This is a genomic window from Pseudomonas sp. A125 (assembly GCF_055409485.1).
The window spans coordinates 111,966-168,181 of the sequence record NZ_JBUZVP010000005.1; the positions used below are offsets into that span (position 1 = coordinate 111,966).

The window sequence follows — 56,216 nt, forward strand, 5'->3', positions numbered from 1 at the left end:
GGGCTTGTTGCTGTCGTCGCTGACCGTGTACCTGCTGACCATCAACGGCAATGAATTCCTGCTGGCCGGCGGCTGGCGGATTCCGTTCATTTGCAGCATCGCCCTGGTGGGTGTAGGCCTGTGGGTACGCAACAGCATTCCGGAAACCCCGGAGTTCAAGGAACTGAGCAAGGAAACCGCGAAAGCCCAGGCCTCGCCGCTCAAGGCGCTGTTCAAGAACGACCTCAAGGGACTCGCGGTGGTGTTTTTCGTGGCGATTGGCTACAACGCTCTGAGCTACATCTTCAAGACTTTTTCCCTGGCGTACCTGACCCAGTTCAAGGGCGTTGATGTGCACGTCACCTCGCTGTCGGTAACCATCGCCAGCCTGATCGCCATCGTCGCCGTGCCGTGCTTCGGCTGGCTGTGCGACAAGTGGAGCAGCAAGACCGTGCTGATGCTCGGGGGCCTGTTCTCGCTGCTGTTTGCCTACCCGTTCCTCGCGCTGCTCAATACCGGCGAGAGCCTGATGATCTATGTCGCCATCGGGGTGGGCACCGGCATCCTCGCGCCCATGATGTTTGCCCCGCAGGGTTCGTTCCTGAGCCGCCAATTCCCGACTCAAACCCGCTCCTCGGGTTTTGGCACCGGGCGCGAAATCGGCACCGCGATCGCAGGTGGCCTGGCGCCATTAGGGGCGTTGTCGATGGTCGCTGCGTCAGCCACTCACTCCACTGATGGCGTTGTGATAATCCTTGCGATCTCGTCCCTGCTGGTGGTGGTGTTCGCCTTGTGTGACCAGGGCCGTAAACACTCGGCATTCAAGAACTGAGGCAAAAAGTTCGGACCAACGGGTGCATGGATGCCCCTTCATCGCGCATCATGGGCACTTTCAAGCTCAAGGGAAACGTCCATGCGCGTTCTGTCATTGATGATGGGTCTTACGACGCTGGCCGCCAGTCTGGTGTTTAGCGCCCAGGCGCAGGCGGGTGAAGAAAGCCTGTTGGTCGACTCGATCAATCAATACCGCAGCCAGGTCCAGCGCTGCGGCAACCAGGGTTCCCAGGAGTTGCCGCCCCTGGCCAGCGACTCGCGGCTGGTGTTGCCGGTCAACAGTGTCGGCGACTTGCAGCAGGCGCTGGCGCGGGCGGCGTACCCGATGGTCAACGTGCAGGCCATCAGCCTGAGCGGGCCCAAGAATGCCGAGGCCGCGATGAAAGCGGTGCGCGAAAGTTTTTGCCGGGTGGTGCTCGACCCGCAATTTATCGATATCGGCGTGAGCAACAGCGGCCAGGACTGGCGTATTGTGCTGGCCCGCCCGCTGCTGACCAGCGGCCTGGGTGAAACCCAGACCGAAGGCAGGAAGGTACTCGACATCATCAACGCCGCCCGCCAACAACCGCGGCAGTGTGGCGTCCAGGCGTTTGCTGCCACCACGCCCCTGAGCTGGAACGAAGAACTCGCCAGCGCCGCCGCCGGCCACGCCCGCAACATGGCCAACGGCAACTTCTTCGATCACCTGGACCATGACGGCCGCACCCCGGGCGACCGGGCAGAACTGGCAGGCTACATCGGCCAGCAGATCGGCGAAAACATCGCCGCCGGCATGGACACCCCACGCAAGGTGGTCGACGGCTGGCTCGCCAGCCCCGGGCACTGCGCCAACCTGATGAACCCGCAGTTCCGCGAAATGGGCGCCGCCTATGCCATGGACCCGAAGAGTGACGCGGGCATCTACTGGACCGGGTTATTTGGCGCGCAGCAGTAGCGGTGTGTATCCCAGGGTATCCTCGCAGCGGTTCGACACACTGCGAGGCGTTGCGCCCCCGGGAGTGAAACATTACGGATACGCCAGCACGGTTTCCTGTGCACACCGGCCCACCCCGAGGCCACTTATCAGGAAACCGTCATGTCCCAGAACAGCACCGTGCTCTACACCGGCAAGACCCACACCACTGGCGGGCGTGAAGGCGCGTCCCACAGCGATGACCTGCAACTGGACATCAAGCTGGCGCCGCCAGGCTCCAGGGCTGCGGGCACCAATCCCGAGCAGTTGTTCGGTGCCGGCTGGTCCGCCTGCTTTATCGGCGCGATGGGCAAGGCCGCGCAAACCCTTCAGGTTCGCCTGCCGGCTGGCACAGCGGTGAACGCCGAGGTAGACCTGCTGCACAGCCCGGAACATGGCTACTCCCTGCAAGCCCGCCTGCGCGTCAGCCTGCCGGGTATCGAACACTCGGTCGCCCAGGCGCTGGTCGACCTGGCCCACCAGACCTGCCCGTATTCGAAGGCAACCCGCGGCAATATTGATGTACTGATTACCCTGATCTAAAGCGCAACATGGTATTCAAGTTGGTAGCCGGCTTTTTGTGGGCGCACGCCTGCTCGCCTATTTTTGGCCGGCGCGAAGCGTGATTATTGGCGCAGACATTAAAATGCCATCTAGTCGATAATCCTGCTGAACTGGCTGAATCCAGGGGTGTCTGTACGTTGGCACCCCTACTTCAGCAACCCGTGGCAAAAAGGCGCGCACCGAATGACAAACTGGCTGCAAGGCGGCGGCGAAATGGCCGAACGGTTCCGGCATCACGACTGGGCCACCACGCCACTTGGGCCGCTGGACCACTGGCCGGATGTGCTCAAGACCACCGTTGCGCTGTGCCTCGCCTCAAGCTTTCCCCAGGCAATCGTCTGGGGGCCTTCGCTGGTCACCCTGTACAACGACGGGTTTATGCCGATTCTTGGCAACAAGCCCGACGCACTCGGGCGGCCTTTCAGCGAGATCTGGCAGGAAGCCTGGGCCCAAATCAGCCCCATCGCCGACGCAGCCTTTGCCGGTGAAGCCACCTTCATCGAAAACTTCCCGTTGATCGTCGAACGCGGCGGTGCACCGGAGCAGGCATATTTCACCTTTTGCTACAGCCCGATTCGCGATGTGCAAGGTACCGTGGTCGGCATGCTCGACACCGTGACCGAAACCACCGCCACCGTCGTCCTGTCCCGGCGCCTGGCCGAGCTGAATGCAACCCTGGAGCAGCGGGTCGACGAAAGGAGCACCCTGCTGGCCCAGACCGAAGCGGCGTTGCGCCAATCACAAAAACTCGAAGCCATTGGCCAGTTGACCGGTGGAGTGGCTCACGACTTCAATAATCTGCTGACCATCATTCGCTCGTCCGTGGATTTTCTGCGCATGCCGAGCCTGTCCGAAGAACGTCGCCAGCGGTACATGAGCGCCGTCACCGACACCGTGGAACGGGCAGGCAAATTGACCAGCCAGTTGCTCGCCTTTGCTCGGCGCCAGCCGCTGAACCCGCAAGTATTCGACGCATGCCTGCGGGTAAAAAATATTGGCGAGATGCTCGAGACGGTCACGGGCGCGCGGATTCAGGTGCGGGTCGAACTGCCCGGGCAACCGTGTTACATCCGTGCCGACTCCAGCCAGTTTGAAACCGCCCTGATCAACATCGCCCTTAATGCCCGGGACGCCATGAACGGCCAAGGCACCCTCACCCTGCGCCTGGACGCCGACCAACCGCTGCCGCGCATCCGGGGCGATGCTGGCTCGCGCCAGGCGTTCATCGCGATTGCACTGACCGACACCGGCAGCGGTATTCCCGGTGAATCTTTCGAGCGCATCTTCGAACCGTTTTTTACCACCAAGGACGTCGGCAAGGGCACCGGCCTGGGCTTGTCCCAAGTGTTCGGTTTCGTCAAGCAATCGGGCGGCAACGTTGATGTCGCGAGCAGGGTCGACCAAGGCACGGTGTTTACCCTGTACCTGCCGCAAGTGGCGCCCGAAGAGGGTTCCGAGCGCGGCACCGAGGCGGCTGGCGGGCTGATCGCGGAAGACGCCCAGCGCCATATCCTGGTGGTGGAAGACAACCTGGAAGTAGGCCGCTTTGCCAATCAGATCCTCCAGGACCTGGGCTACCAGACCACCTGGGCAACCCATGGCGAACAAGCGCTGGCGCTGGCCGGCGAGGATGCTATGGCGTTCGACGCGGTATTTTCCGATGTGGTGATGCCCGGCATCAGCGGCGTGGCACTGGCCAGGGAATTGCGCCGGCGCAGGCCCGACTTGCCGGTAGTCCTGACCTCGGGTTACAGCGAGGAACTGGCCGAAAGCGGCTATGAAGGCCTGGCGTTCCTGCCCAAACCCTACTCGGCCGACCAGGTTTCACAGGTGCTGGCCAAGGCGCTGCTCAAGGGCTGAAGCTACTCGGCCACCGCCACCTGGTTGCGCCCCAGGGCCTTTGCCCGGTAAAGCGCCTTGTCTGCCGTGTTCATCAGCCCGTGCAAGTCTTGATCCACAGCCCGGGCCCAGGCCACCCCGAGGCTGGCGGTAAGCCCATGCACCGGCTCGCTGGTCAGCCCGGCGATGGCCTTGATCAACTGCTCGGCGATGTCGCGCCCGGTCTCCAGCGAGGTGTCCGGCAACAGCACCGCAAACTCTTCGCCGCCCAACCGGCCATAGACATCGGCCTGGCGAAACGACGCGCTGATCACCCCGCCAATTTGCCGCAGCACCTGGTCGCCGGCCTGGTGGCCGTAGGTGTCGTTGATGTTTTTGAAGTGGTCCATGTCCATCATCAGCGCGCATAAGGGTTGCTGGTGCTGCCGGCATTGCTCGTACAGCAACTGCGCATGTTCAAAAAACGCCCGGCGATTCATCAGGCCGGTGAGTTCGTCGGTTTGTGCGGCGCGGGTGGAGATATTGTGGGCGCGTTCCATTTGCCGGGTCAGGCGAAAGGCTTTCTCCAAGGCATCGGAGAGTTTGCGCGTGGCGCCGCCTACAAAGGAAGAAAACACCAGCACCGCCAGCCCCATGCCCACTTGCATCGAGGACGGTTGAAACAGCAGCCACACCGTACACGGCAGCAGTACCAGGGCCATGGACACCAGCGTCATGTAGCGATAGGCCGAATAACACGAGACCGCGCTGACGGACATGCCCACGGTAAACAGCATCACCAAAGCCTGGGACAGTCGGTCGTCAGTCGGTATCAGCGCCAGTGCGCCTGCGCCCCATACCCCGGCAGACAGCATCAGCGTGATCCAGTAGCGCCGTTCCCAGCGGGCGGGAGTGCGCTCATGGTTGGGGCAGCGAAACCAGGCCATAAACATCGATACACGCAACAGTGACGTGCCGGCCAACACCACCAGCCAGACCATTATTACCGTGTGGTCAAACCGTTCCCAGCACAGCCAGCACAGCATGGCGGCCGCCATATAACTGCCGAAAACCGCAGAGAATGACTGTCGAAATAGCTGATGCAACCGATCTGTTCGTACCTGCTCCTCGATGAAGCAATCCTGGTCCTGCCCACGCCCAAGGCCATTCATTTGGTCCGCCTGATCATACTGCCGCGACAAAGTGCCATTGTGGCATCCTGCCAGTAGCCCTAACAACTGAATCAAGCGTGCCAGAGCGCCGAAAGCAGGATAAATATAGGTGAACACCTTCTCTCGCGCTCCAGGGATCAGAGCCTACTCATGAATACCCACCCAATAACCACCCAACGCCTGGTTCTCAGGCCCCCGACGGTGAACGATGCAGCGAGTGTGTTCGCCATCTATGGCGACCCCGAGACCAATCGCTACAACCCGGCGGGCCCACTGGCCAACCTCCCTCAAGCCAAAGCCGCCCTTGCCCGCTGGCTCAAGCATTGGGCAGACCATGGTTTTGGCCAATGGGCAATTGCGACCCAAGAGGCGCCGGAATGCGTAATCGGCTTTGGCGGCATCACGTTGTACCACTACGGCACGGTGGAGCGAATCAACCTGGGCTACCGTTTCGCCGTCAGCGCCTGGGGCCAGGGATTTGCCACAGAGCTTGCCAGGGCGGCATTGCAATTTGGCTTTGTCGAACTGGGCCAGCCAACCGTCTACGGCGTGGTTCGACCGGCGCATGCAGCCTCGATCAAAGTGCTGGAAAAAATCGGCATGCAGCGTATCGATGAATTGGACGATGTACCCGGGCAGGCACCCAGCCTGGTGTACAGGGCCACGCGGATCCCCTGAGCTGTGTATCGCAGTGTGTCCAGCCCGCCCTGGGATACAAACGCTTTAACCCGGCGGTTTTCTCGAAACAGGCCAGATACACAACGGCGTTCAACTGTGGGCACGCACACTACCCGCCGCTGGAGACTCGCCATGCACACTGCGTTGAACACACCACCGCGCTTCAAGCCCCGCCGCCTGATGGGCGCTTCGCTGCTGGCCTTCGCGTTTTTGCAGTGCGGGGCCCTCGGTGTTGCCAGCGCACAAACCCTTCAAGCGCCAACGGCTGCCAGCGCCAGCACCGAAACGGCGTTTGGCCCGTTGAAACACGTAAACGCGGGGTTGCTGAATGTAGCCTACGCCGAAGTCGGCCCGGCCGATGGCCCGGTGGTGATCCTGCTGCACGGTTGGCCCTACGACATTGACAGCTACGCGCAGGTTGCCCCTTTGCTGGCCGCCCAAGGCTACCGCGTGCTGGTGCCCTATGCCCGGGGCTACGGCGACACCCGTTTCCGGTCGGCCAAGACCCTGCGCAACGGCCAGCCGGCCGCCCTTGCCGTCGACCTGATCAACTTCATGGACGCCCTCAACATCAAACACGCCGTGCTCGGCGGCTACGACTGGGGCGCACTCACCGCCGACATTGTATCGGCGCTCTGGCCAGAGCGGGTCAAGGCGCTGGTGTCGGTCAGTGGCTACCTGATCGGCAACCAGGCGGCCGGTAAAAACCCGCTGCCACCCAAGGCCGAATTGCAATGGTGGTACCAGTTCTACTTTGCCACCGATCGCGGCGCTGCCGGCTACGCGCAAAACACCCACGACTTCGCCAAGCTGATCTGGCAGCTCGCCTCGCCGAAATGGGCGTTTGACGACGCCACCTTCGACCGCAGCGCCAAAGGCCTGGACAACCCCGACCACGTCGCCGTGTCGATCTTCAACTACCGCTGGCGCCTGGGCCTGGTCCAGGGCGAGAAGCAATATGCAGCGCTGGAACAAAAACTCGCCACCGCCCCGTCTATCGGCGTGCCCACCATCACTATGGAAGGCGACGCCAACGGCGCGCCGCACCCGGCAGCGCAGGACTACGCCAAGCGCTTCACCGGCAAGTACGAATACCGGCTGATCAGCGGCGGCATCGGCCACAACCTGCCGCAGGAAGCACCGCAAGCCTTTGCCAAGGCTGTGATTGATGCGGACCACCTGTGATGAAGCGCCTGGACCTAGCTGCACTCGTCGCTGCAACAGCCGCCATTGTGGCCACGGCTACCGGGTTCGCCTTTGGCGGCGCGCCCACCCGCGAGCCGTCACCGATCTACGGCGTGACCATTCCCGATGGCTACCGCCAATGGGAGCTGATCGCGCCGGCCCAGGAAGCCGACCCGCTGAACGAACTGCGAGTGGTGCTGGGCAATAAAGTGGCGCTCAAGGCTTACCGCGACGGCACGCTGCCGTTCCCTGACGGCACCGTGCTGGCTAAACTGGCCTGGAAACATGTGCAATCGCCGGAGTTCAAGACCGCCTCGATTCCCGGCGCGGCCACCACTGTGCAGTTCATGGTCAAGGACTCGCAGAAATATGCAGCGACCGGAGGCTGGGGTTTTGGACGGTTCATCAACGGCAAGCCGGTGGACCAGGCGCAGCATGAGACATGCTTTGCCTGCCATCAGGCGTTGGTGAAGAACCACGATTACGTGTTCACCCGGCTGGCGCCTTAGCGCAATAGCCCGTTTCAACAACAAACGCCGCGGCAACCGGACATCCCGTAGCAGCTGTCGAGCCCAAGCGGGCTGCGTCGGCGGTGTGTCAGATACACCGCAAACGCAGCCTCGCTTGGGCTCGACAGCTGCTACGTTGTGTGGGGTTTTATCAGGCCGGCACGCCCAGGATGATATGAGACGCCTTGATCACCGCCGTCGCACTCACACCCGGCTTCAGGCCCAGCTCGGCCACCGCATCGCGGGTGACGATGGAAAACACCTTCGAACCGCCCGCCAATTCAATTACCACCTCAGCATTCACCGCGCCGTCATTCACGCTCAACACCTTGCCTTCCAGGCAATTGCGGGCCGACAGGCGGATGTCGCTGGATTCAGTCATCAGCATCACCCACGGCGCCTTGATCAGCGCGACCGCTTCCTTGCCCACGGCGATGCCCAGGTTGCGGATGCTTTCCATGGTCACCACCGCCACCAACTGCTCGCCGCCCGGCAGGGTCAACACGACTTCGGCGTTGACCGCCCCATCCTGGACCTGGCTGACCTGGCCCTTGAATACGTTACGCGCACTGACTTTCATGGAAACGACCCTTTTGTTGACTTTTAGGTTAGGAATTGCCGCGCATGATTAAACGTAGCGTTGATTAAAAGCAACTATAGCGCCCTGCTCCGTGGGCAGATCGCTGAAAGTACCTGCCAAAAAAAAGACCGCCCAATCGGCGGCCTTCTTTCAGGTGCTTGTGCGCGGCTTATTAAAAGATCGCGTAGGTGTAGTTGAGGATCAGGCGAGTTTGATCCTGGTCGGCGGTGCCGGTGTTGTGGCCGTGGTAGCTACCGGTACGGAAGGTGGTACCGAAGCCTTTGAGCGGGCCTGCTTGCACGACGTAGTCAAGACGGAAATCGGTTTCGCGTTCCGACTGATCACTGCCACCGGCGACCTTGGACTTGATGTCGCTGCCGTTGAGGTAGGCAATCGAGGCTTTGAGGCCAGGTACCAGGGTTCTGAAGTCATACAGGTACTGGCCGAAATTGACTTGCTCGCCTGCGCGGGAGAACTGGCCAACCACCGCGTCGGTGAACAGGTAGAAGTCGGAGCCGCCCGCGCCTTGGGCAGTTGGGTCTGCGATGCTGCCCTGGTTGACCCAGACGAAGCCGCCGTCATCACTCACGCCGATGTGGCCGAGCATCAACTGGCTGCCGCCCAACTGATAGGTGAATGCAGCACTGTAGGTTTTGTTGTCGACTTCACCGGCGTGCTTGGCATAACCGCCGTTGTTGTTGAACGCGTAGCCAGACGAGCCGTTCTTGCCGTCGCTGGTGCTATCAAAGTAGCGCAGGTCGGTTTTGAACGACTGGTCATTACCCAGCGGCAGCACGTGGACCAGGCCGAAATAGTTCTGCTTGTAGAAGTCTTCCAGGTCGGCGTAGTAGTACTGCAACGTCAGGTTTTTAGCGATGACGTTGTCGGAAGAACCAAACGGCTGGTAGTCAACGCCGCCGAAACGGAAGCTGTCGCTGTCGCGCGAAGCACCGGCGACGCTCAAGCCCGTGGAGTTGCTCGATGCACGACCTTCAGCCTTGTTCAGTTCACCGCCCACGAACGTGACGTTAGGGATGTCCTTGGAGGTCAGGATACCGCCGTCGAAGGTTTGCGGTGCGGCACGGCTGTCGTTGGACACCAGGATCGGCAGGATCGGGGCCAGGCCACCGCCCACGTGCAATTCAGTCTGGGAAATCCGGAACTTAACGTTCCCGGCTGCGCGACCGAAGCTGTCAGCCGGCTCGGTGCCATTGTTCTTGACCGGGAAGAAACTGTTGCCGTTGCCCGACAGGCCAGCACCCGCTGCGTGGCCATCGCCACCGTCCAGACGCAACGCACCAAAAGCCATCACGTCAAAACCGACGCCGACGGTGCCTTGGGTGTAACCGGATTTGTAGTCGAAACGCAGTACTTGAGCCGCTTCACGCAGGTCATTCGCGGTGCCGGAGTGAACGTCGGCGTTGTAGTACATGGTGCGCGAACTGATCGAAGAATGACTGTCTTCGAGGAAGCCGCTGTGGCCGTCACCCGTGCCGAGTGAGCCGAGACCAAAGCCATCTGCGCTGGCGTGTTGTGCGAGCACGGCCGCGGTCATGGCCAACGCTAATGTAGAGAGTTTCATTTACTGCGCCCCTGTGAACATTATTTTTTTACTGTCCTTCGAGCGAATACCGTTGCGGCCCTGCAAACACAGCGGATTGTGGCATGGGGCCGCTAGCGCAGAATGTGAAATTTTTGTCATGTAGCAATGAAAAAACCGTCATGAAAAGGCCGTACAGGGCGGGCTTTTTTGAGGGCTGGCAGCCAGTGGGTTGTATGACGACCGTTGTAGCGCCCTGCGCTGATCAGCCTGGAACCGGCTGCGAAAATTCGAGAAGTGGTAGGCAACTGCCCTATTGTGCGCTTTGACTTTGCTCAGTGACTCACCATCCCTTTGCGCGATGTCTGTGATTGGTCGGTGTTTCCAACAAACAGCCGAAATCTGCCTTTACATGTAGTATTTACTACCAATACACTCATTCTCGCCAAGCCGTAGCAAAAACAACAAGGCGCGATATGACAAACCTACGTGACAAACTCACCGACGCCACACTCAGCCCTACGCCCTCCGAGCGTAAGGTGATCCGTGCCCTGCTCGACCACTACCCACGCAGCGGCCTCGGCTCCATGGCGCGCCTGGCAGAACACGCCGGGGTCAGCGACCCGACCATCATGCGGTTGGTAAAGAAGCTCGGTTTCGGTGGCTACGCCGAATTCCAGGACGCCCTCCTCAGCGAAATGGACCACCGCCTGCGTTCGCCCATCACCCTGCTGCAACCCCGCGCGCACTCGTCCCAGGATGACGCCTGGACCACTTACCTGGATGACTGCAACCGCACCCTTCAGGAAACCCAGGCCCTGACCCAGCCCGAAGACGTGCGCGTACTCACCGAATGGCTGCTGGATACCAAGCACCACGTGTTCTGCTTCGGCGGCCGACTCAGCAGTTTTCTCGCGGGCTATCTGGTGAATCACTTGCGCCTGTTGCGTGCGGGCTGTCATTCCCTGGAAGACAACGCCCAGTTACCCGACCGAATCCATGACATCCAGCGCCAGGACCTGGTCCTGCTGTTCGACTACCGCCGCTACCAGACCCAAGCCTTGCGCGTGGCAACCGCCGCCAAGGCGCGGGGTGCTCGCGTGGTGCTGTTCACCGACATCTATGCCTCGCCGCTGCGGGAACTGGCCGACCTGATCATCAGTTCCCCGGTGGAGTCGGTGTCGGCTTTCGACACGATGGTGCCCGCCCTCGCGCAGGTGGAAGCCCTGATCGCCACCCTCACTCAGCACAGCCATGGCCTGGATGCCCGCCTGGAAGGGATCGACGCCCTTCGCACGCAATTCGCGGCTCATCTTCTGGAGGAAAAATAACCATGTTCACGCTCCCCCATCATTCGCCCCGCGACCTTCCGTTCACTGCGGGCAACACCGCCTTGCTGCTGGTGGACATGCAACGCGCCTGGCTCGACCCCGCGCTCGACCCGCATTTGCAGGGCCCGCAAGCGCAATACTTTCTGAACCGCGCCCGGGAAACGGTGATTCCCAATCAGGTCCGGCTGTTGAATGCAGTGCGTGAAGCCAAACAAAACGTGCTGCACACCCTCATCGAAAGCCTGACCGCCGATGGCCGTGATCGCTCGCTGGACCACAAGTTGTCAGACATGCATTTGCCCAAAGGCAGCTATCAGGCCGGCGTGATTGATGAGCTGACGCCCTTGGAAAATGAAATCGTGCTGCCCAAGACCTCGTCCGGGGTCTTCAACTCCACCAACATCGACTACGTGCTGCGCAACCTGGAAACCCGGCACCTGATCATCGCCGGCATCGTCACCGACCAGTGCGTGGACATGGCCGTACGTGATGCGGCAGACCGTGGCTACCTGGTGACGTTGATTGAGGACGCCTGCGCCACTTACACCCCCGAACGGCATCACGCTTGCCTTGAGGCGATCAAGGGTTATTGCTGGATCACCGACACCCAAACCGTGATCAACCGTTTGCAGGAGTGGCGCCCGTGAGCCTGATCCAGCCAACGGCAATGACCACCATCGTCACCACCGACCTGATTGGTGTGACCCGCGGACGCTCGTTTCCCACAGACGAGCTTGAGAGCTACCAGCAAGCCGGTGTGGGCTGGGTGCCGGCCAACAGCGCACTGACACCGCAAGACCGGGTGGCGGAAAATAATCCGTGGGGTTCGTTTGGCGATTTGCGCCTGGTCCCGGACATGAATACCCGCGTGCAAGTGCCGAACGGCCCGGACACCGACGCCCCTGCGCTGGACTTCATCCATGCAGACATTTGTGAAACCGACGGCCAACCCTGGGCCGCTTGCCCACGCACGCTGCTGCGCAACGAGATCCAGCGGTATCGCGACGAACTGGGCCTTGAAGTCACTGCCGCGTTCGAGCATGAGTTCAACCTGGGCTACAACGACCCGGGCATTGCTCACCACGCCTTCTCGCTTTCGGCCCAGCATCATGCCGCGTCTTTTGGCGGCTGGCTGTTGAGCGCACTGAAAGCTGCCGGCGTCGAACCCGAGATGTTTTTGCCGGAGTACGGCAAGGCTCAGTACGAAGTCACTTGCCGCCCCACTCAAGGCGTGGCGGCGGCGGATCGGGCGGTGAATGTGCGGGAGATTACCCGCGAAATCGCCCGGCAGATGGGCCTGGATATCAGCTTCTCGCCCAAGCTGGAAGCCGATGGTGTGAGCAACGGGGTGCACCTGCATATCAGCCTGCAGGACCCTGCCGGTAACGCGGTGATGTACGACGCGCAAAGCAGCAACGGGCTGTCCGAAAAAGGCCTGCAGTGGGCGGCGGGCGTGTTGAAATTCCTGCCCGCGCTGTGCGCCTTCAGTGCGCCCACGCCGGTTTCCTACCTGCGCTTGAAACCTCATCACTGGAGTGCGTCCTACGCCAACCTGGGCCAACGCAACCGCGAAGCCGCACTGCGGATCTGCCCGACCATCACCCTCGGCGGCAAGTCCCCGGCGAAGCAATACAATCTGGAATTCCGCCCGCTGGACGCGACCGCCTCACCGCACCTGAGCATGGCCACGGTGCTGATTGCCGGCCGCCTGGGCCTCCAGCAAAAGCTCACGCTGCACAGTTCCTCCGATGAAGACCCGGAGTCCATGAGCGACGAACAACGCCAGGCGCGCCATATCCTCGCCCTGCCCGATACCCTAGAAGACGCCCTCGCCAGCCTGCGCAACAACCCGCAGCTGCTGGAACAATTGCCGCCACTGATGATGGATGCCTACTTCGCCCTGAAAGCCGAAGAGCTCAAATCGACCGAAAAACTGACGCCTGCCGAACTCTGTGACCACTATGCCCGCCTTTACTGATTCCCCCGAACACGGCCTGTTCAAGAAACCGGTGTACCGGGTCAGCCGGCAAGAGTCCGAGCACCCGGTGATTCTGGTTTGCGAACATGCCAGCGCCTACATCCCCACGGAACTGAACGCCCTGGGCCTGAACGATGAAGCGGCAAAGGAGCATATCGCGTGGGATATCGGTGCGCTGAAGCTGGCGGAACGACTCTCAAGGGCCCTGGATGCGACGTTGATCTCGGCCGCCTATTCGCGCTTGCTGATCGACCTCAATCGCCCACTGGAGGCCCCCGACAGTATTGCGCCACGCAGCGAAATCTACGACGTGCCAGGCAACCGGGACCTGCATGAAAACGCTCGCCAGTATCGGCAGGAACGTTTGTTCACGCCCTTTCACCAGCGCCTGAGCGCCCTGATTGATGCGCGGCTGGCGCAAGGTCGCGAGGTGCGAATCGTGGCCGTCCACAGCTTCACCCCGATTTACCACGGCCAACCCCGCTCGCTCGAAGCCGGCGTGTTGTTTGCCGGCGCCGCCGCTTATGCCGGCGGGATCCTGCAGGGATTGGCCGCCCAGGGACTGACCGTCGCGGCCAACCAGCCTTACGAAGTCGATGTGCTGGGCGACATGACCGTACCGTTCCACGGTGATCAGCGGGGCATCGATGCCGTGCTGCTGGAGGTCAGGAACGACCTGCTGCGAACGCCCCATGCGCTGCAGTCATGGGCGGACTATTTAGCTCCACTGCTGTAGCTGCTGCTGTTGGCTGGACCGGTCTTACAACTATAAAAAAAAACCGCCTGGGCGTCTTTTAACCTGCCGGGTTCAAGAACATGTTCGGCCGCTTTGGCGGCTGCGCATTCGCCTTACTTCATATGGAAGTACCCCTCATGGCAATTGAAGAGTTTGGCTATAAACAAGAGCTAAAACGCAGCCTGTCCCTCACGGACCTGGTGATCTACGGGATGATCTTCATGATCCCCATCGCGCCCTTCGGCGTGTACGGCTACGTCAACAGCGAAGCGCCCGGCATGGTGCCACTGGCCTACATCATCGGCATGGTCGCGATGCTGTTTACCGCGCTGAGTTACGGCAGCATGGCGCGGGCGTTTCCGATCGCCGGCTCGGTGTATTCGTATGCCCAGCGCGGACTGAATCCAGGTGTGGGGTTTATTGCCGGTTGGTTGTTGTTGCTCGACTACCTGCTGATCCCGCCGCTGCTGTATATCTATGCCGCGATTGCGCTGAACCACTTGTACCCCGAGATTCCGAAGACTGCATTTATCCTGGCGTTCCTGGTCAGTGCCACCCTGGTCAACCTGCGCGGCATGACGTTTACCGCGCGAATGAACATCGTGTTCCTGCTGGCACAACTGGTGGTGCTGGGGATTTTCCTGGTGTGTGCCTGGAAGGCCCTGCACGGCGGCGCCGGCAATGGCCACCTCACGCTGGCGCCGTTGTACAACCCCGGCGGGTTCAACTTCGGGTTACTGATGCAGGGCGTTTCAATCGCGGTGCTGTCGTTTCTGGGCTTTGATGCAATCTCCACGCTGGCGGAAGAAACCAAAGGCGATGCCGGACGCAGTGTGGGCCGGGCGGCGTTGATCAGCCTGCTGGTGATGGGCGCAATCTTTGTGGCGCAAACCTGGCTGGCCACCGACCTTGCGGCTGGCATGGGCTTCGCGTCTGCCGACTCGGCGTTTTATGAAATCGCGGCGATTGCCGGGGGCAGTTGGCTGGCGTCGCTGACAGCGATCGCGACCGCGTTGGCCTGGGGTGTGGCGGTGTCCATCACCTCACAGGCCGCGGTGTCGCGGTTGCTGTTCGGCATGGCCCGCGATGGCAAGCTGCCGGGGATCCTGGCCAAGGTCCATCCGAAATACAGCACGCCTTACCTGAGCATTTACCTGGTGGGCGTGCTGTCGCTGGTCATCTGCTACTTCTTCATCGACACCGTGGACACGTTGACCTCGCTGGTGAACTTCGGCGCCCTCAGCGGCTTCATGATCCTGCACATCACCGTGATCAACTACTATTGGCGGCGCCTGAAATCGCGAAACGTGTGGCGGCACCTGATCACACCGGTGCTGGGGTTTGTCATCACCTTTGCGATCATGTTCAACATGGGCTTGCAGGCGCAGAAACTCGGGTTTGCCTGGATCGTCATCGGGCTGGGCTACCTGTGGTTCCTGAGCCGCAAGGGTACGAGCCTGGTGCTGTCCAAGGACATCTGAGGGCTAGCGCAGGGACTGCTGCAGAAACTCACTGATCAGGGTGAGTATCTGCTGCTGAATCTGCGGTTTGGGACGGGCACCCTGGGCATCCAGGCAGATGAAACCTTCACCGGGGTCGCTCTGTTCAATCCGCTCTACTGCTGCGGGCTTGCACACTGGCAGGAAGCTGAAGTGCGTGGCGTCGCTGATTTGCACGTAGCGCGAAGTCTTCGGCGGCAGGCGCTTGGCCAAGTCGGCCGATTCAAGTGCTGCGGGCAACTCCGGGGACGGCGTGCCCGCCGCAATCACCAGTGTGGGTCGGTGCAGCGCTGCCAGGCTTTCATCGCTGAAGCCGCGGGCGAAGCCCAGGTCCAGGGAAACAATGGCGGCCACGCGCTGGTCGCTCAAGTCCTCGGCCAAATGCTGCTTCGCCTGGTCGGTACGGCCGGCCTCGATAAGGTCGTACGCCTTGCACGGGGCGATTTCGGCGTGAACCGTGCAGTCCTCGGTAAAGCGCTGCGGGTCAAAACGTGCGCCGCCCACCTCCAATGCGGTCCAGCCACCGAGTGAGTGCCCAACGACCGCAATCCTGTGCTGGGCCACCACGCCGAAACGTTGGGGCTGGGCGATCATGGCATCGATCACCCGGTGGATATCCAGGGGACGCTTCCATAGCTCGGAGGCGGCAGGCTGTGTGCGGTCCTGGCTGGTGGTGCCAGGGTGGTTGGGCGACGCCACGATATAGCCCTGCCCGGCCAGCGCACTCGCGAGCCACGACTGGTTGATCCAGTTACCGAAAATGCCGTGGGAGATCACCACCAACGGATGCTCGCCGGCAACCGGTGCGGCATCCTTCAAGGCCGGTGCGCCAACAAACACCGGATTGTCGGCGATCAGTTGCGGCGTGCCGACAGCATCGGTCGGGTACCACACCGCCACCTGCAACGGCCTGCCGTGTTGCGTGTCGGGAATCACTATTTCCTGGAATCCGATCCGCACCTCATTGGCCTGGGCCAAGCCGGATACAGCCATCAACAACAGCGCAGCACACAGCGTTTTCATCCTTGAGTTCCCTAAGTGGCTAATCGCCATATTCTTGCACAGTCGGTGATTTTCAGGGATGGGAGCGTGAAAAGAACAATGTGCTAATAGATCCCTCAGGCTATGGCTTTGCTGGGTACTGCGCCACAAGGCTGTATTCAACGATTTGCCGGGGGCAACCTGTTACACCTGCTCGTTGCGAAACTCATCAGCCAACCACTCAAGCAGCGCGCGAACCTCGCCACTGTCCTCGGCGCCCTGCTGCCTGAACACCGACAGGGCATCCGGCAAGGCAACGCTGGCTGCGCAAGGCCGCACCAGCGCACCGTTTTCAATAAGCCGGCCCGCGGTGCGCTGCCACCCCATCGCAATACCGTGCCCCTGGACGGCGGCCTGAAGCATCAGCGGGTAGCTGTCAAACACGGCGCCCTTGGCATTACCTTCCAACGTATGCCCAACCGCACGCAGCCAGCTGTCCCATTCCATCCAGTGAGGAGGCGTCGCGTGGTGATGTAACAGCGTGTAGCGGCTCAGATCGCCGACATCCAGCGCTTGCCCGGCCGCCAGATAGTTGGGACTGCACACCGGGAATACTTCATCTGCGGCGGTGAACACCAGTGCATGCTTCCCACTGGCACGCCCGGTACTTTGCAGCGCCACGTCAAAGTGTCCGTTGAATTCAGCCAGGGGTCGCGTGGTGGTCGCCACCTGGATTTCGATTGCCGGATGCCGTTGGTGGAACGTCGACAGGCGCGGCATCAGCCAATAAAACGCTTCGCACAACTGACAGAGCAACACCACGCGATTGTTGCCCGGGGTTTCACGCAAGGCTTCGGCGCTGTGGCTGATGCTCCGCAACGCGGCACTGACAACAGCCGCCAGCTCATGGCCTTCGGGCGTCAGGAACACCGCACGGTTGCGGCGGTAAAACAGCTTCAGCCCAAGGTTTTCTTCAAGGCCACGGACCTGCCGGCTGATTGCCGCCTGCGTGAGGTGCAGTTCCTCGGCAGCTTTTGAAAAGCTTTCCAATCGGGCGGCTGCTTCAAAGGGCAACAAACTGGCGAGTGGCGGCAACGATTTCCCAAGGCTATTCATAATCTGAGGTTATGCATCCAGGACCGAGAACTCGTTTGTAGCACAACCAGGCAGCTGTGCAACATGGCCCTCTACCTTATGGATGCGCCTGATGCCCCCTGCTCACTCAACCCTGCTTGTCGGAGTCGCCCTGGCGGTCGTTGCAACCCTGAGCTGGGCACTGAACTTTATCGCGCCGTACGTCACCGGCGACTACAGCCTCTACGATTTGATGCTCGTCAAGTTCCTGAGCGCCGGCCTGCTCGGCCTGGTGGTGGTGATGTTCTGTCGCGCCCAGCTTCGATCACTCAGCGGTGGGTTGCGAATGCTGGGCGCAGGCCTGGGTTTCATCGGGTACCTCGGCTACAGCAGCTGTATCGCCGCCGGGGTGGTATTTGGCGGGCCGGTACTGACGCCCGCCTTTATCGGCCTTGTGCCGGTACTGCTGGCACTGATCGGTAACGCCACACACAAAACCATCGAGTGGCGCCGGCTGGCAATCCCCCTGGCTTTACTGACGATTGGGCTTTTATTGTCGAACATCAGTAGCCTTGACCAACCTGCCGAGAGCGGCAGTTCATGGCCGCTGGGCCTGTTGTTCTCCGTCGGCGCGGTGGCGTTGTGGCTGGTCTTCAGCGTGGTGAATCAACGGGCTATGGCGCGCATCCCAGCCCAGTCATCAACGGTCTGGACCGGGCTGATGATGCTCGGCGCCGGGATAGGCACGCTGTGCCTGTTGCCCCTTGTACAGACGCTTGGCCTACTCAAGCTGCCAACCCTGGGTTTGAGCTTTTCCCAGGCGGGCAACCTGTATGCGTGGGGCCTGGGCATCGCGTTGATGTCGTCGGTGATCGGGGCATGGGCCTGGAACACCGCCTCCCGGCGCCTGCCCATGGTGCTGTCCGGGCAACTGATTGCCCTGGAATCGCTGTTCGCCACGCTGCTTGGCTTGTGGTTCAAGGGCCGACTGCCAACGGTGCTGGAAACCTCGGGCTTGGCGGCGGTTCTGCTTGGCGTGGTGATGGCGGTGCGTATCCTGCTGACGGCCAGTCGTCCAAAAACCAGCGGATGATCGCCGTCCGGTCAGACCGGCGTCCCAGGCTTGATGTCATACGCCTTCTGCACCAGCGCCGAGCGCTTGCCCAGGCCCTCACTGCTCTTGCGGGTCCAGGCCGCGTCAAGTTGTTTGCGCTGCTGGTCGATGATCTCTTTCGGCTCGACGTTGCGGTAAGCGTCGATGGCGCCAGTGATCACGGCGATGGTGGTCTCAAAGACCGGCTCGGGATCATACTGCTCGTGTGGAAACGCCAGCTTGCTGTAGTCGAACAGCCGCTGCGAAGCGTCGTCCTGCCAACTTTTCCAGGTCTCGAACATCCGGTCGTTAAACCCGGTCAGGAAGGGCCCCGGGTTAACGGTCGCCACTTCGATACCAAATTCCTTGAGTTCCTGGCTCATCGCCTCGGCAATCGCTTCCACTGCATGCTTGGAGGAGGCATATGCCCCGGCAAAAGGGTCGGCGGTAAGGCCTGCCACTGAAGACATGAACACGATCTTGCCCTGTTGCTTCAAGACCATTTTCTTGGCGACCAGTTGGGTCAGCATCAAGGGGCCAATCACATTGACCTCGTACTGGCGTCGAAGATTTTCGGCAGGAATATCCAGTGTCGAACCGCCTTCTGAAATGCCTGCATTGTTTAACAAGACCTCCACATCCCACTCTGCGGCCTTGCGCCGATCGCCTTCATCGGTCACGTCGAGCTTTTCTATTCGAAGGTTCACGCCCCGGCGCCTGGCCTCTTGTTCAAGCGCATGTACCTGCGCCACGATTTCCACGCCGGCGATAACATCCAGGCCTTTATCGGCGAGTCTGAGGGCCACTTCAAAGCCAAACCCTGTGCCTGCTCCGGTTACCAGAACTGTCATGTTTTTTCCCCTGAGTGATGAATATGCGATAGGTGTAAAAACAGCGCGTACTTCGCCTGCTCATAGGTGTCTGTCCGACAGGGCCGGACATGCGTTCAACCGACTCGCCACATGGCAGACGAACGGTACTGCACCAGGCATGTGCTAACGTGCTCCCCACGCTCACCTCAACGTGCCTTGCCCATGCCTATCGCCGATAACCTGCTGGCCTTCACCTTTGCCGCCACCCTGCTGACGCTGACGCCTGGCCTGGACACCGCCCTGGTGCTGCGAACCGCTACGGTGGAGGGCAAGCAACAAGCGCTGCGCGCTGCGTTGGGCATCAACGCCGGTTGCCTGTTATGGGGTGCAGCGGTCGCCTTTGGGCTGGGCGCGCTGATTGCGGTTTCAGAGGTGGCCTTCAACGTCTTGAAGTACTGCGGCGCCGCTTACCTGACATGGCTGGGCTTGAACATGCTGTTGCGCCCGCGCAGCTCACTTGCCCCCGTCGATGCCGACGGCAAGCCCGGTGCAAACTGGTTTTTGAAGGGCATGATGGGCAACGTCCTCAACCCCAAGATCGGGATTTTCTACGTGTCGTTTCTGCCGCAGTTCATTCCCCAGGGGCATTCCCTGGTGGGCTGGACATTCGGGCTGGTGAGCATCCACGTGGTGATCAGCCTGGTATGGTCGCTGGTGCTGATCGGCGCCACGCAACCACTGGCCGGTGTGCTGCGGCGTGAAAAGGTAATCACGTGGATGGACCGCACCACCGGCATGATCTTTGTACTGTTTGCGGCCCGGTTGGCCTTCAGCAAACGCTGAAGTCAGCGCAGGTCCCGGTGCCGCACCAGGCCTTCGAGGGTAAACCGCGCCTGGACCAGCACCACATCGCGCACCAACTCCATTTCTTTTTGGTTCACTTCAGTCCAGTTCAGGGCAGAGAGCAGCTTGGGTTTCTGCACCCGAAACGCCAGGCCCTGGGTGAACAGCGCCATGGAGTGGATCACTGTGCGCTCGTCGTCCACGGCGAGGCCGGCCAGGCGCGCGATCAGCAGGCGGATCACGTTGGCGATGCGCGATTTGAAGCGCTCTTCAAAGGCCATCGTCGCGCTTTCCGGACACAGGCCGGCTTGATGGCGATCCATAAAAGCACGCCACGCGGTGGTTTGGGGGCTGTCCTGAATCGTCGAGACCACCGTTCCGAGGATGCCCAATGAGACGTCGATCAGCGCCTGATCGTTGACCTCGGCATCGGCCAGCGCGCTTTCCGCCGCTTCAACGGAGGGTGCCATTTTTCGCCACAAAAGCGTGATCAAGTGCTCGACGCACGCCAGGTACACGCCTTCCTTTGCGTCGAAGTAGTACTGGATCGCCGGTGCATTGACCCCTGCGGCGTTCGCGATGTCCCGCGTGGACGCACCGTCGTAGCCACGCTCGCCAAAGACCACGACGGCTGCCTCGACAATACGTGCACGGGTTTCTTCACCCCGTTGATAACCCCCTTCGGCGGCCGGTTTATGTCGTGCCATGTGCAACTCCATTTTTTTAACGTAACCAAAATATACCAGTTGACAAATTTTCGCGAAAAAACGAATTTATTCCAACTGATATAAAACTGGAGTGACTTGATGTCCGCTGCACCGCCCTCTTCTCAGGTCATTCCTGATACCACCGTCACCGGCCAACGCGGCAAGGCCCGACGGATTCTACTGACACTCGCCGGCGTGGCGCTGTTGGCCGGGCTGGCGTGGGGCGCCTGGTGGTGGCTCACCGGGCGCTTTATCGAAACCACCGACGACGCCTACCTGCAAGCCGACAGCATCAGCGTGGCGCCGAAAATCAACGGCTACGTTGCTGCAGTGTTGGTGGCCGATAACCAAAACGTGAAGCGCGGCGACGTGCTGGTGCGCCTGGATGCACGCAAATACCAGGCGGTGAGTGACGAAGCCTCAGCGACGATTGCCGCCCGCGAGGCCGACTTTGCCAAGGCCCAGGCCGACCTCGTGCAGCAGGATTCGACCATCGCCGAAGCCCGCGCCCAACTGCAAGGCGCGCAAGCCGATGCCCGGCACGCACAAACCGAAGTCGCGCGTTATGCGCCGCTGGCGCGCTCCGGTGCCGAGCCGCAAGAGCGCCTGGCGCAGCTCAACAACCAACTTGCCCAGGCCCGCAGCACCGTGGCCGCCAAGCAGGCTGCCCTGCGTTCCAGCCAAACCCGCTATGGCACCCTTCAAGCCCAGCTCAAGCAGGCCCAGGCGCAACTCGGCGTGGCCAAGGCCAGCGAGGCGCAAAGCCAGTTGGATGTGGACGACGCGGTGATTCGCAGCCCGCTGGATGGGCGCGTGGCCGATCGTGGCGTGCGGGTCGGGCAATACGTGCAGCCAGGCACGCGCCTGCTGACCGTGGTGCCGGTAAGCGCGATCTACCTGACCGCCAACTATAAGGAAACCCAGATTGGCGACATGCGCGCCGGGCAGACCGTGACCGTGCATGTGGATGCGCTGCCTGGCCACGACCTGCAAGGGCATATCGACAGCCTGTCCCCCGGCACCGGCGCCCAGTTCGCGCTGCTGCCGCCGTCAAACGCCACCGGCAACTTCACCAAGATCGTACAGCGGGTGCCCGTGCGGATTTCTCTGGATGTACCCGACGATGACATTCGCCAGGCACTGATGCCCGGCCTGTCCGCCACCGTGGAAGTCGACACCCGCACCCACAAGGCAGATGCCAACCATGGCTGAAGCCGTTTTGACCGAGGCGCCCGCGGACAAACCGCGCAACGCCTCGCTGACCGACTGGATCGCGGTGGCTGCCGGTTCGCTGGGCGCGTTGCTGGCGACCCTGGACATCTCGATCACCAACTCGGCACTGCCGCAAATCCAGGGCCAGATCGGCGCGACCGGCACGGAAGGTACCTGGATCGCCACCGGCTACCTGATGTCGGAAATCGTGATGATCCCCCTCGCCGCCTGGCTGACCCGGGTATTTGGCCTGCGCCGGTTCCTGATCGGCACGGCCTTGATGTTCACGTTTTTCTCGATGTTCTGCGGCCTGTCCTCAAGCCTTGGCGCGATGATCGCCGGGCGCATCGGCCAGGGGTTTGCCGGCGGCGCGATGATTCCGACCGCACAGACCATCGTACGCACCCGTTTGCCTGCCCATCAGTTGGCAATCGGCACCACGATGTTCGGCATGACGGTGATTCTCGGCCCGTTGTTGGGCCCGGTAATTGGCGGATGGCTTACGGAAAACATCAACTGGCGCTGGTGTTTTTTCATCAACCTGCCCGTCAGCATCACCTTGATTACCCTGCTGGTCAGTGGCCTGCCAGGCGAGCGCATGAACCTTCAACAGTTCATCAAGGCCGACTGGCTGGGCATTCTTGGCCTGGCCATGGGCTTGAGTTCGCTCACTGTGGTGCTGGAAGAAGGCCAGCGTGAACACTGGTTCGATTCGCTGCTGATCATCTGGTTGAGCATTGCGATGGTGGTCGGGTTCTTCCTGATTGCCGTCGGGCAGGTGCGGTCGAGTACGCCGATCCTGCGTCTGCAACTGGTGCTCAACCGCAGCTTTGGCAGTGTGTTGCTGATTGCCACGGCCGTCGGTGCCGGGCTGTATGGCACGGCGTACCTGGTGCCACAGTTCCTTGGCATTTTGTCGGGCTACAACGCGCAACAGTCGGGGTCGATCATGCTGCTGTCGGGCATTCCCGCGTTTCTGCTGATGCCGATCCTGCCAAGAATGCTCGGCCGCCTGGACCTGCGGATGATGGTCGGCGTCGGTTTGTTGATGTACTGGGCCAGCTGTTTTCTCGACACCCAACTCACCGCCCAGAGTGTCGGCCATGATTTTTACTGGTCGCAAATTTTGCGCGGCTTTGGGCAGATCCTGGTGATGATGCCCCTCAGCCAGCTGTCGATGCGGTCGGTAGACACCCGCGACGCCGGTGATGCGGCCGGGCTCTACAACATGTCTCGCAACCTCGGTGGCACCCTCGGGCTGGCGCTGCTGGGGGTGTTGATGGACCGGCGTAGCCACTTCCACGACGACATGCTGCGCGAAGGCATCCAGGCCAACACCCAGTTGACCCAGGACCAGATGGCGAGCAACACCGCCAGCTACCTGGCGCAAACCGGCGACCCTTCCACTGCATCGCTACAAGCACTGAGCCACCTGGCAAGCGACATCGCCCAGCAGGCCGCAGTAATGGCCTACAACGACGCGTTCTACGTGCTGGGACTCGCCATGCTGGCGTGCCTCCCCCTGATCTTCATCCTGAAAAAGCGCGCGGCGCAGGCAGGCCAACGAACATGATTTATCGCTCACTTCCCCTGCTCTTTACCGTCGGCCTGCTGACAGCGTGTACCGTGGGGCCGGACTATCAGGGCGCGCCGGATGCCGCGCCAAAAACCTTGGCGGCCGGGCGTTTGCCCCACGCCGACACAGGCTTGGCGCACACGCTTGCAGTTGCGCGGTGGTGGCAAACCCTGGGTGACCCGCAACTTAACCAACTGGTGGCCCAGGCACTGCAAAGCAGCCCGGACATGGCGACCGCCCGGGCGCGACTCCAACAATCGCGGGCCAGCCTGAGTGGCGCCAATGCCGACGCCCTGCCCAAGGTCACCGGCGACGCGGCGATGCTCAAACTGCGCTCCCCCGACACCTCGGCGCTGGGGGGCAGCGGTGGCGGTGGTCGCGGGCCGTTAAACCTTTACCTCGCCGGCTTTGATGCCAGCTGGGAGGCCGACGTGTTCGGCGGCACCCGGCGTGCAATCGAGGCAGCCCAAGCCGAAAACGACGCGTCACAGGCGCAGTTGGCCGATGCCCAAGTGCAACTGGCTGCCGAGGTGGTGCAAACCTATGCCGACCTGCGCGACCAGCAGGCGCGCCTGGCGCTGGTGGATGCAAGTGTCGACATCGAGGAGCAGGCGCTGGACCTGACCCAGCAGCGGCGCAGCCGTGGCGTGGCCTCGCAGTTGCAACTGGAACAGGTGCTGACCCAGGCCGAAAACACCCGGGCCCAACGCCTGCCGCTGCAAGCGTCAATCGTCGAGGCCGTGGACCAACTGAACTTGCTGTGTGGCCTGGAGCCAGGCGAGTTGGATGCGAGCCTCACCACCCCGCGAGCCCTGCCCGCTATCCCGAGCCAGGTGCCGTTTGCCGACCCGGCGGCGATCCTGAAAGCCCGGCCGGATATCCGCGTAGCCGAGCGCCAACTGGCGTCCAGCAACGCGCAGATCGGCGAGAAAACCGCCGACTGGTTTCCCAAGCTCAGCCTGATGGGCGATTTGTCATTCTCGGCCGCCGATCCCGGGCATCTTGCGCGAAAGGACAGCGGCACCTGGTTGCTGTTACCAAGGCTGACCTGGAACGCACTGGATTTCGGCCGGGTGGCGGCCAGCGTCAAAGGTGCGCAAGCCGGGCGCGATGAAGCCCTCGCCCACTACAAAAGCGTGGTGCTGAGTGCGTTGCGTGACGCGGATGTGGCGTTGGCGCGTTATGGCAACCAGCGCCAGAATGTGGTGCTGTTGCGCAACGTAGAGTCGTCGGCGGTGCGTGCAGCGGACCTGACGCGCCAGCGCTATAAAGCAGGCACGGCGAGTACCCTGGATTGGCTGGACGCGGAACGTACGCGGTACCAGGCGCAGGAAAGCCGGATTTCCGGGGACGCTGCGTTACTCAAGGACTTTGCGTCGTTGCACAAAGCGCTGGGGTTGGGTTGGACTTTGTAAACGCTTAACCCTGTAGGAGCCGGCTTGCCGGCGATGGCATCAACTGGGTGTACCGGATACACCAAGGTGCCTGCATCGCCGGCAAGCCAGCTCCAGGGGACGTCAGCGCGCGGTATTGGCCCGCGCCGAATGCAGCTTCTTGTAGCTATCAATCAACCGCAGGTGCCGATCCAGCCCTTCCAGCTTCATGCTCGTCGGCGTCAACCCGTGAAACCGCACGCTACCGTTCACCGAACCAATCGCCGCTTCCATTCGCTCGTTGCCAAACATCCGACGCAGATTCACTTCGTAGTCCGCCAGCTCCAGGTCTTCGTCCAACTCCATCTCCAGCACCGCGTTCACGGCTTGGTAGAACAAGCCACGCTCAACCGTGTTGTCGTTGTACTGCTGGAACATCTCCACCAGTTCCTTGGCTTCTTCAAACTGCTGCAAGGCCAGGTAAACCAACAGCTTCAATTCCAGGATGGTCAGTTGGCCCCACGCGGTATTGTCATCAAAGTCGATGCCGATCAACGTGGTGATGTCGGTGTAGTCGTCCAGCTCACTTTCCACCAGACGTTCAACCAGGCCCTTCAACTCGGCTTCGTCGAGGCGGTGCAGGTTCAAGATGTCTTCGCGGAAAAACAGCGCCTTGTTGGTGTTGTCCCAGATCAGATCGTCGATCGGATAAATCTCCGAATAGTCCGGCACCAGGATGCGGCAGGCGGTTGCGCCGATGTGCTCGTACACCGCCATGTACACTTGCTTGCCCATACCCTCGAGGATGCCGAACAGCGTCGCGGCTTCCTCGGCATTGGAGTTTTCACCCTGGCCGGAGAAGTCCCATTCGACGAATTCGTAATCCGATTTGGCGCTGAAGAAGCGCCACGACACCACTCCGCTGGAGTCGATGAAGTGCTCGACGAAGTTGTTCGGCTCAGTCACCGCGTGGCCTTCAAACGTCGGCTGCGGTAGATCGTTCAGGCCTTCGAAGCTGCGGCCTTGCAGCAGTTCGGTAAGGCTGCGTTCCAGCGCGATTTCAAGGCTTGGGTGTGCGCCGAACGAGGCGAATACACCGCCGGTGCGCGGGTTCATCAAGGTCACGCACATCACCGGGAATTCGCCGCCCAGCGACGCATCCTTCACCAGCACCGGAAAACCCTGGGCTTCCAGGCCCTGGATCCCGGCCAGGATGCCAGGGAATTTCGCCAACACTTCCTGCGGCACATCCGGCAGCGCGAATTCACCCTCGATGATTTCGCGTTTTACCGCGCGCTCGAAAATCTCCGACAGGCACTGCACTTGGGCTTCAGCCAGGGTATTACCGGCACTCATGCCGTTGCTGAGGTACAGGTTCTCGATCAGGTTGGACGGGAAATACACCACCTCGCCATCCGACTGGCGCACGAACGGCAGCGAAACAATGCCGCGCTCTTCGTTGCCGGAGTTGGTGTCGTAGAGGTGTGAGCCACGCAGCTCGCCGTCACGGTTGTAGATATGCAGGCAGTGCGCGTCGAGGATTTCCGGCGGCAGTTCGTCTTTACGGCCCGGCTTGAACCAGCGCTCGTCCGGGTAATGCACAAACGCCGCGTTGGCGATGTCTTCACCCCAGAACTGGTCGTTGTAGAAGAAGTTGCAGTTCAACCGCTCGATAAACTCGCCCAGTGCCGACGCCAGCGCGCCTTCCTTGGTCGCACCCTTGCCGTTGGTAAAACACATCGGCGAGTGTGCATCGCGGATATGCAGCGACCACACGTTGGGCACGATATTGCGCCACGACGCGATCTCAATCTTCATGCCCAGGCCCGCCAGAATGGCCGACATGTTGGCGATGGTTTTTTCCAGCGGCAGGTCCTTGCCCGCGATGTAAGTGCCGGCATCGGACGCCGCGCTCGGCATCAACAACGCCTGGGCATCGGCATCCAGGTTGTCGACTTCCTCGATCACGAACTCCGGGCCGGCCTGCACCACTTTTTTCACGGTGCAACGGTCGATGGAGCGCAAGATGCCCTGGCGGTCTTTATCGGAGATATCCGCAGGCAACTCGACCTGGATCTTGAAGATCTGGTTGTAGCGGTTTTCCGGGTCGACAATGTTGTTCTGCGACAGGCGAATGTTGTCGGTAGGGATGTTGCGGGTTTCGCAGTACAACTTCACAAAGTAAGCCGCACACAACGCCGACGACGCCAGGAAGTAATCGAACGGACCAGGGGCCGAGCCATCGCCCTTGTAGCGAATAGGCTGGTCGGCCACCACGGTGAAGTCGTCGAACTTGGCTTCAAGTCGAAGGTTGTCGAGAAAATTGACCTTGATTTCCATGCGGGATTACCAGAATAGCGAGCAAAATATGGCCGCCATTATCCGGGTTTCGAGGCGTAAGTCTTGTGCTTTTGGGCCTGGCCGATCGCTGGCGGTGGAGATCAACCGCGCTGAAAGTGCGCAATCTGTTGCCACATCGCGATCGGGTTGGAGTACATCGGGAAGTGCCCGCACTGGGCAATCGGCGCCAGTCGCACACCTTGCGCCTGGATATGCGCCAGGTACGACAGGTGAGCATTCTGCTCGCCGTACATGAACATCCGCGGGCATTGCAGGCCGAGGAACTTGCCCATCAGGTCGGCGTTATCGGACAGCTCGACCATCGACTGGAAAATCCCCCGCACCGCACCGGCGCGCACCTTGTGCCGCAGGCTCGCCGAATACAGCGCGCTGGCGTAGGCCGGTGCCTGGCGGGTGCGCTCGATAAAGGCGCTGAAAAACGCCTCGGGGTCATCCGCCGGGTAGTCAACGATCTGCCGGCTGAGGAAGCAGTCTTGCGGGGCGATATTGCCTTCGATATCGACAAAGCTCAGTACTCGGCCCGGAAACCGGTGCGCCAGCATCAGCGCGGTCAACCCGCCCATGGAGTGGCCTACCAGATGGAAGCGGTCGATGTCGAAATGCGCCAGCACCTGCACGGCGGTCTGCAGCAGGAACGGGATGGAAATTTTCGACAGGTCAGCGCACTGGCTCTCACCGCAACCCGGGGCGTCATAGGCCACAAATGGATGACCGTCGAATGCAGGTTGCTGGACGATGTCGGCGTAGTCTTCCTTGGTCGAGCCAAAGCCATGCAGGAACACAATCGGTGCCAGGCTGCCCGCGCGGTGGATCGCGCCAATGGTCAACGGCACATCGTCGACGACGATGGGGAGTTGTGTGTGGGTGAATGGCATGGTGAAGACTCCCTGAAAAACCGATTGGCGGCTCAAAAGCCGTTAATTTCAACGGTATTCAGATTTCTGTAAATTCCTGATTCAGGAAGGTATTCATAGGCTGATCGTATGGGTCATTCAACAACGCCCTACCCCGCACTCAATCCCCACAACACGTCCAACACATGTTGCGTAGGCCGCTCAACCTCCCCGGCGCGATGGGCAACCCCCAGTTGGCGCCACAGCAACGGTTGCAACGGCCGCATCACAATCCGGGTGTCGTGCAAGGGCGTGGACGCCTCATGGGGCAGCAATGTGGCCCCGTAACCGGCGGCTACCAGGCTTTTGATTGCGTCGTTGTAGTTCAGTTGAATGCGCGGCGTGGGCTGCAATCCTTCACTGGCAAACCACTCGGCGGTCAGGCGCGAAAGCCGGGTGGTGTTGTCATTCAGGATTAACGGCTGGGCAGCCAGCCAGGCGGGTGTTACCACCTCCGGGCATTCCCGGCGCGCCGGTAAAAAAGCCATGACCGGGTCGCGCCGCCAGGGCTCGATCCGCAATCCCTTCACCGGCGCCTGCGGCAGCGCTACCAAGCCAATTTCCAGGGCACCGTCTGCCAGGTTCTTCAATGTGTCCTGCGAAGTGAGCACCGCCACCTGCACATCAATGGCGGGGTGATGTTGGCTCAAGGTTTCCAGGGCTTGCGGCAACAACTGTGCGATGGCCCCGGTTGAGGCTCCCAGACGCACACGCCCTGCCAACCCCTGCACCTGTCGCTCCACGTCTTCAAGCGCCTGCTCGGCATCCGCCAACAACCGGCGTGCGCGCTCCACCAGGGTTTCGCCAATCGCCGAAGGCTGCACCCGCCCACGGGTACGCGACAACAGCTTGCCACCCACCCGCGCCTCAAGATCTGCGATATGCAGGCTGACGGTGGGTGGCGCCAGGTTGAGCATGCGCGCCGCCTCGGCGAACGAGCCGAGGTCGGCAATCGCCACCAACGTACGCAGGCGGTCCAGGCTGATTTCGCGCATGGGGCAATCCTTGTTCAGAAAACCTGAATATCATCATCTGGAAATTCAACTTTTCCTATCTTAACGACTCACTGAAGATGGGAACACCTGATTTCCTCTACGAGCGCACCCCATGGCAAATCCTCTTGTATTTATCGACGGCGACCAAGGCACCACCGGGCTGCAGATCCATCAACGCCTGCGCGACCGCACCGATCTGCAACTGATCACCCTCAGCCCTGAACACCGCAAGGACCCGCAGCAGCGCGCCGAGATGATCAACGCCTGCGACATCGCGATCCTGTGCTTGCCCGACGACGCTGCGCGGGACGCTGTCGCCAGCATCAAGAATCCCGCCGTGCGGGTGATCGACGCGAGTTCCGCGCACCGTACTCATCCTGACTGGACGTACGGTTTCGCCGAGATGAACCCACAACAGGCGCAGTGCATTGCCACGGCGCAGCGGGTCAGCAATCCCGGCTGCTACCCCACCGGCGCGATTGGTTTGTTGCGCCCGTTGCTTGAGGCCGGGCTGCTGCCCAAGGACTACCCGACGACCATTCATGCCGTCTCGGGCTATTCCGGCAAGGGCCGCGCCGGCGTGCAGGAACATGAGGGCGCCGACGCCTCGCAGGCGCCGGCCTTCCTGGTCTACGGCCTGGGGCTGGAACACAAGCATGTCCCGGAAATTCAGCTGCAAAGCGGCCTGACACAGCGGCCATTGTTTGTGCCGGCCTACGGGGCTTTTCGCCAGGGGATCGTACTGACCATCCCGCTGCAACTGCGGCTGCTGGCACCGGGGGTGGATGGGTTGCAGTTACACAACTGTTTGACCCACCACTACCGCGACACCCGTCACGTACAGGTGTTATCGATGCAGGCCGCCAACGAGCTGACGTACCTTGACCCCCAAGCCCTGAACGACACGGATGACTTGCGCTTGATCGTGCGTGAGAACCACGAGACCGGCCAGGTTTTGCTGGCGGCGATATTCGACAACCTCGGCAAGGGCGCCGCAGGTGCCGCCGTGCAAAACCTGGATTTGATGCTCAAGCCGAAACAGTAGCGATCAACGCTCGCAGGTCCGCCAGCATCAACGAAAAAGGGGTGAGTCCAAAGCAGCGCAGGCTCACAGCCAGAGATTGGCCACAAGACCCCTCGATAGATTCAGGACGCCCGCGAAGATGTGCAATAGCACGGGGACCAGAATGCCGGCGCTGCGCACTCGGGCATACGCAAAGATGACTGAGAGCGTGCCGATCATCAGGCACTCTATCCAACCGCTAAACGGCATGTGTATGGCCATGTACACCGCGGTGGTGGCCAGTATCGCAACCCACCGCCAAAGGCGATTATCCAGAGGGAAGAGGCGAATCAGGAAGTACCGGTACAGGAGCTCCTCAAAAATCGGAACAATCAGGAGCCCCATTGAGAGAAGAAGCGCCCTTGGAGCTGAGGGCAGACTGCCCCGCAAGAACATCGTATAGGCCTCATACCCGTATCCCAGCCCAATATCGAGACTGGTACAGACCAGGTAAACCCCCAGTATCCATGGCAAACACAGTTTGAACGTCCTGCTCAGGTCACGGCCAATAACGGCGCGAACTCCGCCTGAGTGCCTGCGCTCGATCACCGCCACTGTCAGCAGCACCACTGCAGAGAAACCGCCGTCAATCAGCAGCGTCAGCCTGGTCAAGTTTCCTGTGCCCATAATCAGCACCAGCGCAAGTTGAATCGCGAGATATAAACCTATCGCCAGGCAGGCCATCAAGATACGACGACGCCAAGAGTAAGTGTCCATGCAAGCCGCAGGCGGCCCTGAAAGCGCTTTGTACTCCACCCCTAACTTCCTTTTCACGATTGGTATGCCGCGCATATTAACGAGCGAGCGTCACGGGAACCGATCTATTTATCTAAGCGTCACAGGCGAGCCAGCTTCAACGTCACCCAAAAAAGGGGTCAGACCACATTTAAAAAAAGCGTGGTCTGACCCCGTTTTTCCTTGAAGCGATGCCCCACGGCGGCTTCATGGGCGCACCGGAAGACGCAGAACTGGCGGCGGAACTGGTGCGTTTTGTGCGCCACTGGCTGAAACGCGACTGATCTCTGTGAGTTGACACACCCTGTAATAATCCATAAAGATGAGCGTCTTCTTCAGGGTGTGTCCTCAATGTCTGCAACGACCTTCAACTTTTCCGTCATTGGCTTGATTGCCAAGGCGCAGAGTTGCGTTGCGCATGCCCTCAAATCGAAGAAACAGTCGCTCATGTGACCGGGGCGCGCTGTCCCGTCAGATGAGCTGACAGGACATTGAGCGCGAAGGCCCCCTCCTCTTGCTTACCTCCCTCTGCCCTTCTGACGGTGACTCAATCGGTCAACCATCAGGAGAAAGCGCATGTCATCGTTTCAAGGTATCTGGGTTCCCGTCGTCACACCGTTTCATAACGGCGCCATCGACTTCATCGGCTTGCGCCGCCTGGTCTGCCATCTGCTGGAAAAGGGCGTGGCCGGGATCATGGCCTGCACCACCACCGGCGAAGCCGCATCACTCAGCCGCGATGAGCAACTGGCAGTGCTGGATGCCGTGCTGGAGCTGGTGCCGCCGCAGCACGTGGTGATGGGCCTGGCGGGGTATAACCAGATTGAACTGTTGCAGTTTCAGGCCGAAATCCTGAAACGCCCGGTGGCCGGCTTGCTGGTGCCACCGCCGAGCTACATCCGCCCGTCCCAGGCGGGCCTTGAAGGGTTCTTCCGCACCGTGGCGGATGCGTCCAGCGTGCCGATTATTCTGTATGACATTCCCTATCGTACCGGCATCGCCTTCGAACAGGCGACGCTGCTGAACATCGTCGCCCATGAACGGATCGTCGCGATCAAGGATTGTGGCGGCAACCTGGCCAACACCCTGGCGCTGCTGGCCAGCGGGAATGTGGATGTGTTGTGTGGTGAAGATGTGCAGATATTCAACGCGCTGTGCCTGGGGGCGACCGGCGCGATTGCCGCGTCGGCGCATGTGCGGACCGAGGCGTTTGTGAGGCTGCATCGTCAGGTTCGCGATAACCAATTGATGGCGGCTCGTCAGACGTTTTTCGAGCTGCTGCCGTTGATTCACACGATGTTCGTGGAGCCCAACCCCGCGCCAGTGAAGGCCGCGCTGGCGATGGAGGGGTTGATCGGCAGTGAGTTGCGGGCGCCGATGCTGGCGGCGAGTGAGACGGTGGTGAATCAATTGCAGCAAGTCTTGGCCACGCTCGAATAACCTGTGGCGAGGGAGCTTGCTCCCGCTGGGGTGCGAAGCGCCCCCAAAACCGGACACCCCATTTTATCGGGTGAAAAGAGGTGTCTGAATTGGGGCTGCTGCGCAGCCCAGCGGGAGCAAGCTCCCTCGCCACAGGGATTGGGGCCAGCCAACTTTTCAGTATGAAGGGCTTATCTCCTTGCCACCGCCAACCGGTGCAATGTGATCTTGCGCACCTCTTGCTTGCTGACCTCAATGTGGGCCTTGAGCAGTTGCTGCGCCTGGTCGCTTTGCCGCTGCATGATCGCCCGCAGAATCAACCCATGCTCCTCGTACGTCGCGGCAATGCGCGATTGCTGGGTGAAATCCAGCCGCCGGATAATGCGGATTTTCTCGGTAATCTCGTAATGCATGCGCGCCATTTCAGCGTTGCCCGTGGCCTGCACCAGCCCGCAGTGAAACGCCTCATCCAGCGCCGAGACAACTTGGGCTTCGTCCAGCCGGGCACTTTCGTCCACCAGCCAGATGGCCTCAAGCGGTTCAAGACCCTGCTCCGCCATGTCACACAAGCGACTGACGGCCGCTAACTCCAGCACGATCCGAACGTCGTAAAGCTCTTCAAAATAGTTGAAGTCGAACGGCCGGACCTGCCAGCCACTCCTGAAAAAAACCTCCAGGTACCCTTCACGCTCCAGTCGATACAGTGCCTGGCGCACCGGCGTGCGGCTGGCTTGCATACGTTCGGCTATATCGCCCTCGCTGAAGCGATCACCCGGCAACAAACGAAAGCCGAAGATGTCGTCTTTCAACTGCTGGTACGCCCGCTCTGCCAGGCTGTCCGGCCGTTCGCTGGGCTTTCTGGTGGTGGAGAGCTGCATACCTACGCCCTGCTCGCCATGTAGGCGCGCCAGCCGCCGAACTCGGTGATGTCGGTGGCGCCTGCGAGGGCCCAGGGTTCGCAGATGAAGCCTTTCACGCTGCGCCCGTCCGCCAGGGTCAGGTTGCCGATGCCCAGCGGCGCGGGAATCTCGGCGACGAACTCGCCAAAGCGGGCGATGGGCATGTCCCACAGTTCAACGATGATCGAGCGGCCCGAGTCATCCCTGGCCAGCCCGGGCTTGGGCGGAACCGTGCCCGGCAGCGCATGCAGGCGGTAGTGGCTTGCCGTCAGGGTTTGTTCCACCAGCACTGCATTACGGCTGGTCAACTGGAAGTTCAGCGGCATCCCGGTGAGGTGCGCGCCCACCACCGCCACCCGCACGCTGCCCGGGGCCTGGCGCGCCGGTGCCGGTTGCGGCAGGGAACGTTCAGTGGCGCCCAACGGCAGATCGAGGCCGGCCTGCCAGCGTTTGCCCAGGTGCGCCAGCGCCGCGTCGTGCCAGGCCGGCGCGATCAGGGTGATGCCGCACGGCAGGCCATCGCTGCGCAGCCCGGCGGGCACGGCCAGTGCCGAGAGGTCGGCCAGGTTGGTGAAATTGGTGTAAAAGCCAAACTGCGAGTTGTAGAGCACCGGCTCCACGGCCATTTCCGCCAGCGTGCGAATCGTCGGGGATGTTGGAACCAGCAACGCATCGAAACCGGCCAGGCTGTCGTTGATACGCCGGCTCAATTCGGCCCGCAGGTATTCGGCTTTATAGGCATCGCAGGCGCTGTACGTGTGGCCGTTTTCGACGATGCCGCGCACCACCGGGTTGATCGCTCCGGGGTTGCTGGCGAACATGCCTTCCATCGCGACCGTGCGCTCTGCCACCCAGGAGCCAAAATACAACTGTTCGGCGAGTTGCTGAAAAGGGCTGAAATCTATCGGAGTGATCTCGGCGCCGATGGATTGAAACCTGAGCAACGCCTGTTCAAACACGGCCTGGTTCTGTGCATCGCCAAAAAACTCCAGGCTGGCCGGAACCGCCAGCTTGATGGTGGCGCCAACTGCGACCGGCGCGGTGTTGGGGTTAACACGGGAATACGCGTCACTGGCGTCGTAAGCGGCTGCTACGCCGGCCACTACATCGGCATCTTCGACGGTCAACGCGAACACCGAAATGCAGTCCACGGTGCGGCACGCGGGCACCAATCCGGTGTTGGACAAACGCCCCTTGGTCGGCTTCAACCCGACAATATTGTTGAAGCCCGCCGGCACCCGTCCGGAACCTGCGGTGTCGGTGCCCAAGGAGAACGCCACCAGGCCACGAGCAACCACCGAGGCCGAACCCGAGCTGGAACCGCCGCTGACATAATCCGGGTTGAAGCTGTTACCGACTGCGCCGTAAGGCGAGCGCGTCCCAACCAGGCCAGTGGCGAACTGGTCGAGGTTGGTCTTGCCCATCAGGATCGCCCCGGCCGCGCGCAACCGGGCAACCACCGAGGCATCTGCTTGAGCCGTATAGGCAAATTCAGGGCACGCAGCGGTGGTCTCCCAGCCCGCCGCATCGATGTTGTCCTTGATCGCGAACGGCACACCGTACAGCGGCAACTTGTCGAGATCGCCGTCGACCGCCATCAGCCGCTCGGCCAGTTGCGCCAACTGGGCACTCAACTGCTGCGGTTGCACCTGGCTGATCCAGGTATTGTCCTGGGCGGGAAACGTGCCCGCCAGGGTCAACAGAATGTCGGGCGTCAGCGCGTGGCTGCGGTATGCGGCCTGCCATTCACCCAGGGTCCAGCCGAGTTGTTCGTTGTGCATTGAGGATTCCATCTTGTATCCAAGTTTGGATTTCTTTTAGCAAGCGCTGGGCCAATCAGCTGCAAGCCAATGAATACCTGGCCTTGGCGAAAATACAGGGTAAGAGCAGCCCTCGTACGTGCTCCGTGATGAAGCAGCAATGCGCCAAAAAAAGACATTCAGGCGGCCGTCCGGTTGCGACCTGCGCGATACCGGCCTATGTTCGAAACCATGCTCTAAAAACTGCTGTCCATCCCATACGCCCTTTCCGTAGCCAGGTGACGACATGCCCACCGCTTCCCGCCCCGCCGTGCTCGAACTGATCGGCAACACCCCGCTGGTGCGGGTCAGCCGCTTCGATACCGGCCCGTGCACGCTGTTCCTCAAGCTTGAATCCCAAAACCCCGGCGGCTCGATCAAGGACCGCATCGGCCTGGCCATGATCGACGCCGCCGAACGCGACGGCCGCCTGCGCCCCGGTGGCACCATCATTGAAGCCACCGCTGGCAACACCGGCCTCGGCCTGGCACTGGTAGGCCGCGCCAAGGGTTACCGAGTGGTGCTGGTGGTGCCCGACAAGATGTCCACCGAGAAGGTCTTGCACCTCAAAGCCATGGGCGCCGAGGTGCACATCACCCGCTCCGATGTCGGCAAGGGCCACCCCGAGTATTACCAGGACGTCGCCGCCCGGCTGGCCAAAGACATTCCCGATTCGTTCTTCGCCGACCAGTTCAATAACCCGGCCAATCCCCTGGCTCACGAGACCAGCACCGCCCCGGAAATATGGGCCCAGACCCAGCATGACCTGGACGCCATCGTGGTGGGCGTGGGCTCGGCCGGCACCCTCACCGGCCTGACCCGGTTCTTCAAGCGCGTGCAGCCCGACCTGGCCATGGTGTTGGCCGACCCGGTCGGCTCGGTGATGGCTGAATACAGCCGCAGCGGCACCCTGACCGAACCCGGCTCGTGGGCGGTGGAAGGCATCGGCGAAGACTTCATCCCCTCGATCGCCGACCTCTCCAGCGTGCGCCACGCTTACTCGATCAGCGACGAAGAAAGCTTCGACCACGCCCGCCAGTTGCTGCGGGCCGAAGGCATTCTGGGCGGTTCCTCCACCGGCACCCTGCTCGCCGCGGCGCTGCGTTATTGCCGCGAACAGACCGAACCCAAGCGCGTCGTCACCTTCGTTTGTGACACCGGCACGCGCTACTTGTCGAAGGTCTACAACGACCAATGGATGAACGACGCCGGCCTGCTGCAATACAAACACTACGGCGACCTGCGCGACCTGATCGCCCGCCGCTTCGAAGACGGCCGGGTGATCAGCGTCGGCCCCGACGACAGCCTGCTCACCGCGTTCCAGCGCATGCGCCTGGCGGACGTCTCGCAACTGCCGGTGCTGGTGGACGGGCAAAAACTGGTGGGTGTGCTCGATGAGTCAGACGTACTGCTTGGCCTGCACCAGAACGCCGCGCACTTCTCCATGACCGTCGCCAGTGCCATGACCAACGCCCTCCAGACCCTTGCGCCCAGCGCCAGCCTTGCGCAATTGCAGGCCGAGCTGGATCGCGGACTGGTTGCAATCATTGCCGACGCGTCGGGCTTCTACGGCCTGATCACCCGCGTCGACCTGCTCAATCACCTACGGAGATCCCTTGCATGACCCAGCACGATAAAAGCGCCTTCGCCACCCGCGTGATCCATGCCGGGCAATCCCCGGACCCGACCACGGGCGCGCTGATGCCGCCGATCTACGCCAACTCCACCTACCTGCAGGAAAGCCCCGGGGTTCACAAAGGCTTCGACTACGGGCGCTCCCACAATCCGACGCGCTTCGCCCTGGAGCGCTGCGTAGCGGATCTTGAAGGCGGCACCCAGGCCTTCGCGTTTGCCTCCGGGCTGGCGGCGATTTCCACCGTGCTGGAACTGCTCGACGCCGGTTCCCACGTGGTCTCCGGCAATGACTTGTACGGCGGCACCTTCCGCCTGTTCGACAAAGTGCGCCAACGCAGCGCCGGGCATCGCTTCAGCTTCGTCGACCTGACTGACCTGTCGGCCTTCGAAGCCGCGTTGCAGGACGACACGCGGATGGTCTGGGTCGAAACCCCCAGTAACCCGCTGTTGAGCCTGACCGATCTCAGCGCCATTTCACGCATCTGCCGTGCCCGGGGCATCATCTGCGTGGCCGACAACACCTTCGCCAGCCCCTGGATCCAACGCCCGCTCGAATTGGGTTTCGACATTGTTGTGCACTCCACCACCAAGTACCTCAACGGCCACTCCGATGTGATCGGCGGTATTGCGGTGGTCGGCCAGAATCCCGAGTTGGCCGAGCGCGTGGGCTTCCTGCAAAATTCCGTGGGCGCAATTGCCGGGCCGTTTGACGCCTTCCTGACTTTGCGCGGGGTGAAGACACTGGCGCTGCGCATGGAACGGCATTGCAGCAACGCACTGGAACTGGCGACATGGCTGGAGCAACAGCCGCAGGTGGCGCGGGTTTACTACCCTGGACTGGCCTCGCACCCGCAACATGAACTGGCGCGCCGGCAGATGCGCGGGTTTGGCGGGATGATTTCGGTAGACCTCAAAACCGACCTCGCGGGTGCGACACGCTTCCTGGAAAACGTGAAGATCTTTGCCCTGGCCGAAAGCCTCGGCGGTGTGGAAAGCCTGATCGAACACCCGGCGATCATGACCCATGCGAGCATCCCGGCGGCGACCCGGGCGCAGTTGGGGATTGGGGATGGGCTGGTGCGGTTGTCGGTGGGCGTTGAGGATGTAGAGGATCTGCGAGCGGACTTGGCGCAGGCGTTATCCACGATCTGAATAACACCGCAGAACACTGTGGCTGGGGAGCTTGTTGTAGTGAGGGAGCTTGCTCCCGCCGGGCTGCGTAGCGGCCCCAAATTTCCGGGAGCGCTGCGCACTCCAGCGGGAGCAAGCTCCCTCACCACAGGTTACTCGGTGAGGCTAAGGCAGAGCACACCGGCCAGCCCGCACAGGCAAGCCACTCCCACGCAGTAAGCGACCGTACGCAACGGCTGGCGGCCACCCAGGTACATCAGCGTATGCATCACCCGAACGACGGTGAACGTGCAAAACAGCCAGGTCGTGGCAACGCTGGTCGCCTCCAATGCGACGCACAACCCACCCAGGACAAAGAACAACGGAATATTCTCCAGGTCATTCGCCCAGGCTCTGGCACCTCGGCTGACCTGCGGCAGTTCCTGCGAATTAGCCGCCCGCTTGAAGAAGCCGGCATCCTCACTGTTGATGAAAGCAAGGTGCCTGAGGCGGAAATAGCCTTGATAGCAAGAGATCGCCAACATCTTGATGAACAGTACCAACACGCACAGGGCATACACCTTCATCATCGGCTCCCCGAACAGCGGCGGAACCCGTTGACCACGAGATACAACAGCGGCCCCACGGACACAAAAACCGCCGTTATCAACCAATAAGGCAACACCGACACCACGGATTTGCCTCTGGCCCGCGCGTCCCGGTACATCCAAATACACGCCATCAGCGCCATCAGGTACAGGTCGATCACCACCTGGGCGGTGTCCGGCCTCGCCATCAATTCAAGCCCGAAGGCCATGAGCGATTGCTCGGCCATCAGCATCGTGATCAATGTGTACAGGGTAAAAGCCAATAACCCGGCCAGGGCAATCCAGGGTCTGCGCATGCTCTCCTCCTTGGAGACAACGGTTCGACAAGCTGCACATTAGTGATAACGTCCGACCCTTCTCAATGACCTCACAGGTCATCGACACCACCGACCCGCACGGCCAGAGTCAGCCCATGAGCAGCCCACCTTTCCCCCGCGCCAACCCCGACACCACCGCCGGCGCGCAACTGCGCGTGCTGCGTCGGCAAGCCCAATTGAGCCAACTGGAACTGGCGCTGATCACCGGGGTTCCCAGCGCCACCTGAGCTGTATCGAGACAGGGCGCGCCAAGCCAAGCCCGGGCACCCTGCATAATTTGCTGATGGCGCTGGAGGCGCCGTTGGAGCAGTGCAACAACGTGTTCCTGGCCGCAGGTTTTGCCCCGCGCTATGAGGCAACCCCGCTGTCTTCGCCATCAATGGAGGCCATTCGCGAGGCGATCAGCCATGTGCTGCACGCGAATAATCCTGTACCGGCGATCGTGCTGGGCAGTCACTGGGAGGTGCTCGCCGCCAATGCCAGCACGCAGGTGCTGTTCGATCTGGTGGGGATCAAGCCGGAGGCGGCTGATGGACTGAATTTGCTGGTCACCTTGCTGCAGCCGGGCGGCCTGGGTGATCACTTGGTCAACGCTGAAGAAATCCGCACCATCGCCTGGCAGCGAGCAACCCGCGAGGCCTTGGGCAATCCGCAACTTGCCAGGCTTTTAGAACGCCTGCCGGCCCCGCAGAGTACCGAAGTATTGATCAATGAACTGCCGCCACTGGTGCTGACACGCGTCAACTCGCGTGAGGGTCCGCTGAACTTCATGTCGACCTTCACGACCTTCGGCATGCCCCAGGACATCACCGTGACGTCGCTGCGCATCGAGCATCTGATTCCGGCGGATGCACAGACGTGGCAGGTGATGACCGCGGCGTATGAGCGGTCGAAATAGGCAATGCCTTGCCGGACTCGGCAACCCATGATCGAGGTCACCAACCCCACGCCCGAGGTCAAGGCCAAGCTGGGCGACCTTCAACGATAAAAACAACGCCGTCGAACTGCCCGATTTCCAGTCACTCAGCAAAAGCGACGCCACCCATGTGGCCAACGGTCTTCAGTACCTGCTCGACATCGGGCGCCTCGATGGCAAGGCCATCAGCGCGAAAAATGGCGACCAGTCGACCGATAACATCGCGGCCTACAAGGATTGGCTGCAGGCGCATATCGGTGTGGATGTGCAGGCCTGAGACGGTTCCGTTTTCGGCACCCACCCGCGGGATCTGGCCGCTGATTTAGACATGGTTGCCGTCCCTTAACAGCGGCGTGTAGTTGCCGCCGATCTTGAACTCGTCGAGTTGATAACCCAGGCGCACCATGGCCGCCGCGTACTGTTGATCCGGTGTCATGTCTTATTGTCCTTATAGGCTGTTGCGGCGCTGCCATTCATCCACCACATCGCCCATGGTCTTGGGGATGTCGTTACCAATCCACGCCATGAAATCGCGGTCGAACTTGAACCCAGCACCGCAGTGTTCAAGCATGAAGCGGCGCACGTTCTGAGTGTTTCTGTATTGCCGGGTGACGCAAGTACTGCGCTGGATCGAATCACTGTGCCAATTAAAAAGCATTGCATTCCCTCGCCGGTTTTGGAGCAGCGGGCACAGCATAGCCATGCGCTTTTTATACGGGAAGTAGCGCCAACGATTTCGAAAGTGATATGACGACTGCTCACGATCAATATGGCTTATCTGCTGGCTTACGTGAAATTTCACTTTCCTTGACCATGCAAAATACGGCATGGTTGTACGACGACTATAAGGCCCGTCCTGTGTCGTACCAGTACCCCACAACAACAAGGAAACACCCATGCAAAACATCAAGGTTCTGATTGGTTTTCTGTGCCTGTTCAGCGGTTACGCGGCCGCCGCGCCTGCCGCAACCGACAAGGATGTAGCCGTTGCGGTCGATCATCTGACCCAGGCCATGCTGCACAAGGACATCCCGCAACTGCAAGCCCTCACCGCCAACAACCTCACCTACGGCCACTCCAGCGGCAAGATCCAGAACAAGCAGGAATTTATCGCCGACATTGAAACCGGCAGAAGCGGTTTCAAGACCCTGGAAATGCAAAAACAGACCATCACCCTCAATGGCGACACCGCGCTGGTGCGCAACCACTTCTCCGCCCAGGCCGTAAACAGCGGTGTTGAAGTGCCCACCGAAATTGAAAACTTCCAGGTTTGGCAGAAGCAGAAAGGCAAGTGGCTGCTGATCGGGCGTCAGGCGTACAAGTTCTGACAGCAGCCGGATGCCTTCCTGTGAGGAGGGAGCCTGTTGTGAGGGAGCTTGCTGTGGCGAGGGAGCTTGCTCCCGCTGGAGTGCGCAGCGCTCCCAGCTTTTTGGGGCCGCTACGCAGCCCAGCGGGAGCAAGCTCCCTCGCCACGGTCATCTCAAGAGCCATCGAGATGCGTCGGTAAACGGCCTAGTACGCCTCCACCGCCCAGCGCACCTTCACCAGCGCCTCACGCAACACGGCCCGGTCTACCGAGCCCAGCGCCACGCGTAATGCATGGGGCACGTGGGCCGAGACGGCAAACGGCTCGGCGGTGGACACCGAGATATTTTCCCGCGCCAGCGCCATGGTGATCTGGTCGGCGCGGGCCTCTTCCGGCAAGGGCAGCCACAAAAAATAAGAACACGGATGGCGGATCACATTGAGCCCCGCCAACACCTCATCGGCCACCGCCTGGCGCGCCCGGGCATCCTCGCGCTTTTGCGCTTCCAGTTGCAGCACCGTGCCGTCGTCGAGCCACGCGGCGGCAAGGGCGGTCATCACCCCCGGGGTGTTCCAGGTGGTGGCCATGACCGTACGTTCCAGCGCCGCCATCCACTGCGAAGGCGCGGCCACGAACCCCACCCGCAGGCCGGTGGCGACACTCTTGGACAGCCCCGACACGTACACCGTGCGCTCCGGCGCCAGTTCGGCCACAGGCGGCGGCGCATCCTCGGCTAAGAACGCGTAGGCGGCGTCCTCGATCAGGATCAAATCATGCAGGCGTGCAATCGCTATCAAGTGCTCGCGCTGCTCCCTGCTCATCACCCAGCCCAACGGGTTATGCAGGGTCGGCATGCTGTACACGGCGCGTACCGGGCGCCGGGCGCAGAGCTTTTCGAGGAAGGCCAGGTCCGGGCCAGTCGCGGTCACCGGGATCGCGACGATTTCCAGGTGCAGCGTCTCGGCCAGCACCTTGAACCCGGAATAGGTCAGCGCATCCACCGCCACTACATCGCCGGGTCTGAGAAGCGACATCATCGTCACCGCCAACCCATGCTGGGCACCGCTGACAATCAGCACCTGTTCGGCTTGCACCGTCAACCCACGGCTCGCCAGATGCCGCGCCACCGCCGCCCGCTCGTGCAGGCGGCCGGCGTGGGGCTGGTAGCGCAGCAGTGAGGCCAGGTCGCCGGACAGCGCCAGCTGACGCAAGGCGGTGCGCAGCACGTCGGTCTGGCCCGGCAACGAAGGGTAGTTGAAGTTGAGATCGATCATGCCCGCTGCCACGGCGATCTGGCCGACACCCTGCCCCGGCGACAGCGCGATTTCGCGCACAAAGGTTCCGCGCCCGGTCTCGCCGCTGACCAACCCCATGGCCGCAAGCTCGGTATACACCCGGCTGGCCGTGACCAGCGCCAGCCCATGGCTGGCGGCCAACTGGCGATGAGTCGGCAAACGAGTACCCGCCGCCAGCGTGCCGGAGCGGATATCCCGGGCGAAGGTGTCCACCAAGGTTTTGTAGCGGGCGCGGGCCATAGGCGATGTATCCATGACAATTTTTTGATTGTCTGGATACTGAATCATAGGATGCGGCGGACGCAACTTATCCTTATCGAGCCCGCCCCCCATGGAACGCACCACTCACCTCAACGCCCAGGAACACAACGCCAGCGGCTGGATCAATGGCTTTATCGGCGTGGTGATCTTCAGTGGCTCGCTACCCGCCACGCGCCTGGCGGTGCTGGAATTTGATCCGGTGTTCCTGACCGTCGCCCGCGCCACCATCGCCGCCCTGCTCGGCCTGAGCCTGCTGTGGCTGTTCAAGGAACAGCGCCCGGCCCGCAGCCAGTGGCTGCCATTGGCAATCGTCGCACTGGGCGTGGTGATCGGCTTTCCGCTGCTCACGGCCTTGGCCTTGCAGTACATCACCAGCGCCCACTCCATCGTCTTTGTCGGCCTGCTGCCATTGGCTACGGCGGTGTTCGGCGTAGTGCGCGGCGGCGAGCGGCCAAAGCCGGTGTTCTGGTTGTTTTCGATCCTGGGCAGCCTGCTGGTGGTGGGCTACGCCGTCTCCCAAGGCCTGAGCGCCGCGCCCCTCGGGGATGTGCTGATGCTGCTGGCAATATTGGCGTGCGGCCTGGGTTATGCCGAAGGCGCCAAGCTGTCGCGCACCCTGGGCGGCTGGCAGGTGATCTGCTGGGCACTGGTGATCTCGCTGCCGGTCGTCGCGCCACTGACCGCCATCCTCAAGCCCGCGTCTTTCACAGGTATCAGCCTGCCGGCCTGGCTCTGCCTGGCCTATGTGTCGCTGTTCAGCATGCTGATCGGGTTTGTGTTCTGGTATCGCGGGCTGGCCCAGGGCGGTATCGCCGCCGTGGGGCAATTGCAGTTGCTGCAACCGTTCTTTGGCCTGGCGCTCGCCGCCACGCTGCTGCATGAACAGGTGAGCCTGGGCATGCTGGTGGTGACGGTGGCGGTGATTGCCTGTGTGGCGGGCGCGAAGAAGTTTGCGCGCTAGCGTTGGGGTGCAACCATCTTGAACTTGATGGTGATCTCATTCGACACCACGCTGTCCGCCCACTCGCCCGCGCCGATCTTGAAGTCATCGCGTTTAAGCACTAACTCGCCGTCGAACACGCCAATGCCGCTCTGCTCCTTGAGCGCCACCTTGACCTCCACCGGTTTGGTCTGGCCTTTAAGGGTCAGGTTGCCGCTGAACAGGTAGCGGTTGGCGCCAAGGTCAGTGATGTGGGTCGAGGTAAAGGTGCCCACCGGGTAAGTCGTCATGTCGAACCAGCCGGGCTTGGGCAGTTCAGTGTTGGCGTTGTCGCTGCCGGCATTGATGCTCGGTAGCTGAATGGTCAGCACGGTGCTGGCGGCGGCGGGGTTTTGCGTATCGAAACTCAGGGTCGCCGAATACGTGCCAAACGTGCCGTATACCTGCTGGCCCATCTGGTCATAGGTGAAGCTGATGGTGCTGGCCGCCGGGTTGACGTCGGTGTATTCCACGGCATAGGCGTTGGACAAGGTGCCGAGGGTAAGGAAGGCTGCTAGCAATCGACGTTTCATGGGATTCTCAACCGGGAATAAAACACGCTGTGCAGAAGTAACAGCGTAGGTGCTGGATTTATTCCCGCCCGTGGCATTAGGCTCGTGCCCCGACGGAACTCAAACAACAAGGAGCCACGATGCCCGCGCTTTCCCTGCAAGACACCACCGCCCCCGAAGGCGTCTGTTATGGCTGCGGCAGCAGCAACCCCCATGGGCTGCACATCAAGAGCCGCTGGGACGCCGACGGCATCCACGTGATCGCCGAGCACCAGCCCGACGCCCAATACTGCGGCTGGCCAGACCTGGTCTACGGCGGCTTGATCGCGATGCTGGTGGACTGTCACTCCAATTGGACAGCCATGGCCTACCACTACCGGGCCGAACAACGCGAACCTGGCAGTCTGCCGCGTATCGACTGCGTGACCGGCAACCTGGGCATCAAATTCATCAAGCCGACCCCGATGGGCGTACCGCTGACCTTGCGCGCGAAAGTCGAGGGCGACGTGGGGCGCAAAAGCCGCGTGGTCTGCGAGGTGTACGCCGATGGCGTGCTCACGGCAATCGGCGATTCAGTGTTCGTGCGGGTCGACACCGGGCAATTGGCCGCCGCTGCCCATGGCCGGCAAGCCTGATACTGGTCTACATTCAGTCCCACCGCTAATCGAGGACGCCACCGATGACTCGCCTGACTGCCAAAGACTTTGCCCCTGAACTGCTGGAGCTTTACGACGGCTACGCCCATGGCAAGATCAACCGCCGCGAGTTTCTCGACCGCGCGGCGCTGTTCACCTTTGGCGGGCTGACGGCGTCGGCCCTGCTCGCCGCCCTGAGCCCCAACTATGCCCTGGCCGAACAGGTGAAATTCACCGACCCGGATATCGTTGCCGACTACATCACCTACCCCTCACCCAAGGGCAACGGCACGGTGCGTGGCTACCTGGTGCGCCCGGCCAAGGCCACCGGCAAGCTGCCGGCGGTGGTGGTGGTGCATGAGAACCGTGGGCTTAATCCGTACATCGAAGACGTCGCCCGGCGGTTGGCCAAGGCCGGGTTTATTGCCTTGGCGCCGGACGGTTTGACCTCGGTGGGCGGCTATCCCGGCAATGATGAGAAAGGTGTGGAGTTGCAGCAGAAGGTCAATCCCGAGAAGCTGATGAATGACTTTTTCGCGGCCATCGAATGGTTGATGCACCACGATGCAAGCACCGGCAAGGTGGGGATTACCGGGTTCTGTTATGGCGGCGGCGTGACCAATGCGGCAGCGGTGGCTTATCCGGAGTTGGGCGCAGCGGTGTCGTTTTATGGGCGCCAGCCGGAGGCCAAGGATGTACCACGGATAAAGGCCCCGATCATGCTGCATTACGCAGAGTTGGACACGCGAATTACCGAGGGCTGGCCGGCGTATGAGAAAGCGCTGAAGGCGGCGGGTACGACGTATGAAGCGTTTATCTACAAAGGCGCCAACCATGGGTTCCACAATGATTCGACGCCGAGGTATGACGAAGCGGCGGCGAACCTGGCGTGGGAGCGCACGCTCGGCTGGTTCAAAAAATACCTGGCCTGAACACACCGCTCATGTAGGAGCTGGCTTGCCGGCGATGCTGACACCTCGGTCCATCAGGTACACCAAGTTGATGCCATCGCCGGCAAGCCAGCTCCTACGGTCAGTGTTCCAGCGCATACCGCCGACAGTGGTTGAGGTAACCTTCCTCATGGCTACCTACCAACTGCACCACACTGGTCCATAACCATGAAGGCGCATCCAGCTGCTTCGAGCGGTTCTCCTGCAATACCGCCATCCAGTCCTTGCGCGTGTCACGGTCCATCTGCCGCGCATGGGCGACGCCGACCACCCGCGCCAGGTACCCGGCCGCGTGCATCGCATCAACCTCACTCAGCTCATCCAGCTCCAGTTTCATGTCCTGGGGCAGCAATTCACGGATGAAAAACCCGTGATCCAGAAACCGCGTCGCCAGCATCCGCTCCCCCAGCGACGGCGACAGGTGCCGCGCGCCCTCCACCACCCGCCGCCCGTTATCACGAGGCATCTTCGCCCGTGCCGCACGCGGCGCTGCAGCGCCCACCGCTTCCTTAATATCGAGCAGGCAGTATTCCTGATCTTCCTTGTCCCCAACCCCCAACAACACCGCATACCGCAACAACCCGAGGGAGCTGCAGCCCTTGACCCAATACGCCGAATCCAACAGCTCAACCTCGTCATCGTTTGAGCGGCCTTTGAGCGAAGTCACCAGCCGGTGAATTTCATCCGAGGCGCACAAGGTCTCAAGGGCTGACTTTTCCGCCCGTGACAACGCCCAGAAATGCTTGCCCAACGGGATCGTCGGCCGGGTGTTTTCAATACGCTCACGGGCCAGGTTCTTCCAGGTGCGCTCCACCGCGCTGCGCATGCCGGCCTTGACCTGGGACGGGCGCGGCGGCGCCTCGTCAGGCTTGTCCTTGAACGCCTGCTCATACCCCACCATCATCTCTTCGAGCATGCGTGCAGTGGTCACCCCCGGCAAATCCGAACCGCGGGCAGCGGTAGCCAGGGACAGCGCCAGGCGCACCAGGTCATGGGCCGGGTTGCCGATCACCGTCTGGTCAAGGTCACGGATATGCATGTCGATCCGACCCTTGGTGTCGCCCGTGGGCCCGAGGTTGCCAGCATGGCAGTCACCGCAGATCCAGATCGCCGGCCCATGGGGCAAGCGCCGACCGCGCTGGCTGTGCAGCCACTCATAAAACTGAACGGTACTGCCTCGCACATAAGCGTGGGCGGAGCGCGCCATCTTCAGGTTGCGCAGTTGGATGAGGTGGGGCATTCGCGAAGAAGGACGCGGGAATTTCATAGAGGCACTCAGCCAAGGGGATACGGTAGAGGTTAGCTCGCCGCAAATGTTTCATTTTGTTTCGGTGGATTTTATTAATCGGCCTGTGCCACTCCACGCAACCACGCCTTGAATGCCGCCATCGCCGGTGTCTCGACCCGTGACTGCAAGCGTGTCAGCCAATAACTGCCGGTGGTGATGCCCACCTCGAATGGCTGGCGAATCACATCCGTCGCCAACTGCCGGCCAAACATCATGGCTGGCGCCAGAGCCACCCCCGCACCTTGCAGTGCGGCTTCCATCATCGCCAGGGACGAATCAAACACAATGCTGCGGGGCACCAGCGTGTCGGCGGGCAAGCCGGCGGCCTGGAACCACTGCGTCCACTCATCGGCGCGGTAAGAGCGCAGCAAGGTGTGCTTCAACAGGTCTGCCGGCGCCTGCAATTGCCGGGCAATCTGCGGCACGCAAAGCACCGTCAGCGGTGCTTCCAGCAACTGGCACGCCTCGGTACCGTGCCACGCACCGGCACCAAAACGAATCGCGTAATCCAGGCCTTCGGCGGCCACATCGACGCGGTTGTTGTTGGTGGACAGCCGCAAGTCGATAAACGGGTAGCGCGCCTGGAAATCCGCAAGCCTGGGCAGCAGCCAGCCCACCGCAAAGGTGCCCACCGCACCCACCGTCAATACTTCGCGGTAATGCCCGCCTTCAAACTGGCCTAAGGTTTGAGCAATCCGGTCAAAGGATTCGCGCAACACCGGCAGCAGGGTTTCGCCTTCACTGGTGAGCATCAAGCCCCGGGGCAAGCGTTTGAACAGCGTGACATTGAGCTGCGCCTCCAGGCTTTTCACCTGGTGACTGACCGCCGCCTGGGTGACGCACAACTCAATCGCCGCCCGGGTAAAGCTCAAATGTCGCGCAGAAGCTTCAAAGGCGCGCAGCGCGTTGAGGGGCAAATGGGAACGGAGCATGGCTTAACCCTAATTTTTCTAATGGCTGTTGCGAGATATCATCGTTTGTCGAAGCCGCACAAACTGCCTAGATTTGCGGCGCCCGCGCAGGTATTGGTCGTCAACACATCACCGTATGGAAGCCACATCATCATGTACGAACTTTCTTCAAAAGCACGAACGGTCACACTATTCGCCCTATTGCTCGGCGCCGGCAACTGCATGGCGGCCACAGATTTGCGCCAGGTGGTGGACAGTACCGTCGAACCCCTGATGCAGCAACAAGACATCGCCGGCCTGTCGGTCGCAGTGATACAGAACGGCAAGGCGCAATACTTTAACTACGGCGTCGCATCCAGGGAAGGCAAGCAACCGGTCAGCGAAAACACCCTGTTCGAAATCGGCTCGGTGAGCAAGACCTTCACCGCCACTCTCGCAGGCTATGCCCTGGCCAACGGCAAGCTGAAACTCTCGGACCCGGCCAGCCAGTACCTGCCGGCGTTGCGTGGCGGCACATTTGACCACATCAGCCTGCTCAACCTCGGCACCTACACCGCCGGTGGCCTGCCACTGCAATTCCCGGATGAGTCCGATAACGCCAGCAAGATGATCAGCTACTACCAGCACTGGAAAGCGGATTTCGCCCCCGGCACCCAACGCCTGTACTCCAACCCGAGCATCGGCCTGTTCGGCCACCTCGCCGCCCAAAGCCTGGGCCAGCCGTTTGACCGGCTGATGGAGCAAACGCTGCTGCCGAAACTCGGCCTCAAGCACACCTTCATCACCGTGCCCAAGGCGCAGATGAACCTGTACGCCCAGGGTTACGACAAGGCCGGCAAACCGGTGCGTGTCGGCCCGGGCGCCCTGGACGCCGAGGCCTACGGCATCAAGACCAGCACCTCGGACCTGATCCACTACGTTGAAGTGAACATGCACCCGGCGAAGCTGGAAAAGCCGCTGCAACAGGCGATCGCCACGACCCACACCGGCTACTACACCGTGCAGGGCATGACCCAGGGTCTCGGCTGGGAGATGTACCCCTACCCGATCACCCTGGACGCCCTTACTGCAGGCAACTCGGCGCAAATGGCCTTTGAGCCGCACAAGGTCAACTGGCTGACGCCACCGCAGCCGCCCCATGCCGACACGCTGGTGAACAAGACCGGCGCCACTGGTGGCTTTGGCGCCTACGTGGCGTACGTGCCGAGCAAAGGCCTGGGGGTGGTGATCCTGGCGAACAAGAACTACCCGAACGCCGAACGGGTGAAAGCGGCACACGCCATCTTGAGTGCGATGGATAGATAAAACCCTGCACATATCAAATGTGGGAGCCGGGCAAGCCCGGCTCCCACATGTGTTTTGCGGTGTGCTTTAAGTTGGGTTTACATCCCAAGCCAGTGCGGCAAGGCCAGCGAGATGAATGGCAGGTAGGTCACCATGATCAGGAACACCAGCAGGATCATCAGCCACGGCAACGCCGCGCGGATGGTCTGCCCCAGCGTCAGCCCCGTCACCGCCGACGTCACAAACAGGTTCAACCCCACCGGCGGGTGCACCAGGCCGATCTCCATGTTGACCACCATCACGATCCCCAGGTGAATCGGGTCGATCCCCAGCTTCATCGCGATCGGAAAGAAGATCGGCGCCAGGATCAGCACGATCGCCGACGGCTCCATAAAGCTGCCCGCCACCAGCAACACCACGTTGACCATGATCAAAAAGCCAATCGGCGTCAGGCCTTCGGAGATCACCCACGCGGTGATTTCCTGGGGGATTTGCTCAGTCGTCAGCACGTGGGCGAAGAGCATGGCGTTGGCGATGATAAACATCAGCATGATCGCCAGGCGCCCGGACTCCATCAGGACTTTGGGGCAGTCCTTGATCTTCATGTCCTTGTAGACGAACAGCGCGACAAACGCCGAATACACCGCCGCCACCGCCGCCGCTTCCGTCGGGGTGAACATGCCGCTGTAGATGCCGCCCAGGATAATCACCAACAGCAGCAAGCCCCAGAACGCCCGGCGAGCGCAGGTGAGCCACTCACGGAACGTCGCCCGTGGCTGGGCCGGCAGTTTCTTGATGCGCGCGACAATGTAGATCGCGACCATCAACATCAAGCCCAACAGCAGGCCCGGGATTACCCCGGCCATGAACAGTTTGCCCACCGAGGTTTCGGTCGCCGCCGAGTACACCACCATCACGATCGACGGCGGAATCAGGATGCCCAGGGTACCGGCGTTGCAGATAATCCCGGCACCAAATTCCTTCGGATAGCCCGAGCGCACCATGCCCGCCACCGCAATCGAACCCACCGCCGCCACCGTGGCAGGCGAAGAGCCCGACAGCGCGGCAAACAGCATGCACGCCAACACGGCCGCAATCGCCAGGCCACCACGGATATGCCCGACGCAGGCGTTGGCAAAGTCGATCAGCCGTTGCGCCACGCCGCCGGTGGTCATGAACGCACCCGACAACAGGAAGAATGGAATCGCCAGGAAAGTGTAGGCGTCCGAGGTTTCAAACAGCTTGATCGCCAGCGAACTCACCGAGTCCGGGCTGAACATCAGGATCGACACCGCGCCCGACAAGCCCAGGGAAATCGCGATGGGCACGCCGAGGAACATGAACACGAACAGCAGCAAAAACAGACACAGAACGGCCATCAGTGACGCTCCTCATGGCTGCCGGCCAACTTGCTGGCTTCACCGGCTTCGTCGGCGAGGCCCAGCCCGGTTTGGCGGTGGGTGAAGATGCGGTAGAAAATCTCGAGGTAGCGGATGAACACCAGGGCAAAGCCGATGGGCACGATCACCACGATGTCGCCGACGTCGATGCCGAACTTGTCGAGGTCTTCAGCGCCAATGCCGGCGGTCATCACCGCACTCAGCCACTTGTAGCTGGCGACCATGAACAACCCGGCGTAGGCCAGGCAGCACAGGCAGGCGAGCATGCCCAGCAAGCGTTGCACCCGGCGCGGCGTCAGCTTGACCAGCGCGTCAACGCCGAGGTGGCCGGCGGTGCGCACGCCGTAGGAGATACCGAAGAAAATCAGCCAGCCGAACATCGCCTTGGTCAGCGCCACGCTCCAGGTCATGTCCTGGGCCCAGCCCATAGTGTGGTCACCCAGGGCGTTGAAAAGGCCGCTGCTCCAGGCCCACTTATCGGCGAGGGAAAAGAACAGCGTGTAAATGTTATTGAGCATGACGTAGACAAAAGTCACCAGGGTCATGGCAGCCAGCAGGAAGGCGATAAAACCTTCCTCCAGATGCTCCCAGGCGCGCCTTAGCGTTTGCATGGCAAAACCTCGCGAAACTGGACGGAAAATGGGCAGCCCGTAGCAGCTGTCGAGCCCCGGCGAGGCTGCGTCAGCGGTGTACCTGATACACCGCGAACGCAGCCTCGCCGGGGCTCGACAGCTGCTACGCAAGTGCGGCCATTACTGGTTCGACGCGTCGGCGGCCTTGATCAGGTCGGCACCGATTTCACCTTCGAACTTCTGCCACACCGGGCGCATCGCTTCGCGCCACAGCTGGCGTTGCTCGGGCGTCAGTTCGATGATTTCGCTGGTCTTGGCGTCGATGATCTTCTGCTTGGCCGACTGGTTCAGTGCTTCGGCCTGCTTGTTCACCTCCACGGTGACTTCGACCATGACCTGGTCCAGGGTGGTGCGCACATCCGGCGGCAGGCCGTTCCAGAACTTGGCGTTGGTAATGACCATGTAGTCGATGAGGCCGTGGTTGGACTCGGTGAAGTACTTCTGCACTTCGTTGACCTTCTGGCTTTCATAGTTCGACCAGGTGTTCTCGGTGCCATTCACGGTGCCGGTCTGCAAGCCCTGGTACACCTCGGCAAAGCTCATTTTGCGCGGGTTGGCGCGGATCGCCTTGAACTGCTCTTCCAGCACGCTGGAGGCCTGCACCCGGAACTTCAGGCCACGGGCATCCTTGGGTTCATGCAAGGCCTTGTTCGACGACAGTTGCTTGAGGCCGTTGTGCCAATAGGCCAGGCCGAGAATGTTCTTGTCTTGCATCGAGGTCAGCAGCGCCTTGCCCTGGGCGGCCTGGAAGCGGTCGACCGCCGCCAGGTCGTTGAACAGGAACGGCAGGTCGTAGATCTGGACTTGCTTGGTGTACTGCTCAAACTTGGCCAGGGACGGCGCCAGCATCTGTACATCCCCAAGCAGCAGCGCTTCCATTTCCTTGCCATCGCCGAACAGCGAGGAGTTGGGGTACACCTCGACTTTCACCCGGCCAGGCAGGCGTTCTTCAGCGAGTTTCTTGAACAGCAAGGCGCCCTGGCCTTTCGGGGTATTTTCTGCGACGACGTGGGCGAACTTGATCACGATGGGTTCGGCCGCCTGGGCCAGGCCCGCGGCAAACAAGGTGGCGGCGCAGAACAGCGCCCGAGAAAGCTTGAGCATGGAAAATCACCTTCTTATTGTTGTGTGATAGGGGCAAGGTGCCTGATGTCACGCGTATAGAGAATTTCGAATTTTAGATACCTGCGTTCGGCGTGGACGAACGCCGACCTGGCAGACAACCGAGATCAACTGTAGGAGCTGGCTTGTGTGGGAGCTGGCTTGCCTGCGATGCAGGCACCTCGGTGCTTCAGACAAACCGAGTTGATCCCATCGCGGGCAAGCCCGGCTCCCACACAAGCCCGTTCCCACATGTTTACGGTTGTGCGGCCAGCAGTCTTTGGGCCCGCAGCAACACCGGCGCATCCACCATCTGCCCGTCCAGTTGATACGCCCCTGCCCCGTGGGCACCGGCCTCCACCACCCGCTTGGCCCACGCCAAGTCCTCGGCACTGGGGGCCAACGCCTGATGAATCATCGCCACCTGTTTGGGGTGGATACACAGCGCGCCGGCAAACCCCATTTCGTAGGCATGCCGAATCGAGCGGCGCAGGCCTTCAGGGTCGTCGATGGCCGGGTGCACGCCATCCAGCGGCGCCACCAGCCCGGCGGCGCGTGAATGCACGATCAGTGCGAGGCGCGCCTGGTCCAGGGCAAATTGCGCGGCCGCGGAACCGCTGCTCAGGTTCAAGTCCAGCGCCAAATCCAGCCCACCGAATGACAGGCGCTCCACCGAAGGTGCACGGGCAATTTGCGCCACCGCCAGCAAGCCCCGTGCACTCTCGATAATCGGCCAGATCGCCTTGCCCGTTGCGGCCACCACGGCCACCTGGGCCGCGCTTTCAACCTTGGGCAGCAACACCCCCGCAACCCCGGCATGCGCCTGACAAAACGCCACATCGGCAAAATGCTCGGGATGCTCCGGCGCGTTGATCCGCACCCACACCCGCGCTGCCGGGGTTGCCTGCAAAAATACGCCGAGGTTGTCCCGGGCCTGGCGTTTAAGCGGCTCTTCCACCGCGTCTTCAAAATCCACAATCACCGCATCGGCGCCACTGGCCAAGGCCTTGGCAAAACGGTCCGGCCGGCTGCCGGGTACAAACAGCGCAGAGCGCACAAGAGAAGTTGGCATCGCTCAATTCCTTATCAGATAACGCCGCGTGTACGCAGGCTGTCGATGGCTTCAGCGGAATAACCCAACTGGTCGAGAATTCCCTGGCTGTGCTCCCCCAGGCCCGGCACTGCGTCCATGCGCGGGGTAAACGCGGCATTGCGCGCCGGTGGCAGCAACGACGGTAACTTGCCCGCCGGGCTGTCGACTTCACGCCAGCTGTCGCGGGCCTTGAGCTGCGGGTGGTCCCACACGCCCTGCATGTCGTTGACCCGGGCGCTGGCGATTTGTGCGTCTTCCAGGCGCTGGATCACGGCCTCGGCGCTCATCTGCGCGAAGCTGTCGACGATGATCTGGCGCAGCACGTCGCGGTTTTCCGAACGCTTGAAGTTCGCCGAGAAACGCTCGTCTATCGCCAGCCCAGGGGTGAGCAGCACCTTGTCGCAGAACGCCGCCCATTCACGCTCGTTCTGCAAACCGAGCATCACCGTGCCGCCGTCGCCGGTGGGAAACGGCCCGTAGGGGTAAATGGTCGAATGCGCCGCACCCGCTCGCGGTGGCTGGGGCGCGCCGTCGAACGCGTAGTACATCGGGTAGCCCATCCACTCCACCAGGCTTTCCAGCATGCTCACGTCGATACGGCTGCCCTGCCCGGTTTTGCCCCGCAGCAACAGCGCCGAGAGGATGCCGCTGTAGGCGTACATCCCGGCGGAGATGTCGGCGATCGAGCAGCCGGCCTTGGCCATCTGGTCTTCGCCCGGGCCACCGGTCACCGAGAGGAAGCCGCCTTCGCTCTGGATCAACAGGTCGTAGGCTTTCTTTTTCTCATAAGGCCCGCCCTCGCCGTAGCCGGAGATATCGCAGACGATCAGACGCGGGAAACGCGCATGCAGCGCCTCGAATGACAAGCCCATGCGCGCTGCTGCGCCCGGCGCCAGGTTCTGCACCAGCACGTCGGCGTCGGCCAGCAAGGTTTGCAGAATGTCCCCGGCTTCGTCGCGCTTGAGGTCCAGGGTGAGGCTTTCCTTGGAGCGGTTGGTCCATACGAAATGCGACGCCAGGCCTCGTACGCGCTCGTCATAGCCACGGGCAAAGTCACCGGCGCCGGGGCGTTCGATCTTGATCACACGGGCGCCAAGGTCGGCCAACTGGCGGGTGCAGAACGGCGCGGCAATCGCATGTTCCAGGCTGACGACAGTGATGCCGTCCAGCGGTCGTTGATTAGCAGTCATGACAGTTCCTTAAAGCCAGTGAGCCAGGGACACCGCGTTGCGCAGATTCCAGACTCTTTCGATCAGCCCGGCGGTTTGCGCGGGCGTGCGGGCGCCGCTGAATTGGGTCAGGCGCTGGAATTTGTCGGCCAGCTCGGCGCGGCTCAGGGTATTGCCTGGGTCGCCCTTGGGTTCGTCGATGGCGCCGTGCAAGGTGCGGCCATCGGCGGTGGTCACGACCACCCGGCCCAGCCAGCGCTGCGGGTAGGCACCGTCGACCTCGGCGTCAAGGGTCATCGAGACCTTGTCGCGAAATGCCGACACCGCTGCATCGTTGAGCGCCAGTTCGTGAAATTCGGTCAGCCCGGCCTTGCCATGTACGGCAATCAACCCCAACACGGTGCCCATTGAAAACTTGGCCTGGTGCACGGTCTGCGGCAGCGTCACACGGCCCAGTACATCAATGGCGCCTTGGTGAACGCGGGTTTGCACATGGGTGATTTGGTCATGACTGAGCCTTTCGCGCTGCATCAGGTCCAGCAGCGCATCCGCCGCGGGATGGGTATGGCGGCACGAAGCATGGAACTTGAACGAGGTTTCCAGCAGCGCCCAACGGCTGCCGAGGCGGTCCGACAACTTGCCGGGAGCGGCATCGGTGGACATGCCCGCCGCCATGCCCTGGTCGCCTTCCAGGATATTGCGCGCACCGGTCAGCCCGTCCGCCGTCAGGTAAGCGGCCAACAACCCATCGGCAGCCGCCTTGGCGGTGTGCAGTTGCTTGGAGTCGGCGGCATCGCGCAGGAATTCCCACAAACCGGCCGCCTGAGTACCGGCACTGCCCAGCAGGTTGATGAACTGCTCTTCGTTGAAGTCGAGCAGTTTGCCCACTGCAACCGCCGCCGCGAGGGTGCCGACGGTGGCGGTGGTGTGAAAGATCCGGTAGTGGGAACGCCCCATGAATTCACCGATGCGAATCCCGGCTTCGTAACCGGCCACCGAGGCCAGCAGCAGCTCGCGACCGGACTTGCCGAGGTCTTGCGCCGCCGCGAATGCGGCAGGAAAGACTACGGTCGCCGGGTGCAATACCGAGCTGTTGTGCAGGTCATCCTGCTCCACCAGGTGCGACGACGCGCCGTTCACCAGTGCGGCAAAATACGCACTGCTGCTGGCGCCGTTGACGATGATCTGCGCCGGACCTTCGGCCGGCCCCATCGTGCGCGCATACCGCTCGAACAGCGGGATCGGGTGCGCGCCCTGGCTGGCCAGCGCCGAGGCGAGCCAGTCGAGAAACAGGTCTTCAGTGCGGGCGAGCAACTCGTCCGGCAATTGTTCGTACTGCAACTGGGCAAGGAACCGGCACAACGCTTGGGTATGGCTCATGGTCGGCGCCTCAAAAGCTGCGTGGCAGCTCGAGCAAATGCTCGGCCACGTACGACAGGATCAAGTTGGTGGAGATCGGCGCGACCTGGTACAAGCGGGTCTCGCGAAACTTGCGCTCCACATCGTATTCGCAGGCAAACCCGAAACCGCCGTGGGTTTGCAGGCAGGCGTTGGCAGCTTCCCACGAGGCCTTGGCCGCGAGGTACTTGGCCATGTTTGCGCTGGCCCCAGCATTGGCGCCGCT

54 protein-coding genes and 1 pseudogene (2 of these 55 cut by a window edge) are annotated in these 56,216 nt (G+C 61.6%); 28 read left to right on the top strand and 27 right to left on the bottom strand.

Annotation, left to right across the window (positions count from 1 at the left end; translation table 11 throughout):
* The 4 genes from ACZRN6_RS08845 to ACZRN6_RS08860 all read left to right on the top strand — a co-directional run.
* Positions 1–811, top strand: the 3' portion of a protein-coding gene (locus tag ACZRN6_RS08845) for an MFS transporter (RefSeq protein WP_322145435.1). Its footprint begins 515 nt before the window's first position; the window shows 811 of its 1,326 coding nt (coding positions 516–1,326); its start codon lies off the left edge, out of view; it ends in the stop codon at positions 809–811.
* An 81-nt stretch (positions 812–892) separates the two neighbouring features.
* Complete coding sequence (locus ACZRN6_RS08850) at positions 893–1,747, top strand: CAP domain-containing protein (protein WP_322145436.1); 855 nt, start codon at positions 893–895, stop codon at positions 1,745–1,747.
* Positions 1,748–1,888: 141 nt separating this feature from the next.
* Entirely contained in the window at positions 1,889–2,308 is a 420-nt protein-coding gene (locus tag ACZRN6_RS08855) for an organic hydroperoxide resistance protein (RefSeq protein ID WP_322145437.1), read from the top strand.
* Positions 2,309–2,512: 204 nt separating this feature from the next.
* The gene (locus ACZRN6_RS08860) at positions 2,513–4,189 is read left to right on the top strand and encodes an ATP-binding protein (protein ID WP_464007737.1); all 1,677 of its coding nucleotides are present in this window, start codon (positions 2,513–2,515) and stop codon (positions 4,187–4,189) included.
* A 2-nt stretch (positions 4,190–4,191) separates the two neighbouring features.
* Here ACZRN6_RS08860 and ACZRN6_RS08865 read toward each other — a convergent pair whose 3' ends face one another.
* Positions 4,192–5,319: a GGDEF domain-containing protein gene (locus tag ACZRN6_RS08865; RefSeq protein ID WP_322145439.1), complete on the bottom strand. Its 1,128-nt coding sequence runs from the start codon at positions 5,317–5,319 to the stop codon at positions 4,192–4,194.
* 150 nt (positions 5,320–5,469) lie between these two features.
* Between ACZRN6_RS08865 and ACZRN6_RS08870 the strand changes: the two genes are divergently transcribed.
* From ACZRN6_RS08870 to ACZRN6_RS08880, 3 genes are all read left to right on the top strand, one after another.
* Positions 5,470–5,997, top strand: coding sequence for a GNAT family N-acetyltransferase (locus tag ACZRN6_RS08870; protein ID WP_322145440.1), 528 nt, complete (start codon positions 5,470–5,472; stop codon positions 5,995–5,997).
* A 132-nt stretch (positions 5,998–6,129) separates the two neighbouring features.
* Positions 6,130–7,182 carry an alpha/beta fold hydrolase gene (locus ACZRN6_RS08875; RefSeq protein WP_464007738.1) on the top strand — a complete coding sequence of 351 codons (1,053 nt, stop codon included), beginning with the start codon at positions 6,130–6,132 and terminating at the stop codon, positions 7,180–7,182.
* A complete protein-coding gene (locus tag ACZRN6_RS08880; RefSeq protein ID WP_464007739.1) occupies positions 7,182–7,691 on the top strand; it encodes a cytochrome P460 family protein in 510 nt (169 codons plus the stop codon). The genes ACZRN6_RS08875 and ACZRN6_RS08880 overlap by 1 nt, the downstream gene beginning before the upstream one ends.
* Positions 7,692–7,842: 151 nt before the next feature.
* On the opposite strand, the gene ACZRN6_RS08885 is transcribed toward ACZRN6_RS08880, so the two are convergent.
* Both ACZRN6_RS08885 and ACZRN6_RS08890 read right to left on the bottom strand, forming a co-directional pair.
* Complete coding sequence (locus tag ACZRN6_RS08885; RefSeq protein WP_134326728.1) at positions 7,843–8,271, bottom strand: TOBE domain-containing protein; 429 nt, start codon at positions 8,269–8,271, stop codon at positions 7,843–7,845.
* Positions 8,272–8,443: 172 nt separating this feature from the next.
* On the bottom strand, positions 8,444–9,853 hold the full coding sequence (locus ACZRN6_RS08890) for an OprD family outer membrane porin (RefSeq protein ID WP_322145444.1): 1,410 nt from the start codon (positions 9,851–9,853) through the stop codon (positions 8,444–8,446).
* 434 nt (positions 9,854–10,287) lie between these two features.
* On the opposite strand from ACZRN6_RS08890, the gene ACZRN6_RS08895 reads away from it, so the two are divergent.
* The 5 genes from ACZRN6_RS08895 (at position 10,288) to ACZRN6_RS08915 (ending at position 15,337) form a co-directional block, all read left to right on the top strand.
* A complete protein-coding gene (locus ACZRN6_RS08895) occupies positions 10,288–11,142 on the top strand; it encodes a MurR/RpiR family transcriptional regulator (RefSeq protein WP_464007740.1) in 855 nt (284 codons plus the stop codon).
* 2 nt (positions 11,143–11,144) lie between these two features.
* Positions 11,145–11,789, top strand: coding sequence for a cysteine hydrolase family protein (locus tag ACZRN6_RS08900; RefSeq protein ID WP_322145446.1), 645 nt, complete (start codon positions 11,145–11,147; stop codon positions 11,787–11,789).
* A complete protein-coding gene (locus ACZRN6_RS08905) occupies positions 11,786–13,120 on the top strand; it encodes a type I glutamate--ammonia ligase (protein WP_464007741.1) in 1,335 nt (444 codons plus the stop codon). Before ACZRN6_RS08900 ends, ACZRN6_RS08905 begins: the two co-directional genes overlap by 4 nt.
* Positions 13,104–13,856, top strand: coding sequence for an N-formylglutamate amidohydrolase (locus tag ACZRN6_RS08910; protein WP_322145448.1), 753 nt, complete (start codon positions 13,104–13,106; stop codon positions 13,854–13,856). Before ACZRN6_RS08905 ends, ACZRN6_RS08910 begins: the two co-directional genes overlap by 17 nt.
* A gap of 137 nt (positions 13,857–13,993) precedes the next feature.
* Positions 13,994–15,337, top strand: coding sequence for an APC family permease (locus tag ACZRN6_RS08915; RefSeq protein WP_464007742.1), 1,344 nt, complete (start codon positions 13,994–13,996; stop codon positions 15,335–15,337).
* Between the two features lie 3 nt (positions 15,338–15,340).
* On the opposite strand, the gene ACZRN6_RS08920 is transcribed toward ACZRN6_RS08915, so the two are convergent.
* Positions 15,341–16,378: an alpha/beta hydrolase family protein gene (locus tag ACZRN6_RS08920; protein ID WP_464007743.1), complete on the bottom strand. Its 1,038-nt coding sequence runs from the start codon at positions 16,376–16,378 to the stop codon at positions 15,341–15,343.
* Between the two features lie 162 nt (positions 16,379–16,540).
* Positions 16,541–17,452, bottom strand: coding sequence for a LysR substrate-binding domain-containing protein (locus tag ACZRN6_RS08925; protein ID WP_464007744.1), 912 nt, complete (start codon positions 17,450–17,452; stop codon positions 16,541–16,543).
* A gap of 91 nt (positions 17,453–17,543) precedes the next feature.
* On the opposite strand from ACZRN6_RS08925, the gene ACZRN6_RS08930 reads away from it, so the two are divergent.
* Entirely contained in the window at positions 17,544–18,503 is a 960-nt protein-coding gene (locus tag ACZRN6_RS08930) for a DMT family transporter (RefSeq protein WP_464007745.1), read from the top strand.
* Positions 18,504–18,514: 11 nt separating this feature from the next.
* Here the strand turns inward: ACZRN6_RS08930 and ACZRN6_RS08935 are convergent, their stop codons facing one another.
* Positions 18,515–19,354, bottom strand: a complete 840-nt coding sequence (locus tag ACZRN6_RS08935) for an SDR family oxidoreductase (RefSeq protein WP_322145453.1) — start codon at positions 19,352–19,354, stop codon at positions 18,515–18,517.
* A 183-nt stretch (positions 19,355–19,537) separates the two neighbouring features.
* On the opposite strand from ACZRN6_RS08935, the gene ACZRN6_RS08940 reads away from it, so the two are divergent.
* A complete protein-coding gene (locus ACZRN6_RS08940; protein ID WP_464007746.1) occupies positions 19,538–20,158 on the top strand; it encodes a LysE family translocator in 621 nt (206 codons plus the stop codon).
* Between the two features lie 2 nt (positions 20,159–20,160).
* On the opposite strand, the gene ACZRN6_RS08945 is transcribed toward ACZRN6_RS08940, so the two are convergent.
* A complete protein-coding gene (locus ACZRN6_RS08945) occupies positions 20,161–20,865 on the bottom strand; it encodes a CerR family C-terminal domain-containing protein (protein WP_464007747.1) in 705 nt (234 codons plus the stop codon).
* 99 nt (positions 20,866–20,964) lie between these two features.
* Here ACZRN6_RS08945 and ACZRN6_RS08950 point away from each other — a divergent pair, with 99 nt between their 5' ends.
* Genes ACZRN6_RS08950 through ACZRN6_RS08960 form a run of 3 tightly spaced genes read left to right on the top strand, consistent with a single transcriptional unit; the run spans position 20,965 to position 25,068 of the window.
* Positions 20,965–22,077, top strand: a complete 1,113-nt coding sequence (locus ACZRN6_RS08950; RefSeq protein ID WP_322145456.1) for an HlyD family secretion protein — start codon at positions 20,965–20,967, stop codon at positions 22,075–22,077.
* The gene (locus ACZRN6_RS08955) at positions 22,070–23,650 is read left to right on the top strand and encodes a DHA2 family efflux MFS transporter permease subunit (protein ID WP_322145457.1); all 1,581 of its coding nucleotides are present in this window, start codon (positions 22,070–22,072) and stop codon (positions 23,648–23,650) included. Before ACZRN6_RS08950 ends, ACZRN6_RS08955 begins: the two co-directional genes overlap by 8 nt.
* Positions 23,647–25,068, top strand: coding sequence for an efflux transporter outer membrane subunit (locus tag ACZRN6_RS08960; protein WP_464007748.1), 1,422 nt, complete (start codon positions 23,647–23,649; stop codon positions 25,066–25,068). The genes ACZRN6_RS08955 and ACZRN6_RS08960 overlap by 4 nt, the downstream gene beginning before the upstream one ends.
* Positions 25,069–25,170: 102 nt before the next feature.
* Here the strand turns inward: ACZRN6_RS08960 and ACZRN6_RS08965 are convergent, their stop codons facing one another.
* The 3 genes from ACZRN6_RS08965 to ACZRN6_RS08975 form a co-directional block, all read right to left on the bottom strand.
* A complete protein-coding gene (locus tag ACZRN6_RS08965) occupies positions 25,171–27,366 on the bottom strand; it encodes an OsmC domain/YcaO domain-containing protein (RefSeq protein ID WP_464007749.1) in 2,196 nt (731 codons plus the stop codon).
* A 101-nt stretch (positions 27,367–27,467) separates the two neighbouring features.
* Positions 27,468–28,262 (bottom strand): alpha/beta fold hydrolase, encoded by a 795-nt coding sequence (locus ACZRN6_RS08970; protein ID WP_464007750.1) that lies wholly within the window; start codon positions 28,260–28,262, stop codon positions 27,468–27,470.
* A gap of 128 nt (positions 28,263–28,390) precedes the next feature.
* Positions 28,391–29,275 carry a LysR family transcriptional regulator gene (locus ACZRN6_RS08975; protein WP_322145461.1) on the bottom strand — a complete coding sequence of 295 codons (885 nt, stop codon included), beginning with the start codon at positions 29,273–29,275 and terminating at the stop codon, positions 28,391–28,393.
* A gap of 112 nt (positions 29,276–29,387) precedes the next feature.
* Here ACZRN6_RS08975 and argC point away from each other — a divergent pair, with 112 nt between their 5' ends.
* Complete coding sequence (gene argC, locus ACZRN6_RS08980) at positions 29,388–30,320, top strand: N-acetyl-gamma-glutamyl-phosphate reductase (protein WP_464007751.1); 933 nt, start codon at positions 29,388–29,390, stop codon at positions 30,318–30,320.
* A gap of 63 nt (positions 30,321–30,383) precedes the next feature.
* On the opposite strand, the gene ACZRN6_RS08985 is transcribed toward argC, so the two are convergent.
* Positions 30,384–31,094, bottom strand: coding sequence for a CPBP family intramembrane glutamic endopeptidase (locus ACZRN6_RS08985; RefSeq protein WP_322145463.1), 711 nt, complete (start codon positions 31,092–31,094; stop codon positions 30,384–30,386).
* A gap of 555 nt (positions 31,095–31,649) precedes the next feature.
* On the opposite strand from ACZRN6_RS08985, the gene dapA reads away from it, so the two are divergent.
* Positions 31,650–32,513 carry a 4-hydroxy-tetrahydrodipicolinate synthase gene (gene dapA, locus ACZRN6_RS08990; protein WP_322145464.1) on the top strand — a complete coding sequence of 288 codons (864 nt, stop codon included), beginning with the start codon at positions 31,650–31,652 and terminating at the stop codon, positions 32,511–32,513.
* A gap of 170 nt (positions 32,514–32,683) precedes the next feature.
* Here the strand turns inward: dapA and ACZRN6_RS08995 are convergent, their stop codons facing one another.
* Both ACZRN6_RS08995 and atzF read right to left on the bottom strand, forming a co-directional pair.
* Complete coding sequence (locus ACZRN6_RS08995; protein ID WP_464007752.1) at positions 32,684–33,370, bottom strand: GntR family transcriptional regulator; 687 nt, start codon at positions 33,368–33,370, stop codon at positions 32,684–32,686.
* A gap of 2 nt (positions 33,371–33,372) precedes the next feature.
* Positions 33,373–35,172 (bottom strand): allophanate hydrolase, encoded by a 1,800-nt coding sequence (atzF, locus tag ACZRN6_RS09000; protein ID WP_464007753.1) that lies wholly within the window; start codon positions 35,170–35,172, stop codon positions 33,373–33,375.
* 265 nt (positions 35,173–35,437) lie between these two features.
* Between atzF and ACZRN6_RS09005 the strand changes: the two genes are divergently transcribed.
* Both ACZRN6_RS09005 and ACZRN6_RS09010 read left to right on the top strand, forming a co-directional pair.
* The gene (locus tag ACZRN6_RS09005) at positions 35,438–36,814 is read left to right on the top strand and encodes a cystathionine beta-synthase (protein WP_322145467.1); all 1,377 of its coding nucleotides are present in this window, start codon (positions 35,438–35,440) and stop codon (positions 36,812–36,814) included.
* Positions 36,811–37,977, top strand: a complete 1,167-nt coding sequence (locus tag ACZRN6_RS09010) for a cystathionine gamma-synthase (protein ID WP_322145468.1) — start codon at positions 36,811–36,813, stop codon at positions 37,975–37,977. The genes ACZRN6_RS09005 and ACZRN6_RS09010 overlap by 4 nt, the downstream gene beginning before the upstream one ends.
* 131 nt (positions 37,978–38,108) lie before the next feature.
* Here the strand turns inward: ACZRN6_RS09010 and ACZRN6_RS09015 are convergent, their stop codons facing one another.
* Positions 38,109–38,522 carry an MAPEG family protein gene (locus ACZRN6_RS09015; protein ID WP_322145469.1) on the bottom strand — a complete coding sequence of 138 codons (414 nt, stop codon included), beginning with the start codon at positions 38,520–38,522 and terminating at the stop codon, positions 38,109–38,111.
* Positions 38,522–38,839, bottom strand: coding sequence for a DUF2834 domain-containing protein (locus tag ACZRN6_RS09020; RefSeq protein WP_464007754.1), 318 nt, complete (start codon positions 38,837–38,839; stop codon positions 38,522–38,524). Before ACZRN6_RS09020 ends, ACZRN6_RS09015 begins: the two co-directional genes overlap by 1 nt.
* 116 nt (positions 38,840–38,955) lie before the next feature.
* On the opposite strand from ACZRN6_RS09020, the pseudogene ACZRN6_RS09025 reads away from it, so the two are divergent.
* Positions 38,956–39,758 (top strand): annotated as a pseudogene (locus ACZRN6_RS09025) (MmyB family transcriptional regulator).
* A gap of 148 nt (positions 39,759–39,906) precedes the next feature.
* The gene (locus tag ACZRN6_RS09030; RefSeq protein ID WP_464007755.1) at positions 39,907–40,053 is read left to right on the top strand and encodes a hypothetical protein; all 147 of its coding nucleotides are present in this window, start codon (positions 39,907–39,909) and stop codon (positions 40,051–40,053) included.
* Between the two features lie 171 nt (positions 40,054–40,224).
* Here ACZRN6_RS09030 and ACZRN6_RS09035 read toward each other — a convergent pair whose 3' ends face one another.
* Positions 40,225–40,434 carry a DUF6434 domain-containing protein gene (locus tag ACZRN6_RS09035; RefSeq protein WP_322145472.1) on the bottom strand — a complete coding sequence of 70 codons (210 nt, stop codon included), beginning with the start codon at positions 40,432–40,434 and terminating at the stop codon, positions 40,225–40,227.
* Between the two features lie 238 nt (positions 40,435–40,672).
* Between ACZRN6_RS09035 and ACZRN6_RS09040 the strand changes: the two genes are divergently transcribed.
* Positions 40,673–41,104 carry a nuclear transport factor 2 family protein gene (locus ACZRN6_RS09040; RefSeq protein ID WP_464007756.1) on the top strand — a complete coding sequence of 144 codons (432 nt, stop codon included), beginning with the start codon at positions 40,673–40,675 and terminating at the stop codon, positions 41,102–41,104.
* A gap of 184 nt (positions 41,105–41,288) precedes the next feature.
* On the opposite strand, the gene ACZRN6_RS09045 is transcribed toward ACZRN6_RS09040, so the two are convergent.
* Entirely contained in the window at positions 41,289–42,617 is a 1,329-nt protein-coding gene (locus ACZRN6_RS09045; RefSeq protein WP_464007840.1) for an aminotransferase-like domain-containing protein, read from the bottom strand.
* 91 nt (positions 42,618–42,708) lie between these two features.
* Here ACZRN6_RS09045 and ACZRN6_RS09050 point away from each other — a divergent pair, with 91 nt between their 5' ends.
* The gene (locus ACZRN6_RS09050) at positions 42,709–43,599 is read left to right on the top strand and encodes a DMT family transporter (protein ID WP_464007757.1); all 891 of its coding nucleotides are present in this window, start codon (positions 42,709–42,711) and stop codon (positions 43,597–43,599) included.
* Here ACZRN6_RS09050 and ACZRN6_RS09055 read toward each other — a convergent pair.
* Entirely contained in the window at positions 43,596–44,150 is a 555-nt protein-coding gene (locus ACZRN6_RS09055) for a YceI family protein (protein ID WP_322145475.1), read from the bottom strand. The two genes, ACZRN6_RS09050 and ACZRN6_RS09055, sit on opposite strands and share 4 nt — an antisense overlap.
* Positions 44,151–44,269: 119 nt before the next feature.
* Here ACZRN6_RS09055 and ACZRN6_RS09060 point away from each other — a divergent pair, with 119 nt between their 5' ends.
* Both ACZRN6_RS09060 and yghX read left to right on the top strand, forming a co-directional pair.
* Positions 44,270–44,764: a PaaI family thioesterase gene (locus ACZRN6_RS09060; RefSeq protein WP_322145476.1), complete on the top strand. Its 495-nt coding sequence runs from the start codon at positions 44,270–44,272 to the stop codon at positions 44,762–44,764.
* 44 nt (positions 44,765–44,808) lie between these two features.
* Positions 44,809–45,696: a YghX family hydrolase gene (gene yghX / locus ACZRN6_RS09065; protein ID WP_464007758.1), complete on the top strand. Its 888-nt coding sequence runs from the start codon at positions 44,809–44,811 to the stop codon at positions 45,694–45,696.
* A 100-nt stretch (positions 45,697–45,796) separates the two neighbouring features.
* Here the strand turns inward: yghX and ACZRN6_RS09070 are convergent, their stop codons facing one another.
* Together ACZRN6_RS09070 and ACZRN6_RS09075 are read right to left on the bottom strand one after the other, a co-directional pair.
* Positions 45,797–46,981, bottom strand: coding sequence for a DUF2252 domain-containing protein (locus ACZRN6_RS09070; protein ID WP_464007759.1), 1,185 nt, complete (start codon positions 46,979–46,981; stop codon positions 45,797–45,799).
* Between the two features lie 74 nt (positions 46,982–47,055).
* On the bottom strand, positions 47,056–47,934 hold the full coding sequence (locus tag ACZRN6_RS09075) for a LysR family transcriptional regulator (protein WP_322145479.1): 879 nt from the start codon (positions 47,932–47,934) through the stop codon (positions 47,056–47,058).
* Between the two features lie 132 nt (positions 47,935–48,066).
* Between ACZRN6_RS09075 and ampC the strand changes: the two genes are divergently transcribed.
* Positions 48,067–49,218 carry a class C beta-lactamase gene (ampC, locus tag ACZRN6_RS09080; protein WP_464007760.1) on the top strand — a complete coding sequence of 384 codons (1,152 nt, stop codon included), beginning with the start codon at positions 48,067–48,069 and terminating at the stop codon, positions 49,216–49,218.
* Positions 49,219–49,295: 77 nt separating this feature from the next.
* On the opposite strand, the gene dctM is transcribed toward ampC, so the two are convergent.
* The 7 genes from dctM to ACZRN6_RS09115 form a co-directional block, all read right to left on the bottom strand.
* Positions 49,296–50,576, bottom strand: a complete 1,281-nt coding sequence (gene dctM, locus ACZRN6_RS09085; protein WP_322145481.1) for a C4-dicarboxylate TRAP transporter large permease protein DctM — start codon at positions 50,574–50,576, stop codon at positions 49,296–49,298.
* Entirely contained in the window at positions 50,576–51,208 is a 633-nt protein-coding gene (locus ACZRN6_RS09090; RefSeq protein ID WP_322145482.1) for a TRAP transporter small permease, read from the bottom strand. The genes dctM and ACZRN6_RS09090 overlap by 1 nt, the downstream gene beginning before the upstream one ends.
* A gap of 141 nt (positions 51,209–51,349) precedes the next feature.
* A complete protein-coding gene (locus ACZRN6_RS09095) occupies positions 51,350–52,333 on the bottom strand; it encodes a TRAP transporter substrate-binding protein (RefSeq protein WP_464007761.1) in 984 nt (327 codons plus the stop codon).
* 253 nt (positions 52,334–52,586) lie between these two features.
* Positions 52,587–53,402, bottom strand: a complete 816-nt coding sequence (locus ACZRN6_RS09100; RefSeq protein WP_464007762.1) for an HpcH/HpaI aldolase/citrate lyase family protein — start codon at positions 53,400–53,402, stop codon at positions 52,587–52,589.
* 14 nt (positions 53,403–53,416) lie between these two features.
* Positions 53,417–54,613, bottom strand: coding sequence for a CaiB/BaiF CoA transferase family protein (locus tag ACZRN6_RS09105; RefSeq protein WP_464007763.1), 1,197 nt, complete (start codon positions 54,611–54,613; stop codon positions 53,417–53,419).
* A gap of 9 nt (positions 54,614–54,622) precedes the next feature.
* Positions 54,623–55,972 (bottom strand): MmgE/PrpD family protein, encoded by a 1,350-nt coding sequence (locus ACZRN6_RS09110; protein WP_464007764.1) that lies wholly within the window; start codon positions 55,970–55,972, stop codon positions 54,623–54,625.
* Between the two features lie 10 nt (positions 55,973–55,982).
* Positions 55,983–56,216 carry the 3' end of an acyl-CoA dehydrogenase family protein gene (locus ACZRN6_RS09115; protein WP_322145487.1) on the bottom strand. Its footprint extends 930 nt past the window's final position, so 234 of the gene's 1,164 nt are visible here — the last part of the coding sequence; the start codon falls outside the window, past its right edge — the gene reads right to left on this strand; the stop codon is at positions 55,983–55,985.

Coding starts and splice junctions, on each gene's coding strand:
- ACZRN6_RS09015 (WP_322145469.1), bottom strand. CDS start 38,522: ATGAAGGTGTATGCCCTGTGCGTGTTGGTACTGTTCATCAAGATGTTG.
- ACZRN6_RS08930 (WP_464007745.1), top strand. CDS start 17,544: ATGCCCCCTGCTCACTCAACCCTGCTTGTCGGAGTCGCCCTGGCGGTC.
- ACZRN6_RS09010 (WP_322145468.1), top strand. CDS start 36,811: ATGACCCAGCACGATAAAAGCGCCTTCGCCACCCGCGTGATCCATGCC.
- ACZRN6_RS09090 (WP_322145482.1), bottom strand. CDS start 51,208: ATGCAAACGCTAAGGCGCGCCTGGGAGCATCTGGAGGAAGGTTTTATC.
- ACZRN6_RS08860 (WP_464007737.1), top strand. CDS start 2,513: ATGACAAACTGGCTGCAAGGCGGCGGCGAAATGGCCGAACGGTTCCGG.
- ACZRN6_RS08875 (WP_464007738.1), top strand. CDS start 6,130: ATGCACACTGCGTTGAACACACCACCGCGCTTCAAGCCCCGCCGCCTG.
- ACZRN6_RS09005 (WP_322145467.1), top strand. CDS start 35,438: ATGCCCACCGCTTCCCGCCCCGCCGTGCTCGAACTGATCGGCAACACC.
- ACZRN6_RS09070 (WP_464007759.1), bottom strand. CDS start 46,981: ATGAAATTCCCGCGTCCTTCTTCGCGAATGCCCCACCTCATCCAACTG.
- ACZRN6_RS08960 (WP_464007748.1), top strand. CDS start 23,647: ATGATTTATCGCTCACTTCCCCTGCTCTTTACCGTCGGCCTGCTGACA.
- ACZRN6_RS08895 (WP_464007740.1), top strand. CDS start 10,288: ATGACAAACCTACGTGACAAACTCACCGACGCCACACTCAGCCCTACG.
- dctM (WP_322145481.1), bottom strand. CDS start 50,576: ATGGCCGTTCTGTGTCTGTTTTTGCTGCTGTTCGTGTTCATGTTCCTC.
- ACZRN6_RS09055 (WP_322145475.1), bottom strand. CDS start 44,150: ATGAAACGTCGATTGCTAGCAGCCTTCCTTACCCTCGGCACCTTGTCC.
- ACZRN6_RS09045 (WP_464007840.1), bottom strand. CDS start 42,617: ATGGCCCGCGCCCGCTACAAAACCTTGGTGGACACCTTCGCCCGGGAT.
- ACZRN6_RS09095 (WP_464007761.1), bottom strand. CDS start 52,333: ATGCTCAAGCTTTCTCGGGCGCTGTTCTGCGCCGCCACCTTGTTTGCC.
- ACZRN6_RS08870 (WP_322145440.1), top strand. CDS start 5,470: ATGAATACCCACCCAATAACCACCCAACGCCTGGTTCTCAGGCCCCCG.
- ACZRN6_RS08975 (WP_322145461.1), bottom strand. CDS start 29,275: ATGCGCGAAATCAGCCTGGACCGCCTGCGTACGTTGGTGGCGATTGCC.
- ACZRN6_RS08880 (WP_464007739.1), top strand. CDS start 7,182: ATGAAGCGCCTGGACCTAGCTGCACTCGTCGCTGCAACAGCCGCCATT.
- ACZRN6_RS08925 (WP_464007744.1), bottom strand. CDS start 17,452: ATGAATAGCCTTGGGAAATCGTTGCCGCCACTCGCCAGTTTGTTGCCC.
- ACZRN6_RS09040 (WP_464007756.1), top strand. CDS start 40,673: ATGCAAAACATCAAGGTTCTGATTGGTTTTCTGTGCCTGTTCAGCGGT.
- ACZRN6_RS09050 (WP_464007757.1), top strand. CDS start 42,709: ATGGAACGCACCACTCACCTCAACGCCCAGGAACACAACGCCAGCGGC.
- ACZRN6_RS09060 (WP_322145476.1), top strand. CDS start 44,270: ATGCCCGCGCTTTCCCTGCAAGACACCACCGCCCCCGAAGGCGTCTGT.
- ACZRN6_RS08865 (WP_322145439.1), bottom strand. CDS start 5,319: ATGAATGGCCTTGGGCGTGGGCAGGACCAGGATTGCTTCATCGAGGAG.
- yghX (WP_464007758.1), top strand. CDS start 44,809: ATGACTCGCCTGACTGCCAAAGACTTTGCCCCTGAACTGCTGGAGCTT.
- ACZRN6_RS08970 (WP_464007750.1), bottom strand. CDS start 28,262: ATGCCATTCACCCACACACAACTCCCCATCGTCGTCGACGATGTGCCG.
- ACZRN6_RS08920 (WP_464007743.1), bottom strand. CDS start 16,378: ATGAAAACGCTGTGTGCTGCGCTGTTGTTGATGGCTGTATCCGGCTTG.
- ACZRN6_RS08885 (WP_134326728.1), bottom strand. CDS start 8,271: ATGAAAGTCAGTGCGCGTAACGTATTCAAGGGCCAGGTCAGCCAGGTC.
- ACZRN6_RS09110 (WP_464007764.1), bottom strand. CDS start 55,972: ATGAGCCATACCCAAGCGTTGTGCCGGTTCCTTGCCCAGTTGCAGTAC.
- atzF (WP_464007753.1), bottom strand. CDS start 35,172: ATGCACAACGAACAACTCGGCTGGACCCTGGGTGAATGGCAGGCCGCA.
- ACZRN6_RS08955 (WP_322145457.1), top strand. CDS start 22,070: ATGGCTGAAGCCGTTTTGACCGAGGCGCCCGCGGACAAACCGCGCAAC.
- ACZRN6_RS09020 (WP_464007754.1), bottom strand. CDS start 38,839: ATGCGCAGACCCTGGATTGCCCTGGCCGGGTTATTGGCTTTTACCCTG.
- ACZRN6_RS09100 (WP_464007762.1), bottom strand. CDS start 53,402: ATGCCAACTTCTCTTGTGCGCTCTGCGCTGTTTGTACCCGGCAGCCGG.
- ACZRN6_RS08965 (WP_464007749.1), bottom strand. CDS start 27,366: ATGGAAATCAAGGTCAATTTTCTCGACAACCTTCGACTTGAAGCCAAG.
- ACZRN6_RS08890 (WP_322145444.1), bottom strand. CDS start 9,853: ATGAAACTCTCTACATTAGCGTTGGCCATGACCGCGGCCGTGCTCGCA.
- dapA (WP_322145464.1), top strand. CDS start 31,650: ATGTCATCGTTTCAAGGTATCTGGGTTCCCGTCGTCACACCGTTTCAT.
- ACZRN6_RS08995 (WP_464007752.1), bottom strand. CDS start 33,370: ATGCAGCTCTCCACCACCAGAAAGCCCAGCGAACGGCCGGACAGCCTG.
- ACZRN6_RS09075 (WP_322145479.1), bottom strand. CDS start 47,934: ATGCTCCGTTCCCATTTGCCCCTCAACGCGCTGCGCGCCTTTGAAGCT.
- ampC (WP_464007760.1), top strand. CDS start 48,067: ATGTACGAACTTTCTTCAAAAGCACGAACGGTCACACTATTCGCCCTA.
- ACZRN6_RS09105 (WP_464007763.1), bottom strand. CDS start 54,613: ATGACTGCTAATCAACGACCGCTGGACGGCATCACTGTCGTCAGCCTG.
- ACZRN6_RS08855 (WP_322145437.1), top strand. CDS start 1,889: ATGTCCCAGAACAGCACCGTGCTCTACACCGGCAAGACCCACACCACT.
- ACZRN6_RS08915 (WP_464007742.1), top strand. CDS start 13,994: ATGGCAATTGAAGAGTTTGGCTATAAACAAGAGCTAAAACGCAGCCTG.
- ACZRN6_RS08910 (WP_322145448.1), top strand. CDS start 13,104: ATGCCCGCCTTTACTGATTCCCCCGAACACGGCCTGTTCAAGAAACCG.
- ACZRN6_RS08950 (WP_322145456.1), top strand. CDS start 20,965: ATGTCCGCTGCACCGCCCTCTTCTCAGGTCATTCCTGATACCACCGTC.
- ACZRN6_RS09035 (WP_322145472.1), bottom strand. CDS start 40,434: ATGCTTTTTAATTGGCACAGTGATTCGATCCAGCGCAGTACTTGCGTC.
- argC (WP_464007751.1), top strand. CDS start 29,388: ATGGCAAATCCTCTTGTATTTATCGACGGCGACCAAGGCACCACCGGG.
- ACZRN6_RS08940 (WP_464007746.1), top strand. CDS start 19,538: ATGCCTATCGCCGATAACCTGCTGGCCTTCACCTTTGCCGCCACCCTG.
- ACZRN6_RS08850 (WP_322145436.1), top strand. CDS start 893: ATGCGCGTTCTGTCATTGATGATGGGTCTTACGACGCTGGCCGCCAGT.
- ACZRN6_RS08945 (WP_464007747.1), bottom strand. CDS start 20,865: ATGGCACGACATAAACCGGCCGCCGAAGGGGGTTATCAACGGGGTGAA.
- ACZRN6_RS08935 (WP_322145453.1), bottom strand. CDS start 19,354: ATGACAGTTCTGGTAACCGGAGCAGGCACAGGGTTTGGCTTTGAAGTG.
- ACZRN6_RS08900 (WP_322145446.1), top strand. CDS start 11,145: ATGTTCACGCTCCCCCATCATTCGCCCCGCGACCTTCCGTTCACTGCG.